Source organism: Bariatricus sp. HCP28S3_F11, assembly GCF_052065395.1.
GTDB lineage: Bacteria > Bacillota > Clostridia > Lachnospirales > Lachnospiraceae > Allocoprococcus.
Map to the genome: position 1 here is coordinate 1 of NZ_JBQHUC010000012.1, position 57,671 is coordinate 57,671.

54 protein-coding genes, 2 pseudogenes, 1 riboswitch and 1 other annotated feature (1 of these 58 running past the window's edge) are annotated in these 57,671 nt (G+C 42.5%); of the genes and pseudogenes, 47 read left to right on the forward strand and 9 right to left on the reverse strand.

The genetic code is table 11. The features are described from left to right. Nucleotides 1–115 precede the first annotated feature (115 nt). The 7 genes and pseudogenes from ACTNBR_RS07470 to ACTNBR_RS07500 all read left to right on the forward strand — a co-directional run bounded on the left by ACTNBR_RS07470 (nucleotide 116) and on the right by ACTNBR_RS07500 (nucleotide 3,314). On the forward strand, nucleotides 116–466 hold the full coding sequence (locus ACTNBR_RS07470; protein ID WP_441017538.1) for a hypothetical protein: 351 nt from the start codon (nucleotides 116–118) through the stop codon (nucleotides 464–466). Beyond that, entirely contained in the window at nucleotides 447–965 is a 519-nt protein-coding gene (locus ACTNBR_RS07475; protein WP_427820033.1) for a prepilin peptidase, read from the forward strand. The genes ACTNBR_RS07470 and ACTNBR_RS07475 overlap by 20 nt, the downstream gene beginning before the upstream one ends. Nucleotides 966–995: 30 nt before the next feature. Then, nucleotides 996–1,253, forward strand: a complete 258-nt coding sequence (locus ACTNBR_RS07480; protein ID WP_441025127.1) for a hypothetical protein — start codon at nucleotides 996–998, stop codon at nucleotides 1,251–1,253. Then, complete coding sequence (locus ACTNBR_RS07485; protein ID WP_441017540.1) at nucleotides 1,184–1,453, forward strand: helix-turn-helix transcriptional regulator; 270 nt, start codon at nucleotides 1,184–1,186, stop codon at nucleotides 1,451–1,453. Before ACTNBR_RS07480 ends, ACTNBR_RS07485 begins: the two co-directional genes overlap by 70 nt. Nucleotides 1,454–1,537: 84 nt before the next feature. Continuing rightward, nucleotides 1,538–1,740: pseudogene (locus ACTNBR_RS07490) on the forward strand (AAA family ATPase); the annotation flags it as partial. Between the two features lie 198 nt (nucleotides 1,741–1,938). Further along, the gene (locus tag ACTNBR_RS07495) at nucleotides 1,939–2,724 is read left to right on the forward strand and encodes a Uma2 family endonuclease (RefSeq protein ID WP_441017542.1); all 786 of its coding nucleotides are present in this window, start codon (nucleotides 1,939–1,941) and stop codon (nucleotides 2,722–2,724) included. Nucleotides 2,725–2,927: 203 nt separating this feature from the next. Beyond that, nucleotides 2,928–3,314, forward strand: a complete 387-nt coding sequence (locus ACTNBR_RS07500) for a DegV family protein (RefSeq protein WP_441017544.1) — start codon at nucleotides 2,928–2,930, stop codon at nucleotides 3,312–3,314. Nucleotides 3,315–3,373: 59 nt separating this feature from the next. Here the strand turns inward: ACTNBR_RS07500 and ACTNBR_RS07505 are convergent, their stop codons facing one another. Then, nucleotides 3,374–4,780: a hypothetical protein gene (locus ACTNBR_RS07505; RefSeq protein WP_441017545.1), complete on the reverse strand. Its 1,407-nt coding sequence runs from the start codon at nucleotides 4,778–4,780 to the stop codon at nucleotides 3,374–3,376. 91 nt (nucleotides 4,781–4,871) lie between these two features. On the opposite strand from ACTNBR_RS07505, the gene ACTNBR_RS07510 reads away from it, so the two are divergent. The 25 genes from ACTNBR_RS07510 (at nucleotide 4,872) to tuf (ending at nucleotide 35,935) form a co-directional block, all read left to right on the forward strand. Next, nucleotides 4,872–5,339 (forward strand): pyridoxamine 5'-phosphate oxidase family protein, encoded by a 468-nt coding sequence (locus ACTNBR_RS07510; RefSeq protein ID WP_441017547.1) that lies wholly within the window; start codon nucleotides 4,872–4,874, stop codon nucleotides 5,337–5,339. 22 nt (nucleotides 5,340–5,361) lie between these two features. Beyond that, complete coding sequence (ppk1, locus tag ACTNBR_RS07515; RefSeq protein ID WP_441017549.1) at nucleotides 5,362–7,443, forward strand: polyphosphate kinase 1; 2,082 nt, start codon at nucleotides 5,362–5,364, stop codon at nucleotides 7,441–7,443. Between the two features lie 261 nt (nucleotides 7,444–7,704). Continuing rightward, nucleotides 7,705–7,854 carry a 50S ribosomal protein L33 gene (rpmG, locus tag ACTNBR_RS07520; RefSeq protein ID WP_081445272.1) on the forward strand — a complete coding sequence of 50 codons (150 nt, stop codon included), beginning with the start codon at nucleotides 7,705–7,707 and terminating at the stop codon, nucleotides 7,852–7,854. A 22-nt stretch (nucleotides 7,855–7,876) separates the two neighbouring features. Continuing rightward, nucleotides 7,877–8,074, forward strand: coding sequence for a preprotein translocase subunit SecE (secE, locus tag ACTNBR_RS07525; protein WP_427806096.1), 198 nt, complete (start codon nucleotides 7,877–7,879; stop codon nucleotides 8,072–8,074). A gap of 35 nt (nucleotides 8,075–8,109) precedes the next feature. Continuing rightward, a complete protein-coding gene (nusG, locus tag ACTNBR_RS07530; protein WP_427806095.1) occupies nucleotides 8,110–8,625 on the forward strand; it encodes a transcription termination/antitermination protein NusG in 516 nt (171 codons plus the stop codon). Between the two features lie 54 nt (nucleotides 8,626–8,679). After that, the gene (rplK, locus tag ACTNBR_RS07535) at nucleotides 8,680–9,105 is read left to right on the forward strand and encodes a 50S ribosomal protein L11 (protein WP_427806094.1); all 426 of its coding nucleotides are present in this window, start codon (nucleotides 8,680–8,682) and stop codon (nucleotides 9,103–9,105) included. Nucleotides 9,106–9,197: 92 nt separating this feature from the next. Next, nucleotides 9,198–9,890 (forward strand): 50S ribosomal protein L1, encoded by a 693-nt coding sequence (rplA, locus tag ACTNBR_RS07540; protein WP_427806093.1) that lies wholly within the window; start codon nucleotides 9,198–9,200, stop codon nucleotides 9,888–9,890. Between the two features lie 214 nt (nucleotides 9,891–10,104). Beyond that, the gene (locus tag ACTNBR_RS07545) at nucleotides 10,105–10,899 is read left to right on the forward strand and encodes a Uma2 family endonuclease (protein WP_427806092.1); all 795 of its coding nucleotides are present in this window, start codon (nucleotides 10,105–10,107) and stop codon (nucleotides 10,897–10,899) included. A gap of 58 nt (nucleotides 10,900–10,957) precedes the next feature. Then, nucleotides 10,958–11,100, forward strand: a sequence feature (ribosomal protein L10 leader region). Nucleotides 11,101–11,129: 29 nt separating this feature from the next. Then, entirely contained in the window at nucleotides 11,130–11,642 is a 513-nt protein-coding gene (gene rplJ, locus ACTNBR_RS07550; RefSeq protein ID WP_427806091.1) for a 50S ribosomal protein L10, read from the forward strand. Nucleotides 11,643–11,677: 35 nt separating this feature from the next. Beyond that, nucleotides 11,678–12,055 carry a 50S ribosomal protein L7/L12 gene (rplL, locus tag ACTNBR_RS07555; RefSeq protein ID WP_427806090.1) on the forward strand — a complete coding sequence of 126 codons (378 nt, stop codon included), beginning with the start codon at nucleotides 11,678–11,680 and terminating at the stop codon, nucleotides 12,053–12,055. Between the two features lie 332 nt (nucleotides 12,056–12,387). Beyond that, the gene (rpoB, locus tag ACTNBR_RS07560) at nucleotides 12,388–16,251 is read left to right on the forward strand and encodes a DNA-directed RNA polymerase subunit beta (RefSeq protein ID WP_427820026.1); all 3,864 of its coding nucleotides are present in this window, start codon (nucleotides 12,388–12,390) and stop codon (nucleotides 16,249–16,251) included. A gap of 13 nt (nucleotides 16,252–16,264) precedes the next feature. Continuing rightward, nucleotides 16,265–19,972 carry a DNA-directed RNA polymerase subunit beta' gene (gene rpoC, locus ACTNBR_RS07565; protein WP_427806088.1) on the forward strand — a complete coding sequence of 1,236 codons (3,708 nt, stop codon included), beginning with the start codon at nucleotides 16,265–16,267 and terminating at the stop codon, nucleotides 19,970–19,972. Nucleotides 19,973–20,159: 187 nt separating this feature from the next. Then, nucleotides 20,160–20,699, forward strand: coding sequence for an XRE family transcriptional regulator (locus ACTNBR_RS07570; protein WP_441017551.1), 540 nt, complete (start codon nucleotides 20,160–20,162; stop codon nucleotides 20,697–20,699). Between the two features lie 348 nt (nucleotides 20,700–21,047). After that, the gene (locus tag ACTNBR_RS07575) at nucleotides 21,048–22,121 is read left to right on the forward strand and encodes a M24 family metallopeptidase (protein WP_441017553.1); all 1,074 of its coding nucleotides are present in this window, start codon (nucleotides 21,048–21,050) and stop codon (nucleotides 22,119–22,121) included. A gap of 17 nt (nucleotides 22,122–22,138) precedes the next feature. Further along, entirely contained in the window at nucleotides 22,139–23,782 is a 1,644-nt protein-coding gene (locus ACTNBR_RS07580; protein ID WP_441017555.1) for a peptide ABC transporter substrate-binding protein, read from the forward strand. A gap of 183 nt (nucleotides 23,783–23,965) precedes the next feature. Beyond that, the gene (locus tag ACTNBR_RS07585; RefSeq protein ID WP_427806084.1) at nucleotides 23,966–24,892 is read left to right on the forward strand and encodes an ABC transporter permease; all 927 of its coding nucleotides are present in this window, start codon (nucleotides 23,966–23,968) and stop codon (nucleotides 24,890–24,892) included. A 10-nt stretch (nucleotides 24,893–24,902) separates the two neighbouring features. Next, nucleotides 24,903–25,826 carry an ABC transporter permease gene (locus ACTNBR_RS07590; protein WP_427806083.1) on the forward strand — a complete coding sequence of 308 codons (924 nt, stop codon included), beginning with the start codon at nucleotides 24,903–24,905 and terminating at the stop codon, nucleotides 25,824–25,826. Nucleotides 25,827–25,843: 17 nt separating this feature from the next. Continuing rightward, the gene (locus ACTNBR_RS07595; protein ID WP_427806082.1) at nucleotides 25,844–26,869 is read left to right on the forward strand and encodes an ABC transporter ATP-binding protein; all 1,026 of its coding nucleotides are present in this window, start codon (nucleotides 25,844–25,846) and stop codon (nucleotides 26,867–26,869) included. After that, on the forward strand, nucleotides 26,869–27,843 hold the full coding sequence (locus ACTNBR_RS07600) for an ABC transporter ATP-binding protein (RefSeq protein ID WP_427806081.1): 975 nt from the start codon (nucleotides 26,869–26,871) through the stop codon (nucleotides 27,841–27,843). Before ACTNBR_RS07595 ends, ACTNBR_RS07600 begins: the two co-directional genes overlap by 1 nt. Nucleotides 27,844–28,024: 181 nt before the next feature. Then, entirely contained in the window at nucleotides 28,025–29,110 is a 1,086-nt protein-coding gene (locus ACTNBR_RS07605) for a M24 family metallopeptidase (RefSeq protein WP_427820022.1), read from the forward strand. A gap of 229 nt (nucleotides 29,111–29,339) precedes the next feature. Beyond that, nucleotides 29,340–31,097: an LCP family protein gene (locus tag ACTNBR_RS07610; protein ID WP_441017557.1), complete on the forward strand. Its 1,758-nt coding sequence runs from the start codon at nucleotides 29,340–29,342 to the stop codon at nucleotides 31,095–31,097. 195 nt (nucleotides 31,098–31,292) lie between these two features. Next, on the forward strand, nucleotides 31,293–31,715 hold the full coding sequence (rpsL, locus tag ACTNBR_RS07615) for a 30S ribosomal protein S12 (protein ID WP_427806078.1): 423 nt from the start codon (nucleotides 31,293–31,295) through the stop codon (nucleotides 31,713–31,715). Between the two features lie 201 nt (nucleotides 31,716–31,916). Next, nucleotides 31,917–32,387, forward strand: a complete 471-nt coding sequence (gene rpsG, locus ACTNBR_RS07620; protein ID WP_427806077.1) for a 30S ribosomal protein S7 — start codon at nucleotides 31,917–31,919, stop codon at nucleotides 32,385–32,387. Nucleotides 32,388–32,504: 117 nt separating this feature from the next. Next, nucleotides 32,505–34,622, forward strand: coding sequence for an elongation factor G (gene fusA / locus ACTNBR_RS07625; protein ID WP_427806076.1), 2,118 nt, complete (start codon nucleotides 32,505–32,507; stop codon nucleotides 34,620–34,622). Between the two features lie 119 nt (nucleotides 34,623–34,741). Beyond that, the gene (gene tuf / locus ACTNBR_RS07630; RefSeq protein ID WP_427806075.1) at nucleotides 34,742–35,935 is read left to right on the forward strand and encodes an elongation factor Tu; all 1,194 of its coding nucleotides are present in this window, start codon (nucleotides 34,742–34,744) and stop codon (nucleotides 35,933–35,935) included. Between the two features lie 428 nt (nucleotides 35,936–36,363). On the opposite strand, the gene ACTNBR_RS07635 is transcribed toward tuf, so the two are convergent. Further along, nucleotides 36,364–37,281 carry a cation diffusion facilitator family transporter gene (locus ACTNBR_RS07635; RefSeq protein WP_441017559.1) on the reverse strand — a complete coding sequence of 306 codons (918 nt, stop codon included), beginning with the start codon at nucleotides 37,279–37,281 and terminating at the stop codon, nucleotides 36,364–36,366. A gap of 157 nt (nucleotides 37,282–37,438) precedes the next feature. Continuing rightward, nucleotides 37,439–37,523, reverse strand: a riboswitch (NiCo riboswitch). A gap of 170 nt (nucleotides 37,524–37,693) precedes the next feature. Here ACTNBR_RS07635 and ACTNBR_RS07640 point away from each other — a divergent pair. The 6 genes from ACTNBR_RS07640 to ACTNBR_RS07665 all read left to right on the forward strand — a co-directional run bounded on the left by ACTNBR_RS07640 (nucleotide 37,694) and on the right by ACTNBR_RS07665 (nucleotide 40,887). Further along, entirely contained in the window at nucleotides 37,694–38,317 is a 624-nt protein-coding gene (locus tag ACTNBR_RS07640; protein ID WP_427806073.1) for a 4'-phosphopantetheinyl transferase family protein, read from the forward strand. A 30-nt stretch (nucleotides 38,318–38,347) separates the two neighbouring features. Then, nucleotides 38,348–39,283, forward strand: coding sequence for a carbohydrate kinase family protein (locus ACTNBR_RS07645; protein WP_441017561.1), 936 nt, complete (start codon nucleotides 38,348–38,350; stop codon nucleotides 39,281–39,283). A 73-nt stretch (nucleotides 39,284–39,356) separates the two neighbouring features. Continuing rightward, nucleotides 39,357–39,893: a V4R domain-containing protein gene (locus ACTNBR_RS07650; RefSeq protein WP_441017563.1), complete on the forward strand. Its 537-nt coding sequence runs from the start codon at nucleotides 39,357–39,359 to the stop codon at nucleotides 39,891–39,893. Nucleotides 39,894–39,908: 15 nt separating this feature from the next. Continuing rightward, on the forward strand, nucleotides 39,909–40,181 hold the full coding sequence (locus ACTNBR_RS07655) for a hypothetical protein (RefSeq protein ID WP_441017565.1): 273 nt from the start codon (nucleotides 39,909–39,911) through the stop codon (nucleotides 40,179–40,181). Nucleotides 40,182–40,190: 9 nt separating this feature from the next. Next, nucleotides 40,191–40,781, forward strand: a complete 591-nt coding sequence (locus tag ACTNBR_RS07660; RefSeq protein WP_441017567.1) for a hypothetical protein — start codon at nucleotides 40,191–40,193, stop codon at nucleotides 40,779–40,781. Next, nucleotides 40,741–40,887 carry a GGDEF domain-containing protein gene (locus tag ACTNBR_RS07665; RefSeq protein WP_441042692.1) on the forward strand — a complete coding sequence of 49 codons (147 nt, stop codon included), beginning with the start codon at nucleotides 40,741–40,743 and terminating at the stop codon, nucleotides 40,885–40,887. The genes ACTNBR_RS07660 and ACTNBR_RS07665 overlap by 41 nt, the downstream gene beginning before the upstream one ends. Nucleotides 40,888–40,917: 30 nt before the next feature. Here ACTNBR_RS07665 and tpiA read toward each other — a convergent pair. Continuing rightward, nucleotides 40,918–41,586 (reverse strand): annotated as a pseudogene (gene tpiA, locus ACTNBR_RS07670) (triose-phosphate isomerase); the annotation flags it as partial. A 27-nt stretch (nucleotides 41,587–41,613) separates the two neighbouring features. On the opposite strand from tpiA, the gene ACTNBR_RS07675 reads away from it, so the two are divergent. The 4 genes from ACTNBR_RS07675 (at nucleotide 41,614) to mutY (ending at nucleotide 45,854) form a co-directional block, all read left to right on the forward strand. Beyond that, entirely contained in the window at nucleotides 41,614–42,591 is a 978-nt protein-coding gene (locus ACTNBR_RS07675; protein ID WP_441017571.1) for a 2-keto-3-deoxygluconate permease, read from the forward strand. A gap of 196 nt (nucleotides 42,592–42,787) precedes the next feature. Next, nucleotides 42,788–43,291, forward strand: coding sequence for a YcxB family protein (locus ACTNBR_RS07680; RefSeq protein ID WP_427806068.1), 504 nt, complete (start codon nucleotides 42,788–42,790; stop codon nucleotides 43,289–43,291). Between the two features lie 24 nt (nucleotides 43,292–43,315). Then, on the forward strand, nucleotides 43,316–44,098 hold the full coding sequence (locus ACTNBR_RS07685; RefSeq protein ID WP_427806067.1) for a DeoR/GlpR family DNA-binding transcription regulator: 783 nt from the start codon (nucleotides 43,316–43,318) through the stop codon (nucleotides 44,096–44,098). Continuing rightward, the gene (mutY, locus tag ACTNBR_RS07690; protein WP_441017573.1) at nucleotides 44,088–45,854 is read left to right on the forward strand and encodes an A/G-specific adenine glycosylase; all 1,767 of its coding nucleotides are present in this window, start codon (nucleotides 44,088–44,090) and stop codon (nucleotides 45,852–45,854) included. Before ACTNBR_RS07685 ends, mutY begins: the two co-directional genes overlap by 11 nt. Before the next feature lie 57 nt (nucleotides 45,855–45,911). On the opposite strand, the gene ACTNBR_RS07695 is transcribed toward mutY, so the two are convergent. The 3 genes from ACTNBR_RS07695 to ACTNBR_RS07705 all read right to left on the reverse strand — a co-directional run bounded on the left by ACTNBR_RS07695 (nucleotide 45,912) and on the right by ACTNBR_RS07705 (nucleotide 48,421). After that, nucleotides 45,912–46,583 carry a phosphatase PAP2 family protein gene (locus ACTNBR_RS07695; RefSeq protein WP_427806065.1) on the reverse strand — a complete coding sequence of 224 codons (672 nt, stop codon included), beginning with the start codon at nucleotides 46,581–46,583 and terminating at the stop codon, nucleotides 45,912–45,914. A gap of 77 nt (nucleotides 46,584–46,660) precedes the next feature. Next, a complete protein-coding gene (locus ACTNBR_RS07700) occupies nucleotides 46,661–47,479 on the reverse strand; it encodes a glycerophosphodiester phosphodiesterase family protein (RefSeq protein WP_441017575.1) in 819 nt (272 codons plus the stop codon). Nucleotides 47,480–47,503: 24 nt separating this feature from the next. Continuing rightward, nucleotides 47,504–48,421, reverse strand: a complete 918-nt coding sequence (locus ACTNBR_RS07705; RefSeq protein WP_427806063.1) for a diacylglycerol/lipid kinase family protein — start codon at nucleotides 48,419–48,421, stop codon at nucleotides 47,504–47,506. A 167-nt stretch (nucleotides 48,422–48,588) separates the two neighbouring features. Here ACTNBR_RS07705 and ACTNBR_RS07710 point away from each other — a divergent pair, with 167 nt between their 5' ends. Next, nucleotides 48,589–48,954, forward strand: a complete 366-nt coding sequence (locus ACTNBR_RS07710) for a CidA/LrgA family protein (protein ID WP_441017579.1) — start codon at nucleotides 48,589–48,591, stop codon at nucleotides 48,952–48,954. A gap of 2 nt (nucleotides 48,955–48,956) precedes the next feature. Next, nucleotides 48,957–49,646 (forward strand): LrgB family protein, encoded by a 690-nt coding sequence (locus ACTNBR_RS07715; RefSeq protein ID WP_441017581.1) that lies wholly within the window; start codon nucleotides 48,957–48,959, stop codon nucleotides 49,644–49,646. 64 nt (nucleotides 49,647–49,710) lie between these two features. On the opposite strand, the gene ACTNBR_RS07720 is transcribed toward ACTNBR_RS07715, so the two are convergent. Both ACTNBR_RS07720 and ACTNBR_RS07725 read right to left on the reverse strand, forming a co-directional pair. After that, the gene (locus ACTNBR_RS07720; protein ID WP_427806060.1) at nucleotides 49,711–51,453 is read right to left on the reverse strand and encodes a [FeFe] hydrogenase, group A; all 1,743 of its coding nucleotides are present in this window, start codon (nucleotides 51,451–51,453) and stop codon (nucleotides 49,711–49,713) included. Continuing rightward, complete coding sequence (locus ACTNBR_RS07725; RefSeq protein ID WP_427820008.1) at nucleotides 51,447–53,279, reverse strand: NAD(P)-binding protein; 1,833 nt, start codon at nucleotides 53,277–53,279, stop codon at nucleotides 51,447–51,449. Before ACTNBR_RS07725 ends, ACTNBR_RS07720 begins: the two co-directional genes overlap by 7 nt. A 300-nt stretch (nucleotides 53,280–53,579) precedes the next feature. On the opposite strand from ACTNBR_RS07725, the gene ACTNBR_RS07730 reads away from it, so the two are divergent. After that, nucleotides 53,580–54,611, forward strand: a complete 1,032-nt coding sequence (locus ACTNBR_RS07730; protein ID WP_441017595.1) for an aldose epimerase family protein — start codon at nucleotides 53,580–53,582, stop codon at nucleotides 54,609–54,611. 440 nt (nucleotides 54,612–55,051) lie between these two features. Next, nucleotides 55,052–56,545 carry a glycerol kinase GlpK gene (gene glpK, locus ACTNBR_RS07735; RefSeq protein WP_427820007.1) on the forward strand — a complete coding sequence of 498 codons (1,494 nt, stop codon included), beginning with the start codon at nucleotides 55,052–55,054 and terminating at the stop codon, nucleotides 56,543–56,545. Between the two features lie 97 nt (nucleotides 56,546–56,642). Here glpK and ACTNBR_RS07740 read toward each other — a convergent pair whose 3' ends face one another. Further along, nucleotides 56,643–57,248: a TetR/AcrR family transcriptional regulator gene (locus tag ACTNBR_RS07740; RefSeq protein ID WP_427806057.1), complete on the reverse strand. Its 606-nt coding sequence runs from the start codon at nucleotides 57,246–57,248 to the stop codon at nucleotides 56,643–56,645. 106 nt (nucleotides 57,249–57,354) lie between these two features. Between ACTNBR_RS07740 and ACTNBR_RS07745 the strand changes: the two genes are divergently transcribed. Continuing rightward, nucleotides 57,355–57,671, forward strand: partial view of a DUF4143 domain-containing protein gene (locus ACTNBR_RS07745; protein WP_427806056.1) — the 5' portion only. It continues 166 nt past the right edge of the window; only the first 317 of its 483 coding nucleotides appear in the window; its start codon is at nucleotides 57,355–57,357; its stop codon lies beyond the right edge, outside the window.

Genomic DNA, 57,671 nt, shown 5'->3' on the forward strand with positions numbered 1-57,671 from the left:
TCGGCAATTCAACCATGCTGTTAAATCCAACTGATCCTGAGGCTACATACCGAAGGAAAGCAGGGAAAGAATATCGCGGCTATGTGGCTAATGTAGAGGAAACTGTTGGGATCGTGTGACATCGGTCCAAAATGATGGTGCAAAACACATTTTTGTGACAAAAGGAGATGCAAACCAGACAGAGGATCCGTATTTAACTTCGGAAGAAGATGTGATTGGTAAAGTTATCTGCATTTCATATCCGTTGGGAGTTGCAGTACATCTGCTGTCCAATCCTTTGATTTTTATACCGCTTATTCTCCTTCCTTTGTTCTTTATACTGATCTATAACTTGATCTATTCTGTTAAAGTTACAAAAGGTATTATTCGTGAAGAGGAAGAAGCGGCTGTGCGGGAAGCTGTGGAAGCGATTCGTAAGAAAAGGGCAGAAGAAGAGGAGGAAAAGAATGATTCAAAATCCAAGTAGTGTCTTTCATGGCCTCATGGAATATGATTCAATAGCGTTAAACCTGAGAAATCTGGTATTTTTCTTCTGTCTGCTATATTTGTCAGTAGAAGATCTGAAAAGATACAGGATTCCGGATAAATGTCTGGGAATCTCTGTAATTGCATGGTGCATGGCAATACCATTTGCATATCAGGATTATGGTGGATGGAGTGGTATTGCTGTGCATTTACTGGCTGCTGTAGTATACGGCGGCGGCGTACTTATTCTTTCCATTCTTATTGAGCAAATCTTTAAAAAAGAAAGCCTTGGCGGCGGTGATGTGAAATTAATTGCTGTCATGGGACTGTATCTTGGTATGAATTTATCATTGTATGCATTGTTCTTTGCATGTATTTTCGGTTTGGTTATATTGCTTATAAGTTATAAGAGCCGTGAGGGAAAGGGTGGAGTAATTCCATTTGGACCGGCTCTTGCGGCAGCAACCATGTTGATGGTTTTGTGGGGACAGGTTCCGTGACTCATTTATTCGGAAATGGAACGGAAGATTTTGCCGAACAAAGATGCGTTTCGCCAGTTTACGACTACATCTGCAGAGTTGTATGCGATTTATCTGAATGATTTCCTCGAAGCGCTTGCCACAGGAGTTTATAAAAAGACTTCAGATAAGTTGAAGATTTTTCTTGACGCGAATGGGACGACGAAGATCACTTCGCTCTACAAATATTGTCCCTTGCTGTGCTGGCAGAAGAATTTCACAAAAATGCGTCTTTCCTTTCCGGGCAGTTCAGCAAAGAGACCGGGATGAGTATGACCGATTACATTCATCACGCCCGAATTCGTGCGGCGGTTCAGTACTTTAATACGACACAGATGTCGGTCACGCAGGTGGCGACAAGCGTTGGGATGGATAATTTCGGATATTTCTCGAGGATTTTCCGAAGAGAGATCAGAATGAGCCCGCGGGAATATAAGAAGATGGTATCGGGCGGGAAAAGTGGGAAATAAAATTCGCAGCATCATTGTAATCGTAAAGAAAAATCATTATACTAAAAATAGAAATAAAAATAGAATCTATTAAAGGAGGCATTTATGGCAAGAACAGTAGGAATTGGGATACAGGATTTTGAAAAATAATAACGAATAAATGCTTCTATATAGATAAGACGGATTTTATCCGTGAATGGTGGGAAAGCAAGGATGATGTGACACTAATTACCCGTCCGAGGCGCTTTGGAAAAACGTTAACTATGAGTATGTTGGAGAAGTTTTTCTCACTTGATTATGCAGGGCGGGTGGGTGCCCGAAAAACAGGTACTACACTAATTCGCGTGTCCACTGTTATGGGTACATTATAACTCATTAGTTGAGAGTCGTGGGGACAGGTCCCTTGACTCCCCTCCAACTCCCCATCCCCACGACTACCACTATTTTCTTGACAAAATAACCGTAAACGGTTAAAATATAAAAAACGGTTAAAGGAGATAGAGGCAGTGATTTCTGATATATTAAAACGAAAAAAGGAAGAAAAGGGTATGACCACCGAGGCACTATCTCGACTTTCCGGAGTACCGGTGGGAACGATCAATAAGATTTTGAACGGGGAAACCAGGTCGCCCAGATACGATACGCTGATGGCACTTGAGAAAGTTCTTCTGGATAAGAAGGATACGGATGAATATCTTGTCATACGGGATTCGCAGGCGGCTTTGGAATATCAGGGGTGTGGACCGTATACGATAGAAGATTACCGGGCACTTCCGCAAGAGGTGCGTGCAGAACTGATTGATGGGGAATTGATTTTTATGGAAGCGCCAGGCACTGCACATCAGATTCTTGTGATGAAGATTGCATTTTTATTAGAATTATTTATACGAGAGAATAAAGGAGAATGTTTGGTCCTTCCGGCTCCTCTTGATGTACAGCTGGATTGCGATGATAAGACGCTGGTTCAGCCTGATATTGTAGTACTGTGCAAGAAAGAAAAACTTGTAAAAGAAGGTATTTACGGAGCACCGGATATGGTGATTGAGGTTACGTCGCCTTCTACCAGAAGAATGGATTTTGCCAAAAAGATGGTGAAATATGATAATGCCGGTGTGCGGGAATATTGGATTGTTGATCTTCAGAAGAAAAAAGTGGTGACGTATCACCTGGAAGAGGATCCGATGCCGTCCCTTTATACATTCCGGGATAAGATCCCGGTTCAGATTTTTGATGAAAAATTAGAGATAGATTTTGCAGGATTTGCAGATGTATTAGAAAGCATACCTGAGTAATGCGAGCAGGTGGTGACGGGGTTCGTTTGCCAGAGAGGGTTCATCCTTGCGGCTGAACTGTTATATTTTTGGAGAATTTTGGGGAAAATGCCTGAATAACCGTGAGAAGATTGTGAAAAATTGTCGAAATGTCTTGGCGGCAACACGTAAATAATGCAAACCGTAATAAGTAGAAATCAAAACTATGTTGCGAGGTATTGGATATGGTTCAAATTATTACAGACTCTTCAACACTGCACAGGGTGGAGGAGGCAAATGCATTGGGAGTCGAGACACTGCCTCTTTGTGTCAATATCGACGATCTGGAAGGGCGCGACCTTCAGATGGATATGAAAGATTTTTATGAAAGGATTCGTAAGGGACAGATTCCCAGAAGTTCCCAGCCGCCAATTGGTGAGGTGGTGGATATGTTTGATAAATACAAGGATTCAGACATTATCAATATCACCATAGCGGACGGACTTTCCGGTACATATCAAAGTGCGTGCGCGGCGAAGGAAATGTCAGAAAATCGGGAGCGGATTACGGTCTTCAACTGCAGGACGCTTTGCGGTCCGCATTGCGTGGCGATTCAGTATATTGAAAAATAGCAGGAAAAGGGGGAGGTCGCATAGCACTCTCCCCAGTGTTTTTTGAAATACATCCAACATTAGTAACCAATTCCCATCCCAAAGAGCAGGAGCAGGCTTGTAAGTACAAGATTCAGAGCCTGGAATTTCCAGCTCCATTTTACCCAGGTACCATAGTTTACATCCGCAAGACCCAGACCGATCAGAAGAACCGGATTTGTCGGATAGAATACATTGGAGAAGCCGTCTCCGAAAGCGAATGCCGCAACGCAGAGCTGGGCAGAGATTCCGAATACCTGTGCAACCGGAACGATCAGTGGCATCAGCAGAAAGGCTTTGGCAGAACCCGAAGGAATGAAGAAGTTCATGATCAGTACAATCAGATAAATAAATAAAATTACGATCCATTTTGGCATGGAACCTGCAGCGGTGACGGCACTGTGCAGAATGGTATCCAGAACATTTGCCTCGACAAGAGTGTATTTGATAGAATTTGCCATCAGGATCATGAGTACTGCCGGAAGAACACTGACCAGGCCGTTCCAGAACGTGATTCCCAGATCCCGGATACGCATCCCTGAAAGGAGAGGGGCGGATATGCCTGCGGCAAGGAACATGACAGCAACGATGATCATGGTGTAATCCTGAAGAGATGTGATCACAATCGAACTCAGGACTACCAGAATGCCTGCACTGAGGATCGCGGCAAAACAGATGAGCCCCCGATCCATGGCTCTGTCACGGGAGAACGTACTGGTATTGCTGTTCATGTTTAATGGTTTTTCAACTTTTTTTGCGTGGTAAACGAGGAACAATAAGAGCAAACCGTAGATGAGTACAAACGCAAGGGCGCGGAACCAGATTCCCGAGAACAGCGGAAGTCCGGCAAGTTCCTGTGCTACACCTACGGTAAATGGATTGCAGACTCCGGCAGCAAATCCACAGCCTACGGCAAGAAGACTCATGCCGACACCGGTAAGAGGATCCCAACCCAGGCTGACGGCCAGCGCAACGACAATCGGAACCAACGGAATGCATTCTTCGAAGGACCCGATAAAAGAACCGAGGGCCATGAAGAACAAGGTGATGACGGCCAGAAGCTGGTAGCGTTTCTGACCGAATCTGCTGGTAATTCTTTCCAGCATATATTTCATAAGATTACATTTCTCAAGACTGTTAAAAACGCCTCCAATGACCAGGAGGAAGACGATAACGGCAATCAAAGCTCCGCTTCCTTCTGAGCCGAGAACGAGAAGTGGGGAAAAGATCCATTTCCAGAACGGAATTCCGCCTTCTACATAAGAAAATCCTGTTTCGGTATCAATTACCGTATTTCCGGATGCATCTGTGAGTCTGGCGTATTCACCTCCCGGGATCAGGAATGTAAGTATGTAGGTGAGTGCCATCAGGACGAAGATGACGGCGATTGCGGTCAGGAAAGAACGTGTGCTGATATTTAGGCCTTTTTTCTGTTTTTGTGTTTCCATTTTTTCCCCTCTCTGATAGAATAGTAATAAGGTATTTGCTACGATTATATACTCCTGGGCAAGCTAAGTCAACAAAAGAGGAGGTGGTACTTTGCGAAGAAAAGAACGGGAAGTCACGGATAGAAAACAGATCGAAAAAGTAATGGAGCTGTGCAGTTGCTGCAGGATAGGGTTCTGTGATGAAGGGAAAATATATATAGTTCCTGTGAACTTTGGCTATGAATATGGAAAGGATTCATGTACCATATTTTTTCATGGAGCGCAGGAAGGAAGAAAGTTTGAACTGATTAAAGAAGAGCCGGAGGTTGGATTTGAAATGGATACTTCTTATCAGTTGAAAACAGCGGATGTGGCATGCGGATATTCATCATATTTCCAGAGTATTATCGGTACGGGAAGGGTGACAGTGGTCGAAGATAATGATGAGAAGATTTATGGCTTGAATCAGATCATGAAGCATGTTTCGGGGAAAAGCGAATGGTCTTATGAAGAAAGCATGCTTCGAACCGTCGGGGTTTTTAAGCTTGAAGTGGAAGAAATGAGCTGTAAGGAACGGTGAAAGAAAAGGATGGAAATGAGTAATGAAGAGTAAGAAACAAAGTGAAAATCATAATCAAAACCTGTGTATGACAAACAGAGAATTGTCATGGCTTCAGTTTAATGAAAGAGTGTTAAATGAAGCAGGAAATCCGAGAGTGCCGTTGGCGGAAAGACTGACGTTTGCGTCTATTTTTCAGACGAATCTGGATGAATTTTTTATGGTACGTGTAGGAACGCTTCTCATGCAGATGCAGTCTTCGGAAGAGATTATAGAGAATAAAACCGGAATGAACAGCAAAGAGCAGGTGAGGGAGATTCTCAAAAGAGTCAATGTACTCGAAGAGAAAAAGGCGAAGATCTATGAACAGCTTATGGGTGAGCTGGAGCCGGAGGGTATTCGGATTATCAATTTTAACAGACTGTCTGCGGAAGAGGGCAAACTTCTGGAGAAGTATTTTGATGCGCATATTGCCCCGTTCCTTTCGCCGATGATCATCGGAAAACAGCAGCCGTTCCCGTTCCTTGCAAATAAACAGTTGTATGCGATTGTTTTACTTGAAACACCGAAGGGCAAGAGAAAAACCGGACTGGTTCCCTGCTCCAACAGCGTATTTAAACGGCTGATTGAGATCCCTACAAGACCGGGAACCTTTATGTTGTCAGAAGAACTGATCCTTCATTTCGTTTCCAAATTGTATTCAAAATATATTGTGAAAGAAAAATCTATCATGCGTGTGACGCGTAATGCGGATATTGATGCGACAGAGATATATGACGAAGATCTTGACTACAGAGATATGATGGAACAGTTGATCAAACGTCGTACCAGGCTGAATCCGGTGCGAGTGGAGTTCAGCCGCAGTATCAATAAAAAGACAAAGCAGGAAATTGCCCGTTTCCTGAAAATCGGGGCGGATCATATTATCGATGTGAAGACACCACTGGATCTGTCTTTTGTATTCTCGCTCCAGACCTATCTTCGAGATAAACCGGAATTGTTTTATGAGAAACGCAGTCCGAGACTCAGCCCGGCGCTGAACCTGAAAGAAAATCTGTTTAATCAGATTGAGAAGAAGGATGTGCTGCTTTCCTATCCATATGAAAGCATGAAGCCGTTCTTGCAGCTCCTTCAGGAAGCGGCAGAAGATGAGTCTGTCGTTTCTATTAAAATGACGCTCTATCGTGTCGCAGAGCGAAGCAAGATCATTGACACGTTAATCGAGGCTGCCGAAAATGGCAAGGAAGTTGTTGTTCTGGTTGAACTGAGAGCAAGATTTGACGAGGCGAATAATATTGAAATGTCCCACAGGCTTGAGGATGCCGGATGTCAGATCCTTTATGGACTTGGAGACTATAAGGTTCATTCCAAACTGTGTCTGATCACACGCAAAACGGAAACGGGATTTGCTTACATAACCCAGATCGGAACCGGAAATTATAATGAAAAAACATCAAGGCTTTACACAGATCTTTCTCTGATCACGGCAAGACAGTCCATAGGAGCAGAAGCAGCAGAGATATTTACCGCGCTGCAGAAGGGAGAAGTGGTCGAGCATACGAACGAACTCCTTGTCGCGCCGAAATGTCTGCAGAACAAGGTAGTGGATATGATCGATGCGGAGATTGAGAAGGTGAAACAGGGCAGTACAGGATATGTGGGGGTGAAGATCAATTCGCTTACGGATAAGGTTCTGATCGATAAGATGATCGAGGCTTCGCAGGCCGGAGTGAAAATTGATCTGATCGTCAGAGGTATCTGCTGTCTGAAACCGGGTGTGAAAGGCATGACAGAGAATATTCATGTGATCAGTGTTGTCGGGCGTTTCCTTGAACACTCCAGAATCTACCGCTTCGGAAGGGGAGATGAGGAGAAGATTTACATTGCATCTGCCGACTTTATGACCAGAAATACGGTTCGCCGTGTGGAAGTGGCTGCTCCGATTTATGACCAGGATATCCGCACCAGAATCCGTCATATATTTGACACGATGATGATGGATGATGAGAAGGGAAAAGAACAGAATTCAGAAGGAGAATACTGCGACCGGTCTGTAAATGCAGAAAAACTGAACTCTCAGGAATTCTTCTATCAGGAAGCATATGATATGGAAAATGGAAGATAGTTTGTAAATAATCCGGCAAAACACGGGAAATATGTGTTTTGCCGGATTTTTAATAGCTGTGGACGGAAGGAGAATTTGCCGGATAACAAAAAGAAAACCTTGACTTTGCGGGGACTGTATGTTACACTATCCTAGCGAATGGAAGTTATAGGTCTTTTTTTTATGCCTATTTTTAGCAGAATTCCGGAGACGGGATTTTGCAGACAGCCTCGCAAGCTGTCGTGTAACTGAAAATTAGAACATAAAAGCGAGGTGGAAGTTGTGCGTACAAGAATTACACTGGAATGTACAGAATGCAAACATCGTAACTACAACATGACAAAGGATAAGAAATCTCATCCGGAGCGCATGGAGACAAAGAAATACTGTAGATTCTGCAAATCACACACATTACACAAAGAGACGAAATAGTCGTTGAAGGGAAGTGAATGTTATGGGAGATGCTAAAGAAACCCGCAAGACACCGTTTTTCAAAGGTGTAAAAGCAGAGTTTAAGAAGATTATCTGGCCAGACAAAACCACACTTGCCAAACAGACAGCGGCAGTCGTATCTGTTTCTGTTTTGCTGGGAGCGATTATCGCGATTACCGATATTCTTGTAAAATACGGAATTGATTTCTTAGTAAGATAAGATACTGATAATGGTAACACAGGAAAGGTGATATTATGGCAGAAGCAAAATGGTATGTGGTTCATACCTATTCAGGGTATGAGAACAAAGTAAAAGCCGACATTGACAAGACGATTGAGAACCGTCATCTGGAAGAAGAGATTCTGGAAGTTCGTGTTCCGATGCATGAGGTTGTGGAACTGAAGAACGGAGTGCAGAAGGCATCACAGAAAAAGCTTTTTCCGGGATATGTACTCATTCATATGATCATGAATGATGATACATGGTATGTCGTAAGAAATACCAGAGGTGTGACTGGTTTCGTTGGTCCGGGGTCCAAACCGGTTCCGCTTACAGACGAAGAAATGGCACCGCTTGGAATCCAGAAAGAGGATGTTGTCGTTGACTTTGCAGAGGGCGATACCGTTACTGTTATTGCCGGGGCATGGGAAGGAACGGTTGGTGCTGTTCAGTCCATTAATATGCAGAAACAGAGTCTTACAATCAATGTTGAGTTATTTGGTCGCGAAACACCGGTAGAAATCAGTTTCGCAGAAGTCAAGAAAATGTAGCAGACATTACGTGGGAGGGAAATCCCCGCAAATACCACAAGGAGGTACTTTAAAATGGCAAAAAAAGTTACAGGTTATATCAAATTACAGATTCCAGCCGGAAAGGCTACTCCGGCTCCACCGGTTGGTCCTGCACTTGGACAGCATGGTGTAAATATCGTTGAGTTTACAAAACAGTTCAACGCAAGAACAGCAGACCAGGGAGATTTAATTATTCCGGTTGTTATCACTGTTTACAGTGACAGAAGCTTCAGCTTTGTTACAAAGACACCGCCGGCAGCAGTTCTGATTAAGAAAGCCTGCAATATCAAATCAGGTTCAGGCGTTCCGAATAAGACAAAAGTTGCTAAGATCACAAAAGCTCAGGTTAAAGAAATCGCAGAGATGAAGATGCCTGATTTAAATGCAGCTACTGTTGAGAGTGCTATGAGTATGATCGAAGGAACCTGCAGAAGTATGGGTGTAACTGTAGTTGAATAAGTCTGATTTACGGGCGAAAGAACTACACTATGAAAACTGTAAACAAGCACGTGGGAGGGAATTCCCGTAATCACCACTAGGAGGTATTTAACATGAAAAGAGGAAAGAAATATGTAGAGGCTGCTAAACAGGTTGACAGAACAGTACTCTATGATAAAGCAGATGCAATCGCATTAGTTAAAAAATGTGCGACAGCAAAATTTGACGAGACAATCGAAGCTCATATCAGAACCGGATGTGACGGACGTCACGCTGATCAGCAGATTCGTGGAGCAGTTGTTCTTCCGCACGGAACAGGTAAAAAAGTTCGTATCCTTGTATTTGCAAAAGATGCAAAAGCAGAAGAAGCAAAAGCGGCTGGCGCAGATTATGTAGGAGCAGAAGAACTGATTCCGAAGATTCAGAATGAAAACTGGTTTGAATTCGACGTTGTAGTTGCTACACCGGATATGATGGGTGTTGTTGGACGTCTTGGTCGTGTACTTGGACCAAAAGGTTTAATGCCGAACCCGAAGGCTGGTACCGTAACAATGGACGTTACAAAAGCAATCAACGAGATCAAAGCTGGTAAGATTGAGTACAGATTGGACAAGACAAATATTATCCATGTACCGATTGGAAAAGCTTCCTTCACAGAAGAACAGTTGGCGGACAACTTCCAGACGCTTATCGATGCAATCAATAAGGCTAAACCGGCAGCAGTAAAAGGACAGTACCTTAGAAGTGTAACTCTTACTTCTACAATGGGACCTGGCGTAAAACTGAACCCGATGAAGTTAGCTTAATTGATGATATATTGATACCTATCGAGGACGCAGCATTTCAAAGTGCTGCGTCCTGTTTTTTGTCAATGAAGCATTGGAGAGATGCAGATTATATAATATGGTAAAATAATAATATTTTATAAAAAGAGTTGAATATTATTATAATAAATGGTAATATATAATATATAAAGAGGCGTGGCGGGCAAGTGCAGATTGAATGGAAGGAGGAACGGGAATGGATATACATGATATTAAGAATCGGAAAAAACAATTGGGTCTTACGAATAAACAGCTTGCTGACTATTCAGGGGTATCGCTGGGGACTGTGAATAAGATCTTGAGTGGAGCGACAAAATCGCCGCAGATTGATACGCTGGACGCATTGGATCGTGCGCTTCAGCGGAAGGAATTCCGGTATCATACGGAATCGGAACCTGTTCTTTGCATTCGGGAAGAGTCCATTGCCTACGATACAATGAAAAAGGATGGGGAGTATACATTAGAGGATTACTATGCGCTTCCGGAAGAAGTGAGAGCAGAGCTGATAGACGGTTATCTGATCTATATGGATGCCCCGACAATTGTACATCAGGAAATAATTGGTGAACTGTGTTATTATATGAGGGATTATGTCAAGAAAAATGAAGGGGAGTGCAGAGTGATCCTTTCACCTATAGATGTCTGCCTTAATAAAGATAATAAAACGATGCTTCAGCCTGATCTTGTGGTGATATGCGACAAAGAACTGACGGACGGGCGAAGAATTAATGGTGCGCCGGATTTTGTGGCTGAAGTAGTATCGCCATCCAGCCGCAAGCGGGATTATATGATCAAGCTTAATAAATATTGGAAGGCAGGAGTACGCGAATACTGGATCATCGATCCGGAGAAGAAGGACATCTCTACATATTGGCTTCAAGGAAGCGACACGGAGTTTGAAGTAATGCATTATGACTTTGAGGATAAAGTTCCGATGAGAATATGGGCTGGTGCGGAAATTGATTTTTCTGAGTTTGATATACTGTGGTAAGATGAAAAAATTACGAAAAAATCCAAAAAATACTTGACGAACAGGAGAACACCTGTTATTATATATAGCGTAACTGCCAGAGACAGTAGGTGCCGCAAGGCATAAGGATGAAAACGCCTACCGAGGAAGAAACGAATTCGATAAAAGTTTGAATTTATAGAAGCTTCCAGTCTGCGGACAGGGAGCTTTTTCTAGGCAGCTCATAAATAATACAAGGAGGTGCACCATTCGTGGCAAAAGTTGAATTAAAACAACCTATCGTTCAGGCAATCGTAGATGATATCACTGATGCACAGTCAATCGTGCTGGTTGACTACCGCGGATTAACTGTAGCACAAGACACAGAACTTCGTAAGCAGTTAAGAGAAGCTGGTATTGTTTACAAAGTCTGCAAAAACACAATGATGAAGAGAGCTTTTGAAGGAACAGATTTCGCACAGTTAGACGAATATCTGGAAGGACCGAGCGCTATTGCAATTTCTAAAGACGATGCAACAGCACCGGCAAGAATTATTTGCAAGTTTGCAAAGACAGCTCAGGCTCTTGAAGTTAAAGCAGGTGTGGTTGAAGGCACAGTATATGACGCTAACGGAGTTGCAGAGTTATCTAAGGTTCCATCAAGAGAAGAATTACTGTCCAAGTTACTTGGAAGCTTACAGTCACCGATTACCAATCTTGCTCGTGTGCTTAATCAGATCGCAGAGCAGAATGGAGCTCCGGCAGAAGCCGCAGCAGAAGAATAAGAGTATTATAAAAATATCAAATGGAGGAAAATAAAATGGCAAAATTAACAACAGCAGAATTTATTGAAGCTATCAAAGAATTATCTGTATTAGAATTAAATGAATTAGTTAAAGCATGTGAAGAAGAATTTGGTGTATCTGCAGCAGCAGGTGTTGTAGTTGCAGCAGCAGCTGGAGACGGAGCAGCTCAGGAAGAAGAAAAAGATGAATTCAACGTAGAATTAGTAGCAGCTGGTTCTTCTAAAGTTAAAGTAATCAAAGTTGTTCGTGAAATCACAGGACTTGGATTAAAAGAAGCTAAAGAATTAGTTGACGGAGCACCGAAGGTAGTGAAAGAAGCAGTATCTAAGGCAGAAGCTGAAGAAATCAAAGCAAAACTTGAAGCTGAAGGCGCAGAAGTTGCCCTTAAGTAATTTTAAGAGTATTCCAAAGCGGGGGAGAGAGATCTTCCCCGTTTTTTCTAGACAGAAGTACCATTCTTGTTTCTTGAAATCATTTAAAAAATATTCCAAATCACAAAAAAATCCTTGACAAGCCAGCAGACTCTATGATATAGTAAAAAATGCGCTATTGTGGAAATTTATGCTATAATTGCGCCCTAAAATCGACTGTTTCCGATAAAAGGGAGATAGTTGAGCCACAGATTGAAGTAGTGGACGGCAAAAACTGTCCACTTGTTTAAAAATCTGTGTGAGTGTTAGGCGGAATTAACCCGAAAATTTATTATATAAGGAGTGAAACGTCAATGGAGAAAAACAGAATTCGTCCCATCACAACCGGAAAAAGTATGCGTATGAGCTATTCCAGACAAAAAGAAGTACTCCAAATGCCGAACTTAATCGAAGTTCAAAAGGACTCCTATCAGTGGTTCTTAGACGAAGGATTAAAAGAAGTATTTGATGATATTTCTCCGATTACAGATTACAGTGGACATCTGAGTCTGGAACTGGTGGATTTTACATTATGTGAAGACGAGGTAAAGTACTCAATCGAAGAATGTAAAGAGCGTGACGCGACTTATGCGGCACCGCTGAAAGTGCGTGTAAGGCTTCATAATAAGGAAACGGATGAGATTAACGAACATGAGATCTTTATGGGAGATCTGCCGTTAATGACGAAGACGGGTACTTTCGTAATTAACGGAGCAGAACGTGTTATTGTAAGCCAGTTGGTACGTTCTCCTGGCATTTATTATGGAATTGCACATGACAAAATCGGTAAAGAATTATTTTCTTGTACGGTAATTCCGAACCGTGGTGCATGGCTTGAATATGAGACGGATTCGAATGACGTTTTCTATGTGCGTGTTGACAGAACCAGAAAAGTGCCGATCACAGTGTTGATTCGAGCCCTGGGTGTTGGTACGAATGCGGAGATTTTGGAACTCTTTGGTGAGGAACCGAAGATTCTGGCAAGTTTTAGCAAAGATACAGCGGAAAACTATCAGGAAGGTCTTCTTGAATTATACAAGAAGATTCGTCCGGGTGAACCTCTTGCTGTGGACAGTGCTGAAAGCCTGATCACAAGTATGTTCTTTGATGCAAGGCGTTATGATCTTGCTAAAGTTGGACGTTATAAATTTAATAAGAAGCTTCTGCTCCGTAATCGTATTAACGGACGAGTTCTGGCAGAAGATGTTGTAAGCCCTCTGACAGGAGAGGTGATCGCGGAAAAAGGAACGGAAGTTGACAGAGAACTTGCAGATACAATTCAGAACGCGGCAGTCCCATATGTATGGATTGCAAGAGAAGAGGGAGAACGCAATATCAAAGTTCTTTCTAATATGATGGTAAATCTGCAGAGCATTGTTGACATTGACCCTAAGGAAGTGGGCGTGACGGAGCTGGTGTACTATCCGGTTCTCGCTGAACTTCTGGAAGAGACAGCAGGCGATATCGATGAATTGAAAGATGCGATACGCAAGAATATCCATGAGCTGATTCCGAAGCACATTACAAAAGAAGATATTTTCGCATCCATCAATTATAATATGCATTTGGAATATGGTCTTGGAAATGATGATGATATCGATCATCTTGGCAATAGACGTATCCGTGCGGTCGGTGAACTGCTTCAGAATCAGTACAGAATTGGTCTGTCCAGATTGGAAAGAGTTGTTCGTGAAAGAATGACAACACAGGATCTGGAAGGGGTATCCCCGCAGTCTTTGATCAATATTAAACCGGTTACGGCAGCTGTGAAAGAATTCTTTGGTTCATCTCAGTTGTCACAGTTTATGGATCAGAATAACCCGCTGGGTGAGCTGACTCATAAGAGACGTCTGTCTGCCCTTGGCCCAGGTGGTCTGTCTCGTGACCGTGCCGGATTCGAGGTTCGAGATGTACACTATTCTCACTATGGAAGAATGTGCCCGATTGAGACACCTGAAGGACCGAACATTGGGCTTATCAACTCTCTGGCATGTTATGCGAGAATTAATGAATACGGTTTCGTGGAGGCTCCGTATCGTAAGATCGACAAGAGCGATCCGATGAACCCGGTAGTAACAGATGATGTTGTCTATATGACAGCAGATGAAGAAGATAATTATCATGTAGCACAGGCGAATGAGCCACTGGATGAAGAAGGACATTTCATTCATAAGAATGTATCTGGTCGTTACCGTGAAGAGACTCAGGAATATGAGAGAAGAATGTTTGACTATATGGACGTTTCTCCGAAGATGGTATTCTCTGTAGCTACAGCATTGATTCCTTTCCTGGAAAATGACGATGCCAACCGTGCGCTGATGGGATCCAACATGCAGCGTCAGGCGGTACCGCTTTTGATGACCGAAGCACCGGTTGTCGGAACTGGTATGGAAGTAAAATCAGCCGTTGACTCGGGAGTCTGCATTGTGGCAGAACAGGGCGGTGTGGTAGAACGCGCAACTGCAACAGAAATCGTAATTAAGCAGGATGATAAGACCAGGAAAACGTATAAATTGACCAAATTCCTCCGCAGTAACCAGAGTAACTGTTATAATCAGAGAACGATTGTTGTCAAGGGAGAACGGGTAGAGGCAGGACAGGTTATTGCAGACGGCCCGTCTACATCAAATGGTGAGATGGCGCTTGGTAAGAACCCGCTGATCGGCTTCATGACCTGGGAAGGTTATAACTACGAGGATGCTGTTCTGTTAAGTGAAAGACTGGTACAGGATGATGTATACACTTCTGTGCATATTGAAGAGTATGAAGCAGAAGCCCGTGACACCAAGCTTGGGCCGGAAGAAATTACACGTGATATTCCGGGTGTCGGTGACGATGCGCTGAAAGATCTGGATGAAAGAGGTATTATCCGTATCGGTGCGGAAGTTCGTGCCGGGGACATCCTCGTCGGTAAAGTGACACCGAAGGGTGAAACAGAGCTGACGGCAGAAGAGAGACTGCTTCGGGCAATCTTTGGTGAAAAAGCCCGTGAAGTAAGAGATACTTCTTTGAAAGTACCGCATGGCGAATACGGTATCGTTGTGGATGCAAAAGTATTTACAAGAGAAAATGGAGATGAACTCTCACCGGGAGTAAATCAGGCAGTTCGAATTTATATCGCTCAGAAGAGAAAGATTTCTGTTGGTGATAAGATGGCCGGACGTCATGGTAACAAGGGTGTTGTTTCCCGTGTGCTCCCTGTAGAAGATATGCCGTTCCTGCCGAACGGACGTCCGCTTGATATCGTGCTTAACCCTCTGGGTGTGCCGTCACGTATGAATATCGGACAGGTGCTTGAGATTCATCTGTCTTTGGCTGCGAAAGCTCTTGGATTCAATATTTCTACACCGGTCTTCGATGGCGCCAATGAGGTTGATATTATGGATACGCTTGACCTGGCGAATGATTATGTAAACTTGAGCTGGGAAGAGTTTGAAGCAAGACATAAAGAAGAGCTGCTTCCGGAGGTTATGGAATATCTGTATGAGAATAGAGACCACAGAGAACTCTGGAAGGGGGTTCCGCTGTCAAGAGACGGTAAAGTTCGTCTTCGTGACGGACGTACCGGTGAATTCTTTGACAGCCCGGTAACGATCGGACACATGCATTATCTGAAACTGCATCATTTGGTTGATGATAAGATCCATGCGCGTTCAACCGGTCCTTACTCACTGGTAACCCAGCAGCCACTTGGTGGTAAAGCGCAGTTTGGTGGACAGCGTTTCGGAGAAATGGAGGTTTGGGCTCTTGAGGCGTACGGAGCTTCCTACACTCTGCAGGAAATCCTGACAGTAAAATCTGATGACGTTGTAGGACGTGTGAAGACTTATGAAGCAATCATTAAAGGTGAGAATATTCCTGAACCGGGTATTCCGGAATCCTTTAAAGTACTTCTGAAGGAGCTGCAGTCTCTTGGCCTTGACGTACGAGTACTGCGTGATGACAATACAGAAGTTGAGATTATGGAAAGCGTAGATTATGGCGATACAAATCTGAACCACATCATTGAAGGAGACAGACGTTACCGCAATGACGAGGATTTCGGAAAACATGGATACAGCACACAGGAATTTGAAGATGGTGAGCTTGTGGACATTGATGAAGAGCCGGATGACGCTGACTTTGAAGAAGACTTTGAGGAAGAATTTGAAGATTTTGACGATATGGACTTAGAATAGGGAGGATGCCGAAATGACAGAAAATAAAAACGAAGTAACATCTCAGCAGATGACATTCGATGCAATTAAAATTGGTCTGGCATCTCCGGAGAAGATTCTGGAATGGTCACACGGTGAAGTGACAAAACCGGAAACCATTAACTACAGAACTTTAAAACCGGAAAAGGATGGTCTGTACTGTGAGAGAATTTTCGGACCGAGCAAAGACTGGGAATGTCACTGTGGAAAATATAAAAAAATCCGCTACAAAGGTGTTGTCTGTGACCGCTGTGGGGTTGAGGTAACCAAGTCAAGTGTGCGTCGTGAACGTATGGGGCACATTGCACTTGCTGCCCCGGTTTCCCATATCTGGTATTTCAAGGGGATTCCGAGCCGGATGGGACTGATCCTGGATCTGTCCCCGAGAACACTGGAGAAGGTTCTGTATTTTGCTTCTTATATCGTGCTGGATAAAGGAGAGACAGATCTTCAGTACAAGCAGGTTCTTTCTGAAGCTGAGTATCAGGAAGCGAGAGAAACATGGGGCAATAAGTTCCGTGTCGGTATGGGTGCGGAATCTATTAAAGAATTACTGGAAGCAATCGATTTGGACAAAGAATATGCAGAACTTCAGTCAGGACTGGAAGGTGCAACCGGACAGAAGCGTGCAAGAATTGTAAAACGTCTCGAAGTGGTTGAGGCATTTCGTGAATCCGGTAACAGACCGGAGTGGATGGTAATGACTGTAATCCCAGTTATTCCGCCGGATCTGCGTCCGATGGTTCAGCTTGACGGAGGTCGTTTTGCAACATCAGATCTGAATGACCTGTACCGCAGAATTATCAACAGAAATAACCGTCTTAAGAGACTCCTTGAACTGGGAGCTCCGGACATTATTGTAAGAAACGAAAAGAGAATGCTTCAGGAAGCAGTCGATGCTCTGATCGACAACGGACGCCGCGGACGTCCGGTAACCGGACCTGGTAACCGTGCGCTGAAGTCTCTTTCCGATATGCTGAAAGGTAAATCAGGACGTTTCCGTCAGAACCTTCTGGGAAAACGTGTTGACTATTCAGGACGTTCCGTTATCGTAGTAGGACCGGAACTTAAGATTTACCAGTGTGGTCTTCCGAAAGAAATGGCAATTGAGCTCTTCAAACCATTTGTAATGAAAGAACTGGTTGCAAACGGAACCGCACATAATATTAAAAATGCGAAAAAGATGGTAGAACGCCTTCAGACAGAGGTGTGGGATGTACTGGAAGATGTAATCAAGGAACACCCGGTTATGCTGAACCGTGCCCCCACGCTGCACAGACTTGGTATTCAGGCGTTTGAACCGATTCTTGTAGAAGGTAAAGCAATCAAGCTTCATCCGCTTGTTTGTACAGCATTTAATGCCGATTTCGACGGAGACCAGATGGCTGTCCATCTGCCGCTGTCCGTAGAAGCTCAGGCAGAGTGCCGTTTCCTCCTCCTTTCTCCGAATAACCTGCTGAAACCGTCTGATGGTGGTCCGGTGGCCGTTCCTTCACAGGATATGGTCCTTGGTATTTATTATCTGACGCAGGAAAGACCGGGAGCATTAGGAGAAGGAAAAGCATTTAAGAGCATTAACGAAGCGATTCTTGCATATGAGAATGGAGTAGTTACACTTCATTCCAAAATTAAAGTTCGTGTTACCAAGACTCTTCCGGATGGAACCGAGAAAACAGGAACAGTTGAATCAACATTGGGAAGATTTATTTTCAATGAGATTATTCCGCAGGATCTGGGCTTTGTTGATCGTGAAGTAGAGGGAAATGAACTGCTTCTTGAAGTGGATTTCCATGTCGGCAAAAAACAGCTCAAAAAGATCCTTGAAAAAGTTATTAATACACACGGAGCTTCAAAGACTGCTGAAGTGCTTGACAGTGTAAAAGCAATCGGTTACAAATTCTCTACAAGAGCAGCGATGACTGTATCCATTTCCGATATGACGGTGCCGCCGCAGAAACCGGAATTGATTCAGAGAGCACAGGATACAGTAGATAAGATTACAAAGAACTTCAAACGTGGTCTTATTACAGAAGAAGAACGTTATAAAGAAGTTGTTGAGACATGGAAAGCAACGGATGATGAACTTACAGAGGCACTGCTTTCCGGACTGGATAAATATAATAATATCTTCATGATGGCCGATTCCGGAGCCCGTGGATCAGATAAGCAGATTAAGCAGCTTGCAGGTATGCGCGGACTTATGGCTGATACAACCGGTCGTACGATCGAGTTGCCGATTAAGTCAAACTTCCGTGAAGGTCTGGACGTATTGGAGTACTTCATGTCTGCGCATGGAGCGCGTAAAGGTCTGTCAGATACCGCTCTTCGTACAGCGGACTCTGGATATTTGACCAGACGTCTTGTTGATGTTTCACAGGAACTGATTATCCGTGAAGTGGACTGCGTAGAAAAAGGTGCAGAGATTCCAGGTATGTATGTGCATGCATTCATGGATGGAAATGAAGAGATTGAAAGTCTTCAGGAACGTATTACAGGACGTTATTCCTGCTATACGATTTGTGATAAAGATGGAAATGTGCTTGTAAAAGCAAACCATATGATCACTCCAAAACGTGCAGAGAAGATTATGAAATACGGTGTGGATGAAAATGGAAATTCTCCACTTAAAAAGGTGAAGATCCGTACGATTCTGACCTGTAAATCACATATCGGAATCTGCGCAAAATGTTATGGAGCCAACATGGCAACCGGAGAACCGGTACAGGTTGGTGAGGCTGTCGGTATCATTGCGGCTCAGTCAATCGGAGAGCCAGGTACCCAGCTTACCATGCGTACCTTCCATACCGGTGGTGTGGCCGGTGATGATATCACGCAGGGTCTTCCTCGTGTCGAAGAGCTTTTTGAGGCAAGAAAACCGAAAGGACTTGCGATCATTACAGAATTTGGCGGTGTTGCAACAATCAACGATACAAAGAAGAAACGTGAGATTATTGTGACGAATCAGGAGACGGGTGAGTCGAAAGCTTATTTGATTCCGTATGGTTCACGAATTAAGATTATGGATGGTGCTGTTCTTGAAGCCGGTGACGAGCTGACAGAAGGTAGTATCAATCCGCATGATCTGCTGAAGATTAAGGGACTTCGTGCAGCACAGGATTATATGCTTCAGGAAGTACAGAGAGTATATCGTCTGCAGGGTGTAGAAATCAATGATAAGCATATCGAGGTTATCGTGCGTCAGATGCTTAAGAAGATTCGAGTAGAAGAAAAGGGCGATACAGAGTTCCTCCCGGGTACGATGGTCGACGTACTTGAATTCAACGACGTGAATGAAAAGCTGGAGGCAGAGGGCAAAGAACCGGCAACCGGTGAACAGATCATGCTTGGTATTACCAAGGCATCGCTTGCTACCGAGTCCTTCTTGTCTGCTGCGTCCTTCCAGGAGACAACGAAAGTTCTGACGGAAGCTGCTATTAAGGGTAAGGTGGATCATTTGATCGGCCTTAAGGAAAATGTTCTTATCGGTAAGCTTATTCCGGCAGGAACCGGTATGAAGAAATATCGGGATGTTCGTTTGAACACAGAACTGGCGATGGAAGATGAAATTGTTCTCGATGATTTTGATGATGCGGAAGAAGGCGAAATGGTTGAAGCACCAGAACTAAATGCAGAAAATGATGCTGCTAATGTCGAAGAAACTGCGGATACAGAGACCGAATTTGCTGAAATAACAGAAGAATAGGCTCATTATTTCATGTGAAATTGACAGGGGATAGTATGTGAAAATACTATGCCCTGTTATTATTTTCGGGTTTATGAATTTATTATACATTCTTATAGATTTCATTTTAATATTGCAAATTTGAAAAAAATCAGCTATTATTAACGACATATTCAAAATTACTTTGCAAAAATGAGGTGGGAAGAAGTTGGATATACGCCATCTTGGGGAGAGAATCAGTGAAAACAGGAAGAAAAAGATGATGACAATTAAAAGCCTTTCGGAGTATACCGGATTGTCAGTAGGGTATCTGAGCATGCTGGAACAGAATAAGACGACTCCTACAATCGATAACCTTGCCAGGATTTGTGAATCGCTGGAAATCAGTATCATTGACATTCTTGAGTCTGAATGTGAGACGAAAACAATCATTCGCAAGGAAGAACTCACGGAGGCAAGTTATCCGGATGAGAACTTAGTTGTTAATATAGCAGATTTCAGACGTTCCAACTATGTTTATGAATATATTACGATACAGCCAGGGGAACCGCCTAAAAAAAAGGAATATCGTCACAATCGTGACGAAATGTGCACGGTGATATCCGGATGTCTGAACTTGATTATCGAAGGAAGAGAATACACATTGCATGAGCGGGATTCGGCATATATCAAAGAGGGAGAACGTCATTGTATATACAACACCGGTGAAAAAGAGTCGGTCAGTCTTTGGGTATACCATAGAAAATAGTTGAGTTTAAGTGGATTAAAGTAAAAAAGGATATTGTGAAAAAAATAGCAAAATTCATATTTCCCTTGACACAAGGTGAAATAAAGGATATAATAAAAAAATCATCTTCATGAAAATGATAAATGAGAATCTGCAATACTAGAAACAGATGGTTGGCTTCCGGTTTCACGTAACCTTCTGCTTAGTCAAGCGTGAAAGAAAGGGTTTTAAATACAATTTCATAAGCGGACGTCATAGCGTGAAACTATGACTTGGGAAGACAAGGACGTCATGATGAAAATCATGGCGCTTTTTTATTATCAAAATAGACTGCGTTCTAGTATGCGGTATAGAAATTGGGGGATTGCAATGAGTAAGATTGAACAACTGAGAGAGTACATGGAGAAGGAAGATTTGGATGGTTTTTATGTGGCGAAGCCGGCTAACGTGAGAGCGGTCAGTGCATATACAGGAGAGGATTCTTTTCTTTTTATTACGAAAAGTAAACAGTACTTTCTTACAGATCCGCGGTATACTGAACAGGCATCATATGAATGCCCGGAGTATGAAATCAGGAATTGGCGAAGCACAAGGAGCCGCAGCATAGGGGAAGCAGTTGCGTTATGTGCTGAAGAAGAAAAAGTTGAAAGAATAGGATTTGAACAGGATTATCTCACATTTGGAGCATGGAAATCCATGCAGGATGCCATGAAAGTTGAGCTGGTTCCCACTCTTAACGTAATAGAAGAACTTCGTGCGGTGAAGACGCCTGAAGAGATTAAGAACCTGACAGTGGCATGTGATATTGCATCCAGAGCATTTGAAAAAATCTTGAAAGACGTGCGTGTGGGTGTAACTGAGAAAGAACTTGCATCAAAGCTTGCCCATTACATGGTAATGGAAGGAGCTGATACCAAGCCTTACGGAGGAATTCTTATATCAGGAGCGAGAACATCGCTTCTCCATGGAATTCCGAGTAATAAGGCAATCGAATATGGCGACTTTGTATTGATGGATTATGGATGCCAGTACAAAGGATATTTGTCAGATATGACAAGAACCGTTGTTGTAGGGAAAGCGGATGAAAAACAAAAAGAAGTATACAATCTCTGCAGACGGATGACAGAAGAAACAGAAGCTTCTGTCAAAGCGGGAGTGACGGGCACATCCTGTTATGAAGCGTCACTCAAAGCAATTGAAGGGACCGAATATTTCCAGTATCACTATACGGGAATCGGTCATGGAGTAGGGCTGTTCGTACATGAGCTTCCGAATATTGGAGCAAATTGTAGGAATATTCTTCCGGAGAACAGCGTAATGACGGTAGAACCAGGACTTTATATTCCAGGCTGGGGCGGTGTCCGGATCGAAGATCAGGGTATTGTCACAAAAGACGGATATGAAAACCTGATAAGTGCTACACATGAGCTAATAGAACTTTAAATGAAGGAGGAAAAGTTATGAAAAAGAGATTATTAGTAGCATTACTTTCTGCAGCTATGGTAGTTACCATGTTTGCAGGCTGCGGTACACCTGGATCAAAGAAATCCGATGACAGCAGTGAAACAGAAGGTACAGGTAAGAAAAGAGTTACATATACTCTGCGTGAAGACATTCCGTCAGCAGATCCGCAGAATAGTAACTCCATTTCTTCCGCATCAGCAAATATCCATATGCTGGCTTGCCTTACAAGAAATGTAGAAGGAGAAGTGAGAGGAGACGCAGCAGAAAGCTGGGAAGTTTCTGATGACGGACTTGTTTACACCTTCCATCTTCGCGATGGCCTGAAATGGAGTGACGGTGTGGATGTAACTGCAGATGATTATGTTTACGGTATGCAGAGACTGATGGATCCGGCAGAAGCTTGTGACTATGCATTTATCGGTTACATCCTGAAAAACGGTGCAGCTGTAAATAATGGTGAAGTTTCTGTTGAAGAACTGGGTGTTAAGGCACTTGATGACAAGACTGTAGAAATTACTCTGGAACATCCGGCGGTATACTTCGAATCAATGGCATCTATGTGTGCACTTGGACCAGCAAGAAGAGACCTTGTAGAAAAATATGGAAAAGAATATGCAGCAGATCCTGAAAAAGCAGCATATAATGGACCGTTCACGATGACTGAGTGGAAACATGGTGATCAGCTTGTTATGACAAAGAATCCGGATTATTGGGATGCCGACAGTGTAAAACTTGACGAAATCTGCATCAAGACAGTCGCTGATGCTAAGACAGCAGTTGCTATGTGGGAGAATGGCGAAGTTGATATTACAATTGTTCCTACAGAAATGACAGAACAGTATGCAGATGATTCAGAATTCTACTTCACAGGTGCGGATGATTACATCATGCTGAACCAGAGTGAAGGCAAGCTTCTTGCAAATAAGAACTTAAGATTTGCTCTTAACTATGCAATCAATCGTTCTGAATACAATACGCTTGTTAATAATGATGTTTACGAACCGGCACAGAGACTTGTTCTTCCGAACGTAACAGCAGCGGATTCTACATATGGTGAGAGATATCCATATGAACCATTCCCGCTTGAAAATGATGATGCAAAAGCAAAAGAATATCTTGCAGCAGCTATGTCTGAACTGGGCGTAAGCAATGCAGCAGATATCAAGCTTGAACTTCTTACAACTGATACAGAAGGTGCTAAAAAGCAGGCAGAAGTTCTTCAGGAACAGTTCCAGAAGAACCTTGGAATCACAGTAGAAATCAAACAGGTTACTTACAAACAGAGACTTGAAATGGAACAGACTAAAGAATATGATATGGTAGTTACGGGATGGGTACCGGATTACTCAGATGCTTATTCTTACCTGGAACTCTGGATCAGCGATGGACAGTACAACCATTCAGGATATAACAATCCTAGATATGATGAACTGCTGGAAGCTTCTCAGTTTGAGACTGACGCTGCAAAGAGACAGGATATGTTGTTCGAAGCAGAGCAGATCTTCCTCGGAGAAGATTCAGCACTTGTTCCGCTGCAGCTCCGTCGTGATCAGTATCTTGTAAATCCGAAGCTTGAAAACTTCAATGTTTACTTTGTAGGATATGACTTCAACCTGGTATATGCAGATCTTGCAGAATAAAATATTATATAATATTTTAGTCAGAGAGGACAGTTTGTCCTCTCTGACTAAGTAATAAAACTTGTTGGGAGGGAAAAAGTATAGTTTCCCTTCCTCTTTAACGGTTTTGATTATCCGGAGGGGCATGTGGTGTGGGATAATCAAAACCGTTAAGGAAACGGGCTGAAGAAAGGAGAAGCACAAATGGCAAAATATATTGCAAAGCGAGTTTTACTTGCAATCGTCACATTGTTTGTTCTGACAAGTGTAGTGTTTGTTCTTGTACGTTTGATGCCGGGGGATCCATTTTCCAGTGATAAAATGACACCGGAAATCCGCGCGAATCTGGAAGCGTATTATGGTATGGACAAACCGTTGCCGGTTCAATACATAACTTATATGAAGAATGTACTTCACGGAGATTTGGGATATTCCATGAAGTATGAAGGAAGAACTGTTAATCAGATTATTGCGGAATCTTTCCCGTATTCTGCAGACCTTGGTATCCGTTCCCTTTGCTTTGCATTGTTCTTCGGACTGATCCTTGGAATAATTGCAGCGCTGAATCGTGGGAAAAAGCTTGATTTTTTCTGTATTTTGATTGCGATTATCGGTACATCTATGCCGGACTTTATTATGGGATCTGTATTGCAGTATTTCTTCGGAATCAAATGGAAGATTCTTCCGGTTGCGCAGTATACAAGCTTTAAACACACGATTCTTCCATCGATTGCTGTTGGATTCTATACACTGGCTTCTGTATCTCGTTTAATGCGTTCGAGTATGCTGGAAGTTGTTACGTCTGATTACACAAAGACAGCTAAGGCAAAAGGGCTTTCTGATTTACGAATTACGATAAAACATCAGATCAGAAATGCGATTACTCCGATTATTACGATTATGGGACCGACAGTTGCCTCTGTACTTACCGGTACTTTCGTAATCGAAGCCTTATTTGCAATTCCTGGAATGGGAAAACATTATGTAGACAGTATCAATATGAATGACTATACACTTGTGCTTGGAATGACGATCTTCTATGGAGCATTCTTGATTATCGCTATTTTAGTAGTAGATATTCTGTATGGTATCGTTGATCCGAGAATTCGTCTCAGCGGTAAAAAAAGGTAGGTGACAGGAAATGGCAGAGATAACAAGAGATAAATTTAAAGTAGTAGGTAAAAATATTCAGAGCATGGAGTCCATTTCACGTCCGAATATCGGTTACTGGCAGGATGCGTGGAGACGAATTCGCAAAAATAAGGTTGCATTCTTTTCCTTGTGTTTGATCGGATTTTATGTACTTATGGCAATCTTTGCTCCGATGCTGAGCAGATATGATTTTTCAACACAAAGTGTTGCCGAGATGAATCAGAGCTTTTCTGCAAATCACTGGTTTGGTACAGACTCTCTTGGACGAGACCTCTGGGTTCGTGCCTGGAAAGGTGCAAGGGTATCCCTTACAATTGGGTTTGCAGCAAGTATTATTAATGCTTGTACAGGTTCACTCCTTGGAGGTATCTCCGGCTTCTATGGAGGAAAAGTGGATATGATCATCCAGCGAATCGTAGATGTACTTTATGGTATTCCGAGCATGATCGTTACGATTCTGCTGATGGTTGTTATTGGTAATGGTGTCCACTGTCTGATCCTTGCGATGTGCTGCGTAGGATGGATCGGGAGCTGCCGTTTCGTTCGAGGAGAAGTGCTGAAACTTCGTGAATCGGATTTCGTGGCTGCTGCAAGAATTCTTGGTGTGCCTGACATTGTTATAATTGTAAAACATATTCTGCCGAATATCATGGGACTTATCATTACGAACCTTACCATGGCAATTCCGGGAGCAATTTTCCAGGAGGCATTCCTGAGCTATATCGGTCTTGGTATTAAGCCGCCGAACTGTAGCTGGGGTGTTCTGGCGAAAGATGGTATTGCGCAACTGAGAATTCATCCGTATCAGGTAGTTGTTCCGGCATTTTTGATCTGTACAACAATGCTTGCACTTAACCTGTTAGGTGATGGCCTTCGCGATGCGTTCGACCCGAAACTTAGAGGAACTGAGTAAGAAAGGAGTAGGAAGAGATGGAAAATTTATTAGAAGTAAAAAATCTGACATTCTCCTTTCGTACATACGGAGGAGTAGTAAAAGCAGTACGGGATGTAAGCTTTGAAGTGCGCCCGGGAGAAATCCTTGGAATCGTTGGAGAATCAGGATGTGGGAAGAGCGTTACTTCGTCATGTATTATGAGACTGAATCCGGAACCACCGGGATTCTTTGAGGGTGGAGAGATCCTTTATAAAGGGAAAGATATTCTGAAAATGAATAAAAAGGAACTGCGCCAGATTCGCGGTACAGAGATTGGATTTATTTTCCAGGACCCAATGACTTCTTTGAATCCGACGATGAGAATCGGTAAACAGATTGAAGAAGTATTTGTCAATAAGAAAGGCATGAGTGCTGCAGAAAAAAAACAAAAAGCGCTTGAGATTCTGAAACTAGTTGGTATTTCTGATGGGGAGAAGAGATATAGACAGTATCCACATGAACTTTCAGGTGGTATGAAGCAGCGTGTTATGATCGCAATTGCGCTGGTAGGAAGTCCGAGTATTGTAATTGCAGACGAACCGACCACATCACTGGATGTTACGATTGAAGCACAGATCCTTGAACTGCTTAAGAATCTTCAGAAGACATTGGGAACCTCTATTATTCTGATAACACATGACCTTGGCGTCATTGCAAAACTTTGTGATCGTGTTCTTGTTATGTATGGAGGAAAAATTGTAGAGCGAGGTACTGCTGAAGAAATCTTTTATGACACGGCGCATCCGTATACCAAGGGACTTATGCAGTCTATTGCTAGATTGGATACAGCAAAAGGTGAAAAACTGAAACCGATCGAAGGAACTCCGCCAGATCTATTCAGCCCACCGGTAGGATGTCCATTTGCCGCACGTTGCGAATATTGCATGGATATCTGTAATGAGATGCCTCCGGAAACATATGATTTGTCCGGTGAGCACGAGACCTGCTGCTGGCTGCAGCATGAATTTGCACCGGACAGTGATTTGAGAAAAGTTCCGGCTGAGAAAGGAGAGGTGGAATAATGGAAAATAAAGAATTAAAGCAGCCTCTCGTACAGGTGAAAAATTTATGTAAGTATTTCCAGCTTAACAGAAAAGCAACACTGAAAGCAGTAGATGATGTCAGCTTTGATATTTATAAAGGGGAAACGGTCAGTCTTGTTGGAGAGTCCGGGTGTGGAAAATCAACGACAGGTCGCTGTATGATTCGTCTGTATGACCTTACAAGCGGTCAGGTATTGTATGATGGAAAAGATATTTCTAAATTAAATAAAACTGAGCAGAAAGAGTTCTGCAAAAAAGTACAGATGATTTTCCAGAATCCATATTCTTCATTGAATCCGAGAATGACGGTGAAAGAGATTGTTGGAGAAGGGCTGAAGCAGCATGGAATGTCTGCGAAGGAAGTCGATGAAAAAGTTGAACAGCTGTTGAAAACAGTCGGTCTTAATAAAGATCATATGTCTCGTTTTCCGCATGAATTTTCTGGCGGACAAAGACAGCGTATCGGTATTGCGAGAGCACTTTCTGTAGATCCTGAATTCATTATCTGTGACGAACCGATTTCGGCCCTTGATGTATCTATTCAGGCACAGGTGATCAACATGCTAAAAAATCTGCAGGAAACAATGGGACTGACCTATTTGTTTATTGCTCATGATTTGAGTGTTGTAAAATATATTTCGGATCGTGTGGTAGTTATGTATCTGGGGACGATCGTTGAGACAGCCGAGACGGAGGAGCTCTATTCGAACCCGACACATCCTTATACAAAGGCTCTTCTGTCTGCAATTCCGGAAGCAGATCCGAAAAAAGCAAAAGCAAATGAGCGTATTCCGATAAAAGGCGAGATCCCAAGTCCGATCAATCCGAAGAACTGTTGCCGATTTGCTGAAAGATGCCAGTATGCAACAGAACGCTGTTTTAATGAAATGCCACAGTTACATGAAATCAAACCCGGACATAAGGTTGCATGTCATCTTACAGAGAATATGTAAAGAAAATAGAAGGAAGTCTTTCGAATCTGAAAGGCTTCTTTTTATTGCCTTTCAGATATCAAAAAGGTCGGGAGGGGCTTTTTGGTCGATTTTGCCTTTGTTGACAGAAATACGGAAAGAGCATATAATTGATTCAATTGAAAAAATATATATCAAATGATGTATAAACAGGAGGAATAAAATGGATACAAATAAACTGAATCGTATTCTTGATTTAATGAAAGAACAAGAAGTACCGCAGATGATTATTTCTGATCCTATGGCAATTTTTTATTTGACAGGGAAGAAGATCGTTCCGGGGGAAAGATTACTCGCATTATATTTAAATATTAACGGCGGGCATAAACTGGTAGTCAATAAGTTGTTTCCACAGGAAAAAGACCTTGGTGTTGAACTTGTATGGTACGATGATATTGAGGATGGAGTAGAAATCTTAAGTAGATTTGTTGAAAAAGGCAAAACAATCGGAGTTGACAAGACATGGCCTGCAAAATTTCTTCTCAGACTGCAGGAATTGGAACCGGAAAGTAAGTTTGTTAATGGCTCTCTCATTGTAGATGCAATCAGAAAGGTGAAGAATGACGATGAAAAACAACTGTTAAGGGAAGCATCACTTGCAAATGATAGAGTAATGGAAGAACTTATTCCATTGACGGCCAAAGGATATACCGAAGTGGAATTAAACAGGATCGTGCGTGGCTTATATGAGAAATCAGGACATTCAGGAGTTTCTTTTGATCCAATAACGGCTTATGGTAAATCCGGAGCTGATCCGCATCATGTAACAGATGGATCAAAGGGTAAAAGAGGAGACAGTGTTGTCCTTGATATCGGCGGTATTTTGAATGATTATTGCTCTGATATGACAAGAACTGTTTTCCTTGGTGAGGTTTCGGACAAAGCGCGTGAGGTTTACGAGATTGTAAAAGAAGCACAGCAGAGAGGAATTGAGGCTGCAAAACCTGGAAATCGCTGGTGTGATGTTGATTTTGCCTGCCGTAATTATATAGAAGAAAAAGGATATGGGGCATATTTTACACATCGTACAGGCCATTCCATTGGACTTGAAGATCACGAATATGGGGATGTCTCAGCAGTCAATGAAGAAATAATCAAACCGGGGCAGTGCTTTTCGATTGAGCCGGGAATCTATCTTATGGAAGAGGGGATCGGTGTTCGAATAGAGGACCTTGTACTGATTACGGAGGACGGATGTGAAGTTCTGAATAAGTTTCCAAAAGATCTGATTGTGGTACCTATGGAATAGTGGATGAGAACACCGGTTCGTATTTCATGAATTTTTAAGATTTGACAGTGACTGAATGGACTGAAAGCGGTTGACAATAGATATAAAAACCGTTATGATATACAATTGTAATTGTAAATTTTACGTTAAAGGACGTAATAGAATTGTAACAAAGTCTAGGGGCGGTCAACTGGGAAGCAGGCAGCGTGGAATTATGCGCCCGGCATAAGATGAATGAAAGAGAGAGGACATGGGCCAGAAAAGAAATAGAGCAGGAAATAACAGCCAAAATCGAAATGAACGGAACATTAGCAACAGCCGCGAAGTGAGCAGACGGACTAAGGGGAAAAACCGGTATTCTTTTGAAGAAGACAGAAGAACAACGGCCAGATATTACGATGATGATGGATATTACCAGACTGAGCCTAAGAGAAGGAAAAAATCAGCATCCGCAAAGAACAGGGATGATTATACAAAGAAATCTAAAAACCGAAGTTCCGAATACGGCAGCAAAGGCAGAAAAAGGAAAAGACGTGGAAGAAGAAAGAATGTGGTCAGTAAGACGATCGGTATCATCTTGGCAATCATTCAATTTGTTTTATCAGTAGTCCTTACGGTAAATGTTTTGTTCTTTGATATGCTGACGGTTACCTATATCATGGTTCTGGCCGGTGTACTGCTTATTTTACTCGGAATAACACTATTGTCTCAGATAGGGGCAAAAGGAAAGGGAATCGGAGGAAAAATCTTCTGTATCTTGCTGTGTATCATTCTTGCGATGGGATCTTTCTATATAGGTAAAATAAATAATGCATTTCAGAAGATAACCGGAAGCAACACGATGACAAGTTCCATGGTTGTCGCAGTAAGACAGGATGACAGTGCGCAGAAACTTGTGGATACGTCTGATTATACATACGGTGTACAGTATGCCACAAATGCAGATCAAACAAAGTCGACGGTCAAACAGATTGAAAAAGAAATAGGTAATGAGATCACGGTTCGAGAATATGCCGGCATGATTGAAGCGGCACAGGCATTGCTCTCAGGAGAAGTGGATGCGCTGGTTTATAATTCCGGTCAGACGGGGATTATCAAAGATCAGATCCCTGACTTTGAAAATGAGGTCAGAGTGATTTATAAGCACAGCATTGTTGTGCAGATAGAAAATACAGCAGCTGATGCCAGCGTGACAGAACCGTTTGCGGTATATCTGAGCGGAATGGATACTTATAATGATATCACTTCCGGAGACCGGAGCGATGTAAATATTATTGCAGTCGTGAATCCAAAGAGCCACCAGATTCTTTTGGTTACGACACCGAGAGATTATTATGTCCCGATTCCGGGAATCTCAAATGACCAGGAAGATAAGCTGACCCATGCAGGAATTTATGGTATTGAAGCATCTATGGATACCTTGGAAGAACTATATGAGATGGATATTCCATTCTTTGGAAGGGTAAACTTTACATCTATGATCAATATCGTTGATGCATTAGGCGGATTGGATGTGGAATCAGATGAAGAGTTTGATACGGGTGAAGAATCTGGAAAAGTAGTTCATATTAATGAGGGAATGAATCATCTGAACGGCAGAGAAACACTGGCGTTCTGTCGTGAACGTCATGCTCTTGCCGATGGGGATAATGCTCGCGGAAGACATCAGCAGGCTGTTATTACTGCAATCATTAAAAAGATGATGTCTCCGTCCATGTTAAGAGGTGCTTCCGATATTATTGCAAGTGTGAGTGACGGCGTTGATACGAATTTCAGTATGAATCAGATCCAGTCTTTGATTAAGACACAGCTTCGAACGAACGCAGAGTGGAATATTTATTCTGTTTCAGCCGAAGGTGTTGGTGATAAGCAATATTGTTATTCTTCCGGAGATGCATTATTGTATGTATGTATCCCGGACGAAACATCCGTTTCAAATATTATTGATCTGGTCAACCGTGTTGAAGCGGGCGAAGTGCTTGAAGAATCAACTGTCGTTGGACAATAGAATATATAATATACAAAGAAAAAGGCATTTACTGGAAAATATTCGTCAAAATATTTCCGGTAAATGCCTTGACTTTTCTTGCGGTATATAATACAATAACCTAGCGTGCAAAGAAACGTGCGGTTATTTTTGCGTGCATTTAAACTGACAATGTTTAAAACGTAACCAATTATTACATCATAGGAGGTGAAAGAGATGCCAACATTTAACCAGTTAGTAAGAAAAGGTCGTCAGACAGCTGTTAAGAAATCTACCGCTCCGGCTCTCCAGAAAGGATACAACTCTCTGAGAAAGAAAGCTACGGATACATCTGCACCGCAGAAGAGAGGTGTTTGTACAGCAGTTAAGACAGCTACACCGAAAAAGCCGAACTCAGCTCTTAGAAAAATTGCCAGAGTACGTCTTTCTAACGGAATCGAAGTAACAAGCTACATTCCAGGAGAAGGACACAACCTTCAGGAACATAGCGTTGTTCTGATTCGTGGTGGTCGTGTTAAGGACTTACCAGGTACAAGATACCATATCGTTCGTGGAACACTTGATACAGCAGGTGTTGCAAAGAGACGTCAGGCTCGTTCTAAATACGGAGCTAAGAGACCAAAAGACGCTAAGAAATAATAACGAAACAACAAAGTTATCGTATCACAAACAGAACTATGAGGATTATAGTTGGTTGCGGGTTTAATCCAGATAAATGCCCATCTCTGGCATCAGGATGTCCCGTGAGCTGATGACACATAGAGAGACACATGTGAGTACCGATGAATTATTCAAGCAGGGCCAGAAGGCTTTGCCAATATGTATAAGGAGGGAAGGACCGTGCCACGTAAAGGACATACTCAAAAAAGAGACGTATTAGCGGATCCGTTATACAATAACAAAGTTGTTACAAAACTTATCAACAACATCATGTTAGATGGTAAGAAAGGTGTAGCACAGAAGATTGTATACGGAGCATTTGAAAGAGTTGCAGCAAAGGCTGATAAGCCGGCTATCGAAGTGTTCGAAGAAGCAATGAACAACATCATGCCAGTACTTGAAGTAAAGGCAAGACGTATCGGTGGTGCAACATACCAGGTACCAATTGAAGTAAGAGCAGACAGAAGACAGGCTCTTGCACTTCGTTGGCTTACATTGTATTCTCGTAAAAGAGGAGAGAAGACAATGGAAGAAAGACTGGCAAATGAAATTCTTGATGCAGCAAACAACACTGGTGCATCTGTAAAGAAAAAAGAAGATATGCACAAGATGGCAGAAGCAAACAAAGCATTTGCTCATTACCGTTTCTAAAACTGGGACATATTATAAAATGTTCCGGAAACAAGATGCAGAAGATCGTCTCACAGTGCCTGCATTATGCTGCGCATAGAGACGAATCTGCGCGACAAATATTAGGAGGACAAAATCTTGGCTGGAAGAGAATATCCATTAGAGAGAACCAGAAATATCGGTATTATGGCACATATTGATGCTGGTAAGACAACTCTTACAGAGCGTATCTTATATTATACCGGTGTTAACTATAAGATTGGTGATACTCATGAAGGAACTGCTACCATGGACTGGATGGAACAGGAGCAGGAAAGAGGTATCACAATTACTTCAGCAGCTACGACATGTCATTGGACTTTGGAAGACCATACAAAGCCGAAAAAAGGTGCTCTCGAACATCGTATCAACATCATTGATACTCCGGGACACGTTGACTTTACCGTAGAAGTTGAACGTTCACTTCGTGTACTTGATGGTGCCGTAGGTGTATTCTGTGCTAAGGGTGGTGTTGAACCTCAGTCAGAAAACGTATGGCGTCAGGCAGACACATACAATGTACCGAGAATGGCTTTCATCAATAAGATGGACATTTTAGGTGCAGATTTCTACAATGCAGTAGAACAGATTAAGACAAGATTAGGTAAGAACGCAATCGTTCTTCAGCTTCCAATCGGTAAGGAAGATGATTTCAAAGGAATCATTGATCTTATGGAAATGGAAGCATATATCTACAATGATGATAAGGGAGATGACATTACAGTTTGTGAGATCCCGGAAGATATGAAGGATGATGCAGAGCTTTATCACCAGGAATTAGTCGAAAAGATCTGTGAATTAGATGATGATCTGATGATGATGTATCTGGAAGATGAAATTCCGTCAAATGATGAACTGAAAGCAGTTTTAAGAAAAGCTACATGCGAGTGTACAGCTGTACCTGTTTGCTGTGGTTCTGCTTACAGAAATAAAGGTGTTCAGAAACTTCTGGATGCAATTATTGAATATATGCCGGCTCCGACTGATATTCCGGCTATTAAGGGTGTGGATGAAGACGGAAATGAAGTTGAAAGACATTCATCCGATGAAGAGCCGTTCTCAGCTCTGGCGTTCAAGATTATGACTGACCCGTTCGTAGGTAAACTGGCGTACTTCCGTGTTTACTCAGGAACAATGAATTCTGGATCTTATGTGCTGAATGCAACAAAAGGAAAGAAAGAACGTGTTGGACGTATCCTTCAGATGCATGCAAATAAGAGACAGGAATTAGATAAGGTTTATTCAGGAGATATTGCTGCTGCAATCGGATTTAAGTTCACCACTACCGGTGATACAATCTGTGATGAACAGCATCCGGTTATTCTTGAATCCATGGAATTCCCGGAACCGGTTATCGAGCTTGCTATTGAGCCGAAGACCAAAGCTTCTCAGGGTAAACTTGGTGAATCACTTGCAAAACTTGCAGAAGAAGACCCGACCTTCCGTGCTCATACAGATCAGGAAACAGGTCAGACCATCATCGCAGGTATGGGTGAGCTTCATCTGGAAATTATCGTAGACAGACTTCTTCGTGAATTTAAGGTAGAAGCTAATGTTGGTGCACCTCAGGTTGCATACAAAGAAGCATTTACCAAGGCAGTTGACGTTGACAGCAAATATGCTAAGCAGTCCGGTGGTCGTGGACAGTACGGACATTGTAAAGTTAAGTTTGAACCAATGGATGCTAACGGAGAAGAGACATACAAGTTTGAATCTACCGTTGTCGGTGGTGCAATTCCGAAGGAATATATCCCGGCTGTAGGTGAAGGTATCGAAGAAGCTATGAAGGCTGGTATTCTTGGTGGATTCCCGGTTGTTGGTATTCATGCTAACGTTTATGACGGATCTTACCATGAAGTTGACTCTTCTGAAATGGCATTCCACATTGCAGGTTCCCTTGCATTTAAGGATGCGATGAAGAAAGCTGAGCCTGTACTTCTTGAGCCTATCATGAAGGTAGAAGTAACCATGCCTGAAGAATACATGGGCGATGTAATCGGTGATATCAACTCTCGCCGTGGACGTATCGAAGGTATGGATGACCTTGGCGGAGGAAAGATCGTAAGAGGTTATGTACCGCTTTCTGAAATGTTCGGATACTCTACAGACCTTCGTTCGAGAACACAGGGACGTGGAAACTACTCAATGTTCTTTGAAAAATACGAACCGGTTCCGAAGTCTGTACAGGAAAAGGTATTATCTAACAAAAACGCATAAAAAATGCGAAAAAGGCTTGAAAAACTGTATTATTTGAAATATAATCAGAATTAGCCGAGTTAAAACATCGAAACTAAAAATGCCCAAAGTGGGTGCTATATTTAAGGAGGATATTCAAAATGGCAAAGGCTAAATTTGAAAGAACAAAACCGCATTGTAATATCGGTACCATCGGACACGTTGACCATGGTAAAACAACTTTAACAGCTGCTATCACAAAAACTCTTTCTCAGAGAGTACCTGGTAACGCTGCAGTAGATTTCGAAAACATTGACAAAGCTCCGGAAGAAAGAGAACGTGGTATCACAATCTCTACAGCTCACGTTGAGTATGAGACAGAAAAACGTCACTACGCTCACGTAGACTGCCCGGGACATGCTGACTACGTTAAGAACATGATCACTGGTGCTGCTCAGATGGATGGTGCTATCCTCGTTGTAGCTGCTACTGATGGTGTTATGGCTCAGACAAGAGAGCACATCCTGCTTTCTCGTCAGGTAGGCGTTCCTTACATCGTTGTATTCATGAACAAATGTGATATGGTAGATGATGAAGAACTTCTTGAATTAGTAGAAATGGAAATTCGTGAACTTCTTGATGAATACGAATTCCCGGGAGATGACACTCCGATTATCCAGGGATCAGCTCTGAAAGCTCTTGAAGATCCGTCAGGAGAATGGGGAGACAAGATCATGGAACTTATGGATGCAGTAGATTCATACATTCCGGATCCAGAACGTGCAACAGACAAACCATTCCTTATGCCTGTAGAAGACGTATTCTCTATCACAGGACGTGGAACAGTTGCTACTGGTAGAGTAGAACGTGGTGTTCTTCATGTTTCTGATGAAGTAGAAATCGTTGGTATCAAAGAAGAAAACCGTAAAGTAGTTGTAACAGGTGTTGAAATGTTCCGTAAACTTCTTGATGAAGCTCAGGCTGGTGACAACATCGGTGCACTTCTTCGTGGTGTTCAGAGAAACGAAATCGAAAGAGGACAGTGTCTGTGTAAACCAGGTTCAGTAAAATGTCACCACAAATTTACTTCTCAGGTTTACGTATTAACAAAAGATGAAGGTGGACGTCATACTCCATTCTTCAACAACTATCGTCCACAGTTCTACTTCAGAACAACAGACGTAACTGGTGTCTGCGAACTTCCAGAAGGAACAGAAATGTGTATGCCTGGTGACCACGTAGAAATGACATGTGAACTGATCCATCCAGTAGCTATGGAGCAGGGACTTCGTTTCGCTATCCGTGAAGGCGGACGTACAGTAGGTTCTGGTGTAGTTAAAGAAATCATCGAATAATTTCTTTGAATTAACATTATTGCAAAATATAAATCCCGGGAAACTAAAGTTTCCCGGGATTTTGGTATCAAAAACATATCTTATGTATCAAAATTAAAAAATCTCTTATCAACCCTTACTATATATCTTCAGAAGAATATGTAAAAAGATGGGAACAAGTGACGTATGAGAAAAAAGCATTTGCAGAAGGGACAGTTGAAACAAAGGCATTGCCAATTAATATTGGCTTAATTGATACATTAATTCAGGAATATTTGATTTGATATAAGATATTATTCTGTGTAGAAAGCATGCCAGAAATAAGTTTTCTAATATACCAAAAGCATGCCGGAGATAAGTTTTCCAATACATCAAAAGCGGGCCGTTAAAAAAGAGAAGATATATATCTTCCCCTTTAACGTATTATACATACAAAAAATATATCTCTTTTATCCCTGATAAGGATTCACATGCACCATAATATGCTTTACCTTCGGAAATTCATTTTCAATAGCATCATGTGCTTCCTCAGCAATCTCATGTGCCTCATTCAGTGAGAGGTTTCCGTCAGCACTGATTTCAATATCAACATAGATCTTATTGCCAAATACGCGGGTCTGAAGGAAATCAATACCCATTACACCGGTTTGAGATTCTGCGAGGCGTCTAATGGCATTTTCTGTATCAATATCACAAGAATGATCTACCATTTTATCTATTGCATCCTTGAAAATATCCAAAGCTGCTTTCGCAATAAAGAAACAGATGATCAGGCTCGCAATCGGATCAAGAATAGGAAATCCCATGCGGGCCCCTGCAATACCGATCAAAGCACCTATGGAAGAGAGTGCGTCGCTTCTGTGATGCCAGGCGTCGGCCATTAGTGCACTGGAATCGATTCGTTTGGCATTGATTCGAGTATACCAGTACATGGCTTCCTTCGTGACGATGGAGATCAAAGCAGCTATAAGTGCAAGCTGTCCGGGGATGGCGAGAGATTCATAATTTCCACCTATAATATTCTGAAGAGCCTCTGCTCCTATTGCGAGTCCGGTGAATAGAAGCACCACGGACAGTATAATGGCAGCGACGCATTCGAAGCGCTCATGACCATAAGGATGTTCTTTGTCGGAATCTCTGGCGGATAATTTCACTCCTATAATTACGATAATGCTGCTGAACACATCGGAAGCCGAGTGAATTGCATCGCTGACCATCGCGCCGGAATGTGCGAGGATACCTGCCAGAAGCTTAAAAGCCGAGAGGATAAAATTGCCGATAATACTTACCATAGTTACCTTTGTCGCGACTGCTTCGAAATAATCAGAAGAAGACGGCTCGGAAAGATTTGTGTTGTTTGTTCCCATAAAAGTTACCTCCTGTTAATAAAGTATGATAGCTCTATGTCACTTGCTTGATTGTCGAAGGGTGTTTCTTCGTATATGAAGTGGGGAGAAAATGAGATGTCATAGAAAAAATATGACCATGTAATAAAAAAACACCCACGAACCCAGTAAAAGCAACTACTGTCCCGCGGATGCGTTATCCACTGCCACTTATGTGACCCGGCTCCCTTGGCATATGCCACGGCCTGCTCAGTTTGTACTGTAGATTAATATGCAGTGCAAAGAGTATTGAAGATAATATAGCAAAATATAGGAGAATTGTCAAGCAAAAAACGTGTATATACTTGAACTGCGAAATTTTTTATAATACAATCAATTGTATTAAGCATTTAATAATCACGGGAGTATAGTAAGAACGATGATACACTTGTATTTGGCAGACATAGAGGATCTGGAGAAGATAAATGATATAGAAGGTGCGCTGAAACTTTTGACGGAGGAACGCAGAAGAAAGTACCTAAAACTCAGAAATGAAAAGGCGAGGAGAGAATGCCTGGCTGCCGGGCTCCTTTTAAGAAAGGTGCTCGAAATACATGGAGTGGATTTGAAAACGGTGCATACAAATGATGACGGGAAACCGGAGGCAGAAGGAATCTGCTTTAATCTGTCGCATTCTGGAAATGTTGTGATATGCGCTGCCTCAAAGGATAATGTAGGATGTGATATCGAGAAGATCGGAAGTGCACCGAAGCGGGTTGCAGAGCGGTTTTTCTGTGAAGATGAAATCGACTGGATCGAGAGTTTTGCGAATGAAGACAAAAATCGGGAATTCTTTCGAATCTGGACGATGAAAGAAAGTTATTTGAAAATGACTGGCGAAGGACTTCGGACAGCATTGAACAGTTTCCGGGTATTTCCGGATATCTTGAAGATTTCCAGAGAAGGAAATATGCAGCCTTGTCTGATGAAAGAATATAAATATTCCGGATATCAGATTACCGTATGTGCAATGGAAGAAGAATTCGCGGAGCAAATCATGCGGGTTGCTCTCCTTTGAAAAGATTGAATTGAAGGAAAGGGTAAAACAATGGAAGAAAATGATGAAAAAAAGGTGGAAAAAGAAAGAGATAAAATCATGATTATCGGAGCATCGATTCTTGATGTGATGGTCAGACCTGCAGACAGACATGTATTTGAAACGGGATCGAGTGCTGCAGAAGATATCAGCATATCCTTTGGAGGAGATGCACTAAATGAAGCGACTGTTCTAGCGTCTCTCGGTAAGAAAGTGAGTTTGCAGACCCTGATCGGGGAAGATGCAGAGGCCGGAATGATCAGAAGGCATTGTACAGATATGGGAATTGCTTTACAGACGAAGAATAAGTATGAAAATGTAAAAACAGGAGTAAATGTCGTGCTTGTGCAGGAAAATGGAGAACGGAATTTCCTCACGAATAAGAATGGGAGCCTTCGGAAGCTTACAGTGGAAGATCTGGATATTCCATTTCTCGATGATATCGGAATTCTATGTTTTGCCAGTATTTTTGTATTTCCTGAGATCGGGAATCGTGAATTAGAGTATATTTTCAGGACGGCAAAAGAGCAGGGGATTCTGGTGTGTGCAGATATGACGAAAAGAAAATTTGGAGAAAGTCTGGAGGATGTAGCGGATGCGCTTGGTTATGTGGACTATCTGATTCCCAATGAAGAAGAAGCGTGTCTCCTTACGGGAGAGAACTCTGCGGAACTGTCTGCTGAACGTTTTATAGAAGCGGGAGTCGGCTGCGTTATTATCAAATGTGGATCGAGAGGATGCTACATCAGAACCAGAGAGAGGAAAAAACATATTGAAGCAGTGCGGGACGTGAAATGCATCGACACGACTGGAGCCGGTGACAGCTTTACGGCGGGATTTCTCTATGGATTGTCGGAACAATGGGAAATTGAGAAATGTGCTGAATTCGCCAATCAGTGCGGAGCCAATGCGGTTCAGGTGACCGGTGCAGTTAATTGGTGTATTTAGATACATTAAGCAACATAATGTTTTCAATAACCTCTTATGTATAGTAGAATATATTAAGAGGAGCATTGAAAAGATGAAGAATATTTTTATGGAGAATCAAAAAGAAATTACATTTGAAGAGTATATGGCATATAAGAAGGATGGAAGGGAGAATCTGGGGGATAACCTTCCTGTAGCTGTTTACCGTATGCTGGAGTATTCTCTTAGAAGCACGCTTATTGAGGAGTATGGAAAGGAAACGCAGATCAAGATTTTCCGGAAAGCGGGTTATCAGGCCGGTACATTTTTTGCGAAGAATTATCTGAATTGCGATTTGCCTTTGGAACGTTTCCTTGGAGATCTGCAGACACAGATGGAGACTATGAAAATAGGTGTACTTCTGGTAGAAGGTGTAAACAGTGATGATGGAACAATTATGCTGACTGTTTCGGAAGATGCTGACTGTTCAGGACTGCCTCTTTTGGGAGAAACAGTATGTAATTATGATGAAGGGTTTATTGCAGGAATTTTAAGTGAATATACAGAAAAAAATTATAAAGCACAAGAGATTGACTGCTGGGCGACAGGAGAAAGAGTATGCCGTTTCAGAGCGGAACCCCTGGAAAAATAGAAGGGAACGGATAAAATGGAAGATAAAAACAGTGTACTCCTGTTCGAATATCTTAGAAGTATCTTGTATGATTCGGAGATAAATAGGCTGGATATAGATCAATTGGATGAACCGTTCCAGAAGCTTGGCAAGGGGATGCAGTATCTCCAGGAAGCAGTGGAGGAAATGTTGCGGTATTCGGCGGATTTGTCATGTGGAAATCTTTCCGGGCCGTACCCCTCAAGAAAGAATTTTTTGTGTGTAAATTTAAAAAATCTACATGCAAATCTGAATCATCTTACATGGTAGGCGAAACAAGTGGCTGCGGGAGATTATTCCCAGCATGTTTCTTATCTTGGGGAATTTTCGGAAGCCTTTAATACAATGATAGAACAGCTTCGGGAAAGAGAAAATCTGCTTATGAAAAAAGCGGAAATGGCTGAAAATTATAATCGACTTCTGATTGAACTGACACATTCTCGTCAGGAATGTATTATGGTGGTTGATGCACATTCGGGAGAGATCGTATATTGTAATAAGTCTAAGAACGGAGACGGTGAGTTCGCGGAAGGAAAATGTAGTACCTGCTGTGGTTGTGAACAACGACTGACAATTCATGATGAAATATTGAAGTGGAAAGATACAGAGAAAAAAATATCAAGAAATGATTCGGATAAATATACTGTTTGGGAAAAAGAAGACAGTGAAGGACGAATCTATCAAATAACAACCTATGCTATTGAATGGAAGGAAAAAGAGGTATACGTACATATTATTACTGATATTACCGAAAGTCGCAGAAAAGGTATGATCTTGGAAGATAAGGCTTATCGTGATCCAGGGACAGGACTTTATAATAGGCGGTATTTTGAAGAGGGAACAGCTTACGTTGTGCTATATCGATATTGATGGACTGAAATATGTGAATGATAAATATGGACATCTTGAAGGCGATAATTATATTGCGATGATTGTAGCCGCAATCAAGAATAAAGCAAAATATATACGGGTGTAGCTTTTGGGGCTGCACCCGATATTTTTTCCTTTATTGCGCCTCATAAGTGGCCTTTGCATTCCGGATAAGCATGTTGAACTTATCAGCATCCCAGGCTGCACGTCCTGTGAAAAGTCCGTCAATGGAAGGCTGTACAATCAGTTCGTTTGCATTTCCCGGATTTACGCTCCCGCCGTAAAGAACCGGAATCTCATCAGCTGCTTCGCCGAAAATCTCCCGCAGACAGTTCTTGATGACTTTGTGCATTTCTTCCGCATAATCTGCGCTCGCCGGCGTCCCGTTTACGCCGATGGACCATACTGGTTCATAAGCAACCCAAATATTATTTGCTTGTTTGGCCGGAACATCATGGAATCCGATTTTAAGTTGTGTGCGGAGCACTTCTGCGCTGATGCCGAATTTTTTTTCTTCTGCAGTTTCACCGATGCATAACAGTGTGGTGAAACCATGATTCAGGGCGGCTTTTACTTTTTTGTTCTCTTCTACGTCTGTTTCTCCGAAAACATGGCGTCTTTCAGAATGGCCAATCATTACCAGATCCAGGCCAAGCTCTTTCAACATAAGAGGAGAGATCTCACCGGTAAATTGTCCCTGGTCTTCCCAGCTCATGTTCTGTGCACCGAGTTTTACATATTTACGATCGACTTTGCTGGTTGCGCTTTCCAGTGTTGTGTAGGACGGGATGATAAATAATTCAATCCTAAAGATCTTGATTTGTTAAACAAAATGAAAAACCTTCCGGACGGACTGGTTATCATCCCACTGGTAATTGCTGTACTGCTTGCGACATTTGTATCACAGGTATTCCAGATCGGTGGATATGTAACAGCGTTGTTCTACGAAGGAAATGCATGTATGATGGGATTCTTCCTTATTGTATGTGGTTCAACAATTAACATTAAACAGGTAGGTATGCCGCTTTACAAAGGTGTTGTACTGACAGGTATCAAATTTGTGCTTGGTGTACTTCTCGGTCTGGCAGTTGGTAAAATCTGCGGACCTACAGGATTCCTTGGCATTACTCCATTCGTTATGATCGCAGCGATTACAAACTCAAATGGTTCCCTTTATATCTCACTGTCTTCACAGTTTGGTAATGCAACAGATACAGGAGCAATCTCCATCCTGTCTCTGAACGACGGACCGTTCTTCACACTGGTAGCTCTTGGCGCAACAGGACTTGCATCCATTCCGTTCAAGTCTCTGGTTGCAACATTGATTCCGATTCTGATCGGATTTATCTGGGGTAACCTTGATGCCGGATTCAGAAAAGCATGCGCAACCGCACAGCCGATCGTTACATTCTTTATGACAATTTCAATTGGAGCTAAGATGAATGTTAAGACGATCCTCACAGCAGGAGCTTCCGGTATCGTACTTGGTCTTATCTCTGCTGCAACAGCTGTTATTTTCTTCTTCGTATTCAATCTTCTTCTTCCGAAGAAGGAAAGAAATGCTATGGGCGCAGCAGTTGGTACAACCGCTCTGAACTCTGCGATGACTCCGGCAGCCGTTGCAGAAGCTGACCCATCCATGGCAGGATATGTAGATATGGCTACAGCACAGTGCGCAACCGCGTCTATCATTACACTGTTCCTTGCACCGTTTATTACCGCATTCTTTGATAAAATGATGCAGAAGAAACAGCTTGGTATCTACTCACCGGAAGGCTGGGCACACGAGAAGGTAGTGAAAGCTGAATAGTTTGAAATGAAATTTACAGAATAGAAAACGAAAATATTTGTTATAATGGTGGTAAAAAAGTCCTCTTGTGTGTTACAATACAAGAGGACTTTCTGACGTTGCCATGCATACGACAAAAAGATCTGCCAGATCTTTTTGAACGGAATATAATTTTTGCCGGACGGTATGAAAGTTTCCGGTATATGGAGGGACGAAAATGAAAGAAAAAATAACAGTCAAAATGACGGACAAGTATTTGTTTGATTTTACACTTTACCATACGTATTCTAAATTTGCCGGTTTTCTGACGAATGTATTGGGAGCGGCGATCGCGTTCATGGGTATTATCATGTGGATCATGGGGAAAGCAAAGGGCTTGAACGTGCTGTTTTATTTTGTGGCGGCGGCGATTTTTATCGCATATACACCTCTGCTCCTGAGATTCCGGGCTAAAAAGCAGGTGCAGGAGATTGAGCAGTATCGTGAACCAAATGAGTTTACCTTTGATGAAGAAGGAATTACGGTTGAATGGAAAGGGAAGGTTCGGAATTATCCTTGGGAGAAGACTGTCAGGGTAGTTGCAGCGCCCAAAACGATTGGGTTTTATTATGATGAGAATCAGGCTTTGATCGTTCCAAAAGAGGATTTCAAAGACCGATTCGTGCCAATTATGACGATGGTAACGCAGCATGTGCGTCCGGGATGTGTGCGGCTTAGATAGAAGATATAGAGGTGGATTTTCAAAATGATGCAGGAAAGGCGGAATGCCATTTTACAGGAACTGAATGAGTATGGTAAGGTGAAAGTTGCTGATTTGAGTAAGAAGCTTGAATGCTCTGAAGTAACAATACGGAATGATATTAAGAGTATGGATAAGGAAGGTCTTCTGAAAAGGACCCATGGAGGAGCAATCAGACTGGATGAGAAAGTGCAGAGAAAATATTCTGCGGAGAGTATTTATCGGAACACGGAAAAGAAACGCCAGATCGCTGCCTGTGCATATGCGTATATCGAGGATAGAGATACCATTATTATCGATGATACATCCAGCAGTTTTTATCTTGCTTTATATATTAAAGAGCATCCTGAGAAAAGGATTGCTGTTGTGACGAATTCTCTTTTGGTGGGCAACGAGCTGGCCGGGGTGCGTCATGTGGAGTTATATCTGATTGGTGGTCATGTGGGTGGTCATCTGGCAGCAACAATGGGAGAGTCAGCTTTACAGAATATGGAACAGTTCCATGTGGACAAAGGATTTATAGGAGTCCACAGTATCAATTTTGATGTAGGTCTTACCTCCATCGCGACTCCTCAGATGCAGGTGAAACGGGCGATCTTGAAGGCGGCTTCCCAGGTGTATGTACTTGCTGACAGCAGTAAGTTCGGAGGGGGATATGTATCGGTGATCTGTCCGGTGAAGCAGGTGTATAAGATTATTACTGATGCGCAAATTGGAAAAGAATATGTCCGAAAAGCGGAAAGAGAGCAGATTCCGCTGGTTGTTGCGAGTACGAAATATGAAATATAACAGAATAATAAAGGGAAGATTTCTTGCGCGGCCGAACCGCTTTATTGCTCATGTGGAGATAAACGGGTGTGAAGAAATCGTGCATGTCAAAAACACTGGGCGATGCGCGGAGCTGTTCTGCAAAGGCAGCGAAGTCTTTGTTCAGGAATCGGATAATCCGCAACGTAAAACACGTTGGGATCTGATTGGAGTTGTGAAAGACGGGAAAATGGTGAATGTGGATTCACAGATTCCGAACCGTGTGGTTCAGGAGTGGATCGAACAGGGACATTTATTTGAAAATGTCAGAATGGTTCGTCCGGAGACGACCTACGGGAATTCCCGATTTGATTTATATGTAGAATATGATAATAAAAAGGCATTTGTCGAAGTGAAAGGCGTGACGCTGGAAGAAGATGGTGTCGTGCGGTTTCCTGACGCGCCAAGCGAACGGGCGGTGAAGCATGTAGAGGAACTGATACACGCTGTTCAGGAAGGATACGAGGCATATGTCTTTTTTGTGATACAAATGAGAAATGTCCGTTATTTCACACCAAACAGGGATACGCATCCGGCTTTTGCGGATGCGCTGGCGCGGGCAAAAAATGCCGGGGTTCAGATCCTTGCATATGACTGCCGGGTTGGATACGATTCGATCGAAATTGCCGAAGAGGTTCCGGTGGTATTGGAGAATCCGGAATTGTATGAGATGACGGTGCCACTGGTCTCGTGGTATCGTGAAAATCACAGAGAACTTCCCTGGCGTCAGAATGTCAGTGCATATCGTGTCTGGGTTTCGGAGATCATGTTGCAACAGACACGGGTGGAGGCTGTAAAACCATATTTTGAACGGTTTTTGAAGGCGTTTCCGACGGTAAAGGAATTGGCCCAGGCTGATGAGGATCAGCTTCTTAAGATGTGGGAGGGGCTTGGATATTATAATCGTGTGAGAAATATGCAGAAAGCGGCCAAAGTGATTATGTCGGAATATCAGGGGATTTTTCCGTCCGAATATGATCAGATACGTGATCTGCCCGGAATAGGCAATTACACGGCAGGTGCGATTGCATCATTTGCATTTGGTATACCCAAAGCTGCTGTTGACGGAAATGTTCTGCGGGTTGTATCCAGAATGATGGCGAGTGAAGAAGATATTATGAAGGCATCTGTTCGAAAAAACATGGAGCAAATGCTGGAACAGGTGATTCCGGCGGATGCGGCGTCTGACTTCAATCAAGGATTGATTGAGCTTGGAGCAACAATCTGCGGACCGAACGGAGAACCCAGATGTGATATCTGTCCGCTTGCGTCTTTGTGCCTGGCTTATAAAGAAGGATGCCAGGATCGGCTCCCAGTCAGGAAAAAGGCGAAGGAGCGAAGAATCGAAGAAAGAACAATCCTGATTTTTCAGGATCTGGAGACAGTGGCAATCCGGAAACGTCCGAAGAACGGATTGCTTGCGGGGATGTATGAATTCCCGAATGTCGAAGGAAGGCTTTCGATGGATGAGGTGATTGCCTACAGTAAGAAAATCGGATTGATGCCGGTTCATGTGCAGAAACTTGCGGATGCAAAGCATATTTTCAGTCACGTAGAATGGAGAATGACCGGGTATCACATTCAGGTTGATGAATTGGAAAAAAACTGTACAGAGTCGATGATCTTTTTGAATCCGAAGGAAGTGCAGGAGAAATACTCCATGCCGGCAGCGTTTGAGGCCTACACTTCCTATATGAATATCCAGCTTGGACAGAAGAAATATGGAGTCGAATTATAGAAGAAGAGCTTTGATCAACATGTAAATCTGTTGCTCAAAGCTCTTTTATTATATGCACTATATAGTAGGCTGTGCCAACGCAGGCGCTTTTACCTGTTCTGGGATATAAACAAATTGGTAAATGAAATAAATCATTACAATTGCGGCAATTACATCGACTACTGAATGTTGCTTTAGGAACATAGTGGAAAGAACGATGGAAACTGTTAACACCAGAGAACCATTCTGTACCCACTTGTATTGACGCAGCTTCTGGCTGTTACGGATTGCGATATAGCAGCCGATGGAATTATAAACATGAAGACTTGGCAATACATTCGTTGATGTGTCTGCTCTATAAATGAATCGAACCAGATCAACAAAAATGTTATCCCGTGCAAAAGTGGAAGGGCGTAAATTGAGTCCGTTTGGAAAAATGGTACAAATTATTAAAAATAAAGTCATCCCAGTTATAAGAAGGGTACAGATTCTGTAAAAACCCTGCTTATCTGTAAAAAAGAAGTAAAGTACAGTACCGGAAACATATACAAACCACAACAAATAAGGAATAATGAATATTTCAATAAAAGGAATATAATCATCGAAAACAGAGTGAATCACAAAATAATTGGAGGTTACATGTTTCTCAAGCCATGAAAACCAGGGCATATAGATGAAACCATATAAAAAAACCCAGGCATGATGGTACTTATCAAATAATTCTTTTATATTTATTGTAAGACGTTTCACTGGAAACTCCTCCTTTCTTTAATCTTCGGTCATTATAACATTATTCGTTTTCATCTACAATATTCTTCATAAAACCTTCATATTTTTTTAGAAAATCCTTCGAAAATGTACATATCATATTTCTGCTGAGCCTGGTTATAAGTTTTGGGATTACGCAATGTCCAGACGGCAATTGGAATGCGATAAAGGTGTTGATTTAACCATACACCAAGATTTGAGGTGTCTGCCATTTTGTAGGAAATAAAATCTGGATGACAGAACATGTTTGTCAGTAAATGCTGCACGAAAAAACGTGCCAAATAAGGGCTTTCTGGATTAGTTTTTGTAAGTGAGGATGAAAGCTGTCCGCGAAGGATATCAGGTGCATTTTTAAAAAACCAGCGTACTCCAAGGCTATTAAAAGACTGAATTAAAACAGGTCCGTTGTAAGTTCTAAGTAGTTTCAGCGTATAATTACAAAGACGAGTATCTGTTGAAGGAAGCTTTAGTTCAATCAGAAGAGGAACACGGCCGTTTACGTAATTCAAAACATCTGAAAATAGAGGAATATGCTCTGAAGTCCCTTGTAATCGAAGAGATCGTAACTCTTCATAAGAGGAATTTTCTATTGTGCCGGGAACATGACAAATCCGATCTAATGTTTCATCGTGGAAAACAACAATTTGATTATCGCGTGTCAGATGGATATCCAGTTCAATGGCAAGATTGTTATTTAATGCTTCGCGGAAAGCAGCCATGGAATTTTCCGGAATGAGCTTATCTGCACTGTGCAGGCCTCTATGTGCATAATCACGCTGAAGAAAAGGTTTCATTTCTTTTCGGCGTAAAAAATTCGGCATAATCATAATAAGATAAAACGTTAATAATAAAGAGAGAACAATTAATATTTGTAACATTTAGAAATCTCCTTATAAAACTGGTTATGGTACAAGTATTTGTAATGAGTCTGATTCGAGCATCCATTCTAATTCCGATTCTGCAGGAAAGGGTTCACCGTCTGAATGAAGTACTAAAGGAACATCGACTTTTACATTCGCATGTTTAAAACGATAAATATGTACACCTTTCATGTGAGTGTGTTTACCTGAAAAAACCGTAGGAAGAATTGTAAGTGCAGCAACTTTCGGAACATCTGCGATAACAATAAGATCCAAAAAATTATCATCAGGTTTTGCAGTCGGACAAAATTTACAGCCGCCTCCTTCAAAAGGGAGGTTCATAGCAGCAGCAAAATAAACCTTTTGAAAATGCAATGTTTTGGTTCCATCTATTAGTAGTTTCATTTTAATGGGGTGCCATCGAAATAACGTTCCTACTGAAAGTGCGACATAACCAAGTTGACCCAGATTGATTCTGTTCAGAATACGCTTGATACGAGATCTGTTTATTTGATGACAGATGGCGGCATCATAACCGATACCTGAACTTACGGCAAAGCGGTGTGACTGATAATGAAAGTTCAGAACGCCGAGGTTAAGAGTGCGCTTATGGGGAGAATGCAGAACGATTTCCAATGCTTTTTCGGGATCAGATGGAATCTGAAGACCTCGTGCGAAATCATTGCCTGAGCCAAGTGGAATATAGCCTAAAGTGGTTTTGTCAAGATAACAGATACCGTTTATTACTTCGTTTATGCTTCCGTCACCACCAAGCACAACCAGAGTATGTTGGTGTCCATCGGATGTGATCTCTTGGGCAATTTTAGTGGCATGACATTTGTATTGTGTAAAATACATTTGATAAGCCACTTGTTCGTCCGCAAGTTTCTGCTCGATCTTTTCCCATACGATTTTTCCAAGACCGGAACGGGCACACGGATTTACGATGAAATGTAACATATAATTAGCACCTCGTTTCATTAAGGAATTGTTGCTTTTATTATATCTTTATTGATTTGTTGTGTAAAGGGAAAGATCAAAATGGAATTGTGTATAAAATGTGTTCTTGCATCAACAAAAACAATGTGATACGATGAAGTGGTATTTATTGAATAGGAGGGGATTTTATGAAATATATAAAACAATTCGGAATTATTTTGATTTTTTCATTTGCAGGTGAACTATTGAATTATTTGATACCATTGCCAATTCCAGCCAGTATTTATGGTATTATTCTCTTATTTTTATGTCTTGAAGTGAAATTGATTCCGCTTGATAAGGTGGAAGAAATAAGTCGATTTATGATAGAAATCATGCCGCTTATGTTTATTCCTGCTGCTGTTGGACTGATGGAATCATGGAATATCATTAAACCTGCCTGGATGCAGTATATTACTGTTACGGTTATTTCAACGATTGGAGTTATGGTTGTAGCGGGAAGAGCAACACAGGCTGTAATACATCGGGATTTACGAAAGAAAGGGGAAAGGTAAAAATGGGATTTTTTGAAAATTCGGTTTTTTTTGGGGTATTGTTAAGTTTGTTAACATATGGAATAGGAAGTCTTATGAAAGCAAAACTAAAACTGCCAATTTTTAATCCATTATTAATCTCAATCCTTTTGTCTGTTTTAATACTGGTTGTGTTTCGAATTGATTATTCGACTTATTATGAAGGGGCAAAATATCTGAGTTATCTGTTGACACCGGCTACAATTTGTCTTGCCGTACCATTGTATGAACAGATGGAGCTTTTGAAGAAAAATTGGAAAGCTATTTTTGGGGGGATTTTTGCGGGAGTACTTACAAGCCTTGGAATTATATTAGCAATGGCATTATTATTTAAATTCAGCCATGAAGAGTACGTTACTTTTCTCCCGAAATCAATAACGACAGCCATTGGAATGGGAGTTTCGGAAGAATTGGGAGGATATGCATCCATTACGGTTGCAATCATAATTATTACAGGTGTTGTGGGTAATATCTGTGCAGACACTGTTTGTAAACTGTTTAAAATAACGGATCCTGTTGCGAAAGGAATTGGTATTGGTACAGCTTCTCATGCTATTGGTACGGCAAAAGCTATGGAGATGGGAGATGTAGAAGGGGCTATGAGTAGTCTTTCTATAGTTGTATCAGGGATTTTAACTGTGATTGCTGCGTCGGTTTTTGCGCAGTTTTTATAATGATGTTATAAGAATGCCCTCCGTTAAAACGGAGGGCATTGTATTTAGTAATTATAATCTCAGATTAATTCCCGCGCGGCATCTCCCATGCATTATGGTCTGTATGGAGAAGCATATGAGCTTTATGAGAACATGGTTTTTCCATATAATCTTCATAGAGCTTCAGAACATCTGGGTTCTCGTGTGAGAAACGGATCTTGGAATGCTCATCCAGGAAGTACAGATTCTTTCCACGCTCATGTGCAAGTTCTTCGCCGTCGTGGATCGGCTGGCCACCGCCGCCTACACATCCGCCAGGACATGCCATAACTTCTACAAAGTCATAATGCACTTCGCCGTGTTCGATTGCTTCGATCAGTTTTCTGGTATTGCCAAGTCCGCTGACAACAGCAGCACGTACGGTTGCGTCTCCGAGTTTAACTTCTGCTTCGATGACACCTGTTCCGAAAGCAGGGCTTCTTACGATCTTGAATGCGTCTGGTTCAGGATTACGTCCAGTTACCAGATAATGAGCGGAACGAAGAGCAGCTTCCATTACACCGCCTGTCGCACCAAAGATAACACCTGCTCCTGAGTATTCCTTCATGAGCGGATCACACTCACGGTCAACCAGAGTCTTTGGATCAATGTGAGCAGAACGGATCATACGCGTCAGTTCGCGGGTCGTAAGAACGATATCCGTGTCGTGTCCTGCATATTCTTTGTAGAACAGTTCCATATTGCTTTCGCCCTTCTTTGCCACACACGGCATGACAGAAACGGTGAAGATATCTTCGGGAGCCACTCCGATGGACTCTGCAAAGTATGTCTTCATAACGGCACCAAACATCTGCTGCGGGGATTTCGCACTGGATAACTGTGGAACCAGATGCGGATACTGGGATTTGATGAAACGAATCCAGCCAGGACAGCATGATGTGAACATCGGACGAAGCTTCAGTTCGCCTTTGGTAAATCTTTCAAGGAACTCGGTTCCTTCTTCCATAATTGTAAGATCGGCTGAGAAAGAAGTATCGAATACATAATCAACGCCAAGTCTCTTAAGAGAATCCATAATCTTTCCGACTGTAGCCTCTTCGAGCGGAAGGCCAAGTGCCTCTCCCCATGCTGCACGCACAGCAGGAGCAACCTGTGCAACAACTACCTTCTTCTTATCTGCAATAGCATCCCATACTTTTTCTGTGTCATCGCGTTCGCGAAGAGCACCTACCGGACAATGGGTGATACACTGTCCGCACAATGAACAGGATACTTCTGTAATCTTTTTATTGTTTGTTACATTGATTGTGGTTCTGGAACCGGTACTTGTCACATCCCAGATATGTAAATCCTGAATCTTATCGCAAACCTGAATACAACGCATACACTTGATACATTTCTTCGGATCGCGAATCAACGGGAAGTCTTTATCCCATGGGAAATCTTCCAGACGCTGTTTGAACGGAATATCCAGAATGTTCAGGTCATTGGCCAGAGTCTGGAGTGCACAGTTACCGCTGCGGACACATGATGAGCATGTTCCGTCATGCTGAGACAGAATCAGTTCCACATTTCTGCGTCTTGCTTTACGAACCTTCGGGCTGTTGGTATAAAGAACCATGCCTTCTTTTACAACGTTATTACAAGAAGTGATCAGTTTATCCATGCCTTCAAGCTCTACAAGACAGACACGGCATGCTGCGATTTCGTTGATGTCTTTCAAATAACAGAGCTTAGGGATCGGGATGCCGGCACTTGCTGCGGCTTCCATGATTGTTGTACCCTCGGGTACAGATATTTGTTTATTATCAATTGTAATGTTTACCATAATTTTTCCCGGCCTCCTTTGAAGCTGCCGTAGCCGAAGTGGTCGCAGCGCAGACATCTGCTGGCTTCCTGTTTTGCTTCTGCTTCGGTCATACAGTTTTCTACACCGTTGAAGTCACAGACACGTTCGCAAGCTTCACGTTCGGTCATGTTGACTCTTCCGCACGGCGGGCGGTCGTCGAGACGAGCTTCCGGAATCTCAACATCACAGCTGATTACGTGATGGAATCCGAGATATTCGTCAATATTTGCAGCTACTACTTTGGCAGCAGCAATTGCTTTGATTACAGATGCAGGACCTGATGCACAGTCACCACCGGCAAATACGCCTGGGATATTATCAAATCCGCCGTATTTCTGCGTGCTGATCTTACCGCGCTGTACAGGAACACCTGCTTCTTCGAAATGCTGGTATTCAATATCCTGTCCGATTGCTACGATCAGAGTTTGGCACGGAATAAATATATCCGGCTCTCCGGTCGGGCGTACACTTGCACGGCCGTCCTTGATCTTACTGATCATCTGAGGAGTTACATAAATACCTGTTACATGTCCGTTCTCATCGGTTGCGATGCGTGACGGAGCCATCAGGGTCTGAACTTCGATTCCTTCTGCAACAGCACCCTCAATCTCAGCCGGAAGAGCAGTCATATCTGCAACACGGCGACGATAAACGATGCTAACTTTCTTGGCACCGAGACGTTTTGCAGTACGTACAGCATCCATAGAAACGTTTCCGCCTCCGATGACAGCAACTTCCTGTCCGGTAAGATCCGGATTCTGTTCTTTTCCGACATCACGAAGGAACTGAACTGCGGAAAGAACACCTTCAGCATGTTCACCTTCGATACCAAGCTTCTTATCGGTACTTGCACCGATCGTGATAAGTACGGCATCATACTCTTCGCGAAGGCTCTGAATGGTCATATCTTCACCGATTCTTTTGCCGTAGATTACTTCCACACCGGTCTCGAGAATTGCATTGATATCATCATCAAGACGATCTTTCGGAAGACGATAGTTCGGAATGCCATAGCGGAGCATACCGCCGAGCTTCGGAAGCATCTCGAACACGGTTGTCTGGTGACCCATAAGCTGCAGATAATAAGCCGCACTTAAGCCGCCCGGACCTCCGCCTACGATAGCAACACGTTTGCCGGTTGACGGTCCGCACTTCGGAGGCGGTACCTTTCCGGCATAGTCAGCAGCCATTCTCTTAAGACCACGGATATTGACAGCATCATCCACAATATTACGACGGCAGCGTGCCTCGCATGGATGTTCACAGATAAATCCACAGGTAGTCGGGAACGGATTGTCCTTACGAATCAGGCGGATCGCATCTGCATAGCGTCCTTCTCCAACCAGAGCGATATATCCAGGAATATCAACATGAGCCGGGCAAAGAGATACACACGGAACCGGCTGTGAGTAATGGCATGTACATCTCCCCTGATGCACATGTTCTTCGTAATCTTCACGGCAGCCGATCAGGCTCTTGTAAACCATATGTGCTGCTTCATAGCCAATCGCACAGTCAGCACCTTCCATGATTGATACTGCGAGCTCTTCCATAAGATCAAGCGTATCCATCGTTGCATCGCCGTTCATAACATCTGTCAGCAGGTTCTTCAGCTGCCACAGACCGATTCGACACGGAACACATTTTCCACAGGTGTGTGTATGACACATCTCAAGAAATGCACGTGTCATGTCCACCGGACAAAGTCCCGGAGGACTGGATTCGATTCTGCGTTCCAGATCTTTGTAAAGCCCTTCAATGACAAGCTGGGCACGATCCGGAGCAGAAATTTCAAGTCTACTCATAGTTCTTTTCTCCTTTAAATATAAAATGATGTTGGGGGCATAAGCCTATGGCATCTGCTTGGCCTTTTCTATCGATTTAATTTATAAGCAGACGTCATAAAACTGAACATTCTATAAATACATTGTACTAAAATTAAAACAATTTAGCAAGCTAAGTTAAAATATAGTCAGGATGGATAAAAATATAACAATGTGGTGGATTCTTTGATTTTAAATCATATCTTTTTTTGCTGAAATATGGTATTCTAAAAATAAAAATAACCTCGGCGTAGGGGATTTGAAGAAAGGGCGGATGGAATGATGAAAATAACAGATTTTGGGGCAACCGTGAATGGTGATGAGACGAAGCTTTATACTTTGACGAATTGTAATAACATGGAGATTTCCGTAACAGACTATGGAGCTGCGCTTACTCAGGTTATCGTGCCGGACAAAGAGGGAAATCTCTGTGATGTGGTTCTCGGCTATGATGAAGCAGCGGAATATGAAGCAGGCGGACTTTTCCTGGGGGCAACCGTGGGAAGAAGTGCGAACCGGATCGGCGGAGCTTCTATTGAGATTAATGGGAAGATCTATGAACTTGTGAAGAATGATAATGATAATAATCTGCACAGTGGACCGGATTTTTATCATAACAGAGTCTGGGATGTTAAAGAAGCTGAAGAGGATCATGTTACCTTTGTTCTGGAAAGTCCGGACGGAGATCAGGGATACCCCGGAAATCTGCATATAGAAGTAACATACACACTGACAGAGGATAATGCCGTAAAGATTTCTTATTATGGTGTATCGGATGAGGATACCGTGATCAATATGACGAATCACAGCTATTTTAACATGGATGGACATGCATCGGGAGATGTGATGGAACAGGAAGTATGGATCGATGCGGATGCATTTACCCGCGCAGACAAGGAATCCATTCCGACCGGAGAAATTGTTCCTGTTGAGGGGACACCGATGGATTTCCGTACAAAGAAAAAACTTGGACGGGATATCTATGATGATTATGAAGCGTTAAATTATGGTATGGGATACGATCACAACTGGGTTCTGAACAATGATGGTAAATTCGCCAAAGTAGCAGAAATGCATTCGGATGAAAGCGGTATTACGATGGAAGTCTATACGGATTTACCGGGAATGCAGCTTTATACCGGTAACTTTATTATTGATGAAAAGGGCAAAGGCGGTGCGATCTATCATAAACGGCAGGCGGCATGCTTTGAGACTCAGTATTTCCCGGATGCAATCCACAAAGAGAATTTCCCGGGACCGATCTGCAGAAAAGGAGATACCTACAAGACAACCACAATGTACAAATTTGTGTAGCACTATAGATATAATCTATATATTGGCTTTATATATCAAAATAACTGATTTGCTTTTTGCGTTGATACGAGATACAATAAAGACACAAAGAGGTAGCCAATACCAATAATTGCAAAATTCCCTTCTAAAATTAAAAGACCTTTCAGGAACGCTTGCCTGAAAGGTTTTTTGCATGCAAGAGAATATCTTTTTTACAGAAAATGTGTTATTCTAAAATTGCTAAGAGTTTCTGCTGAAATAGCTTATAGATATGATCTATATATAGAGGGGTTATATTAAAATTACTGATTTGATTTTTGCATTGATACGAGATACAATAAAGACACAAAGAGGTAGCCAATACCAATAATTGCAAAATTCCCTTCTAAAATTAAAAGAGCCTTTCAGGAACGCTTGCCTGAAAGGTTTTTTGCCATATAAAAATAAATGGAGGAATGGTAATGAAAAAATACGTAATGGCACTGGATCAGGGCACCACAAGTTCGCGCTGTATCTTATTTGACAAGCAGGGCAATATCTGCAGTATGGCACAAAAAGAATTTAAGCAGATCTATCCTCAGCCCGGTTGGGTAGAACATGATGCGATGGAGATCTGGGCATCGCAGCTCTCCGTTGCAGCGGAAGCGATCAGCAAGATCGGTGCATCGGGGACTGAGATTGCTTCGATCGGAATCACGAATCAGAGAGAAACAACGGTCGTATGGAACAGGCATACCGGAAAACCGGTATATCACGCGATCGTGTGGCAGTGCAGAAGGACGGCAGACCGGATCGAAAGACTGGTGGAAGACGGGCTCTCTGATTATGTTCATGAGACAACAGGCTTAATACCGGATGCGTATTTCAGTGCTTCGAAGGTGGCGTGGATCCTGGATAACGTCGAAGGAGCAAGGGAAGAAGCAGAGGCGGGAGATCTGCTGTTCGGTACGATCGATACCTGGCTGATCTGGAACCTGACGAAAGGAACTGTACATGTTACTGATTATACCAACGCTTCCAGGACGATGATGTTCAATATTCATGATCTTTGCTGGGATGAAAAAATACTGGAATATTTCCGGATTCCGAAATCCATGCTCCCGGATGTGAAACCGTCCAGCCATATCTACGGATATACAGAAGGAAGCGTATTGGGAGACAGTATCCCGATCGCAGGGGCAGCAGGTGATCAGCAGGCTGCACTTTTCGGACAATGCTGTTTCACGGCGGGAGATGTGAAGAATACATACGGGACCGGATGCTTCCTCCTGATGAATACGGGGGAAAAGGCGGCAGCCTCCCGGAACGGTCTTCTTACAACGATAGCAGCCAGTGTGGAAGGAAAAGTCCAGTATGCGCTGGAAGGCAGTGTGTTCGTGGCCGGCGCGGGAATCCAGTGGCTCCGTGATGAGATGAGGATGATTAAGAATGCCGCGCAGTCGGAAGAATACGCCATGTCAGTAAAAGACACGAATGGAGTCTATATTGTACCGGCGTTTACTGGTATTGGAGCACCATATTGGAATCAGTATGCCAGAGGAACCATTGTCGGAGTTACAAGGGGATGCAGTAAGGAACATTTTATTCGGGCAATGCTTGAATCTATGGCTTATCAGACAAAAGACATTCTTGATGTGATGGAACAGGAATCCGGCGTGAAGATCACAAGCCTGAAAGTGGATGGCGGCGCTTCCATGAATAATTTCCTGATGCAGTTCCAGTCCGATATTCTGGACGTGGATGTACTGAGGCCGGAATGCGTCGAGACAACTGCCCTGGGTGCTGCGTATCTGGCCGGAATTGCTGTCGGATATTGGGAAAATACGGACGATATCCGCGAAAACTGGGCACTTTCCAGAACATTCTGTCCTGAGATGACGGGCGAAACCAAAGAAAAACTGGTGAAGGGATGGAAGAAAGCTGTGAAATGCGCGCTGGTGTGGGCAGAAGAATAAAGAAGGAGACTGTAGAAAAATCGAAAGTCTTAGAAAGGAGGAGGTGTGACCCGAATGGGGCACGCCTCCCAATAACGTCTTTTATAAAAACGTTTTTCTAAAATATCCCATCCAGATAATGCCCCAGTGAACGCCGGATATTTCCTTCAAAATCTGTATCTCCGTTATGGAGACACCATTCAAATACATTTCCGATGACCAGCATACGGATATCGGTACAAATATCCTCAAGGGGGATGGTGGGCGTTACAATACCGGCATCGATTGCTTTTTGGAGATAGTGCTCCACCGTAATAATCGGATAAGGGCGTTCCGTGCGTATACTGGGATTCAATGCCTGATTCTTCGGGGTATAATAATTGGCCATGAATTCCACACCGAGTTCGCGGCAGTATTCGGCATAATTTAGATATACATGAATAATGGCAATTTTTGCTTCTTCTGCATCTTCAGGCGGCTCCAGAAGATCCGGATTGATGCTTGGCTGCTCTTCTATATAATATGAAAGCAAATCGTCTTTCGTCTTAAAATGATGGTAGAAACTTCCGTTAGATACTCCTGCCTCTTCACAGATATTTTTAATAGACAACTGTTCATAGCCCTGTTTTTGAAGTATTGTTTTTGCGGCACGGAAAATTCTGCCTTTTGTTTCTTTGGATTTCAGTTGTTGCTTCGATAGTGGTTCCTTTTCAATATCGCTCATTTCATTACCTCTTACTTTTTATTTCGTGATCAAAAATGACCGTCTCCGTATGTTAGAGTATACCATAATCATTCAGAAATAGCAAGAAAACAGAGTGGACTCTAAAATGTGTGAAAATAAATACAGCACTTTGGGAATCATTTTTTATCTTCACCCATACTCTGACAATTTGCTGAAACGACTTGTAAAAACGCCAAAGTTGTATTTCTATGATACGGGGTTAGTCTGTTATTTGACTCGTTGGAGCAGTGCAGAGACGTTGGAAAGTGGAACTATGAATGGTGCGATTTTGGAAAATTATGTAGTGTCAGAAATAATGAAGACGTATTTAAATAGTGGTAAACAGCCGTTTATGTATTATTATCGGGACAAGGATGCCAAAGAAATTGATGTGATATTAGAACATGATGGGGTCTTGAACCC

Bases quoted from the DNA above. Each gene is read 5' to 3' on its own strand.
- ACTNBR_RS07475 (WP_427820033.1), top strand. From the start codon at position 447: ATGATTCAAAATCCAAGTAGTGTCTTTCATGGCCTCATGGAATATGAT.
- ACTNBR_RS07500 (WP_441017544.1), top strand. From the start codon at position 2,928: ATGGTTCAAATTATTACAGACTCTTCAACACTGCACAGGGTGGAGGAG.
- ACTNBR_RS07505 (WP_441017545.1), bottom strand. From the start codon at position 4,780: ATGGAAACACAAAAACAGAAAAAAGGCCTAAATATCAGCACACGTTCT.
- ppk1 (WP_441017549.1), top strand. From the start codon at position 5,362: ATGAAGAGTAAGAAACAAAGTGAAAATCATAATCAAAACCTGTGTATG.
- secE (WP_427806096.1), top strand. From the start codon at position 7,877: ATGGGAGATGCTAAAGAAACCCGCAAGACACCGTTTTTCAAAGGTGTA.
- nusG (WP_427806095.1), top strand. From the start codon at position 8,110: ATGGCAGAAGCAAAATGGTATGTGGTTCATACCTATTCAGGGTATGAG.
- rplK (WP_427806094.1), top strand. From the start codon at position 8,680: ATGGCAAAAAAAGTTACAGGTTATATCAAATTACAGATTCCAGCCGGA.
- rplA (WP_427806093.1), top strand. From the start codon at position 9,198: ATGAAAAGAGGAAAGAAATATGTAGAGGCTGCTAAACAGGTTGACAGA.
- ACTNBR_RS07545 (WP_427806092.1), top strand. From the start codon at position 10,105: ATGGATATACATGATATTAAGAATCGGAAAAAACAATTGGGTCTTACG.
- rplL (WP_427806090.1), top strand. From the start codon at position 11,678: ATGGCAAAATTAACAACAGCAGAATTTATTGAAGCTATCAAAGAATTA.
- rpoB (WP_427820026.1), top strand. From the start codon at position 12,388: ATGGAGAAAAACAGAATTCGTCCCATCACAACCGGAAAAAGTATGCGT.
- rpoC (WP_427806088.1), top strand. From the start codon at position 16,265: ATGACAGAAAATAAAAACGAAGTAACATCTCAGCAGATGACATTCGAT.
- ACTNBR_RS07575 (WP_441017553.1), top strand. From the start codon at position 21,048: ATGAGTAAGATTGAACAACTGAGAGAGTACATGGAGAAGGAAGATTTG.
- ACTNBR_RS07580 (WP_441017555.1), top strand. From the start codon at position 22,139: ATGAAAAAGAGATTATTAGTAGCATTACTTTCTGCAGCTATGGTAGTT.
- ACTNBR_RS07585 (WP_427806084.1), top strand. From the start codon at position 23,966: ATGGCAAAATATATTGCAAAGCGAGTTTTACTTGCAATCGTCACATTG.
- ACTNBR_RS07590 (WP_427806083.1), top strand. From the start codon at position 24,903: ATGGCAGAGATAACAAGAGATAAATTTAAAGTAGTAGGTAAAAATATT.
- ACTNBR_RS07595 (WP_427806082.1), top strand. From the start codon at position 25,844: ATGGAAAATTTATTAGAAGTAAAAAATCTGACATTCTCCTTTCGTACA.
- ACTNBR_RS07600 (WP_427806081.1), top strand. From the start codon at position 26,869: ATGGAAAATAAAGAATTAAAGCAGCCTCTCGTACAGGTGAAAAATTTA.
- ACTNBR_RS07605 (WP_427820022.1), top strand. From the start codon at position 28,025: ATGGATACAAATAAACTGAATCGTATTCTTGATTTAATGAAAGAACAA.
- ACTNBR_RS07610 (WP_441017557.1), top strand. From the start codon at position 29,340: ATGGGCCAGAAAAGAAATAGAGCAGGAAATAACAGCCAAAATCGAAAT.
- rpsL (WP_427806078.1), top strand. From the start codon at position 31,293: ATGCCAACATTTAACCAGTTAGTAAGAAAAGGTCGTCAGACAGCTGTT.
- tuf (WP_427806075.1), top strand. From the start codon at position 34,742: ATGGCAAAGGCTAAATTTGAAAGAACAAAACCGCATTGTAATATCGGT.
- ACTNBR_RS07635 (WP_441017559.1), bottom strand. From the start codon at position 37,281: ATGGGAACAAACAACACAAATCTTTCCGAGCCGTCTTCTTCTGATTAT.
- ACTNBR_RS07645 (WP_441017561.1), top strand. From the start codon at position 38,348: ATGGAAGAAAATGATGAAAAAAAGGTGGAAAAAGAAAGAGATAAAATC.
- ACTNBR_RS07650 (WP_441017563.1), top strand. From the start codon at position 39,357: ATGAAGAATATTTTTATGGAGAATCAAAAAGAAATTACATTTGAAGAG.
- ACTNBR_RS07655 (WP_441017565.1), top strand. From the start codon at position 39,909: ATGGAAGATAAAAACAGTGTACTCCTGTTCGAATATCTTAGAAGTATC.
- ACTNBR_RS07675 (WP_441017571.1), top strand. From the start codon at position 41,614: ATGAAAAACCTTCCGGACGGACTGGTTATCATCCCACTGGTAATTGCT.
- ACTNBR_RS07680 (WP_427806068.1), top strand. From the start codon at position 42,788: ATGAAAGAAAAAATAACAGTCAAAATGACGGACAAGTATTTGTTTGAT.
- ACTNBR_RS07685 (WP_427806067.1), top strand. From the start codon at position 43,316: ATGATGCAGGAAAGGCGGAATGCCATTTTACAGGAACTGAATGAGTAT.
- mutY (WP_441017573.1), top strand. From the start codon at position 44,088: ATGAAATATAACAGAATAATAAAGGGAAGATTTCTTGCGCGGCCGAAC.
- ACTNBR_RS07700 (WP_441017575.1), bottom strand. From the start codon at position 47,479: ATGTTACAAATATTAATTGTTCTCTCTTTATTATTAACGTTTTATCTT.
- ACTNBR_RS07705 (WP_427806063.1), bottom strand. From the start codon at position 48,421: ATGTTACATTTCATCGTAAATCCGTGTGCCCGTTCCGGTCTTGGAAAA.
- ACTNBR_RS07710 (WP_441017579.1), top strand. From the start codon at position 48,589: ATGAAATATATAAAACAATTCGGAATTATTTTGATTTTTTCATTTGCA.
- ACTNBR_RS07715 (WP_441017581.1), top strand. From the start codon at position 48,957: ATGGGATTTTTTGAAAATTCGGTTTTTTTTGGGGTATTGTTAAGTTTG.
- ACTNBR_RS07720 (WP_427806060.1), bottom strand. From the start codon at position 51,453: ATGGTAAACATTACAATTGATAATAAACAAATATCTGTACCCGAGGGT.
- ACTNBR_RS07725 (WP_427820008.1), bottom strand. From the start codon at position 53,279: ATGAGTAGACTTGAAATTTCTGCTCCGGATCGTGCCCAGCTTGTCATT.
- ACTNBR_RS07730 (WP_441017595.1), top strand. From the start codon at position 53,580: ATGAAAATAACAGATTTTGGGGCAACCGTGAATGGTGATGAGACGAAG.
- glpK (WP_427820007.1), top strand. From the start codon at position 55,052: ATGAAAAAATACGTAATGGCACTGGATCAGGGCACCACAAGTTCGCGC.
- ACTNBR_RS07740 (WP_427806057.1), bottom strand. From the start codon at position 57,248: ATGAGCGATATTGAAAAGGAACCACTATCGAAGCAACAACTGAAATCC.